The sequence below is a fragment of the Chitinophaga alhagiae genome (assembly GCF_003568665.1).
GTDB lineage: Bacteria > Bacteroidota > Bacteroidia > Chitinophagales > Chitinophagaceae > Chitinophaga > Chitinophaga alhagiae.
Genome location: NZ_QXMH01000001.1, coordinates 1,729,622 through 1,784,986, shown reverse-complemented (window position 1 = coordinate 1,784,986; position 55,365 = coordinate 1,729,622). Strand labels below are relative to the sequence as shown.

Annotated in this window: 59 protein-coding genes and 1 riboswitch (2 of these 60 only partly in view); of the genes, 26 read left to right on the top strand and 33 right to left on the bottom strand. The window is 52.8% G+C overall.

The window, feature by feature from the left end; genetic code table 11:
* The 3 genes from D3A97_RS07190 to D3A97_RS07180 all read left to right on the top strand — a co-directional run.
* Positions 1–996: the 3' portion of a M16 family metallopeptidase gene (locus D3A97_RS07190; RefSeq protein WP_119077701.1), read on the top strand. Its footprint begins 249 nt before the window's first position; the window shows 996 of its 1,245 coding nt (coding positions 250–1,245); its start codon lies beyond the left edge, outside the window; its stop codon occupies positions 994–996.
* A gap of 3 nt (positions 997–999) precedes the next feature.
* Entirely contained in the window at positions 1,000–2,283 is a 1,284-nt protein-coding gene (locus tag D3A97_RS07185; RefSeq protein ID WP_119077700.1) for a M16 family metallopeptidase, read from the top strand.
* 64 nt (positions 2,284–2,347) lie between these two features.
* The gene (locus D3A97_RS07180) at positions 2,348–2,698 is read left to right on the top strand and encodes a phage holin family protein (protein ID WP_119077699.1); all 351 of its coding nucleotides are present in this window, start codon (positions 2,348–2,350) and stop codon (positions 2,696–2,698) included.
* 20 nt (positions 2,699–2,718) lie between these two features.
* Here D3A97_RS07180 and D3A97_RS07175 read toward each other — a convergent pair whose 3' ends face one another.
* The gene (locus D3A97_RS07175; RefSeq protein WP_119077698.1) at positions 2,719–4,293 is read right to left on the bottom strand and encodes an N-acyl-D-amino-acid deacylase family protein; all 1,575 of its coding nucleotides are present in this window, start codon (positions 4,291–4,293) and stop codon (positions 2,719–2,721) included.
* Positions 4,294–4,307: 14 nt separating this feature from the next.
* Entirely contained in the window at positions 4,308–4,739 is a 432-nt protein-coding gene (locus D3A97_RS07170; protein WP_119077697.1) for a YybH family protein, read from the bottom strand.
* Between the two features lie 96 nt (positions 4,740–4,835).
* On the opposite strand from D3A97_RS07170, the gene D3A97_RS07165 reads away from it, so the two are divergent.
* The 4 genes from D3A97_RS07165 to D3A97_RS07150 are packed head-to-tail and all read left to right on the top strand — an operon-like array spanning position 4,836 to position 8,473.
* Positions 4,836–6,029 (top strand): DegT/DnrJ/EryC1/StrS family aminotransferase, encoded by a 1,194-nt coding sequence (locus D3A97_RS07165; protein WP_119078473.1) that lies wholly within the window; start codon positions 4,836–4,838, stop codon positions 6,027–6,029.
* Positions 6,030–6,047: 18 nt separating this feature from the next.
* Positions 6,048–6,785 carry a 3-deoxy-manno-octulosonate cytidylyltransferase gene (gene kdsB / locus D3A97_RS07160; protein WP_119077696.1) on the top strand — a complete coding sequence of 246 codons (738 nt, stop codon included), beginning with the start codon at positions 6,048–6,050 and terminating at the stop codon, positions 6,783–6,785.
* A gap of 57 nt (positions 6,786–6,842) precedes the next feature.
* Positions 6,843–7,919: an iron-containing alcohol dehydrogenase family protein gene (locus D3A97_RS07155; protein ID WP_119077695.1), complete on the top strand. Its 1,077-nt coding sequence runs from the start codon at positions 6,843–6,845 to the stop codon at positions 7,917–7,919.
* Positions 7,920–7,972: 53 nt separating this feature from the next.
* The gene (locus D3A97_RS07150) at positions 7,973–8,473 is read left to right on the top strand and encodes a hypothetical protein (RefSeq protein WP_119077694.1); all 501 of its coding nucleotides are present in this window, start codon (positions 7,973–7,975) and stop codon (positions 8,471–8,473) included.
* A gap of 5 nt (positions 8,474–8,478) precedes the next feature.
* Here the strand turns inward: D3A97_RS07150 and D3A97_RS07145 are convergent, their stop codons facing one another.
* The 8 genes from D3A97_RS07145 to thiS all read right to left on the bottom strand — a co-directional run bounded on the left by D3A97_RS07145 (position 8,479) and on the right by thiS (position 15,962).
* A complete protein-coding gene (locus tag D3A97_RS07145) occupies positions 8,479–9,690 on the bottom strand; it encodes an MFS transporter (protein WP_119077693.1) in 1,212 nt (403 codons plus the stop codon).
* Positions 9,691–9,833: 143 nt separating this feature from the next.
* The gene (gene thiH / locus D3A97_RS07140) at positions 9,834–10,943 is read right to left on the bottom strand and encodes a 2-iminoacetate synthase ThiH (protein ID WP_119077692.1); all 1,110 of its coding nucleotides are present in this window, start codon (positions 10,941–10,943) and stop codon (positions 9,834–9,836) included.
* Positions 10,944–11,106: 163 nt separating this feature from the next.
* Entirely contained in the window at positions 11,107–11,880 is a 774-nt protein-coding gene (locus tag D3A97_RS07135; protein WP_119077691.1) for a thiazole synthase, read from the bottom strand.
* Positions 11,868–12,488, bottom strand: coding sequence for a thiamine phosphate synthase (locus D3A97_RS07130; protein ID WP_119077690.1), 621 nt, complete (start codon positions 12,486–12,488; stop codon positions 11,868–11,870). The genes D3A97_RS07135 and D3A97_RS07130 overlap by 13 nt, the downstream gene beginning before the upstream one ends.
* Before the next feature lie 4 nt (positions 12,489–12,492).
* A complete protein-coding gene (locus tag D3A97_RS07125) occupies positions 12,493–13,317 on the bottom strand; it encodes a hydroxymethylpyrimidine/phosphomethylpyrimidine kinase (RefSeq protein WP_119077689.1) in 825 nt (274 codons plus the stop codon).
* Positions 13,299–13,964 carry a thiamine phosphate synthase gene (locus D3A97_RS07120; protein ID WP_119077688.1) on the bottom strand — a complete coding sequence of 222 codons (666 nt, stop codon included), beginning with the start codon at positions 13,962–13,964 and terminating at the stop codon, positions 13,299–13,301. Before D3A97_RS07120 ends, D3A97_RS07125 begins: the two co-directional genes overlap by 19 nt.
* On the bottom strand, positions 13,961–15,667 hold the full coding sequence (gene thiC, locus D3A97_RS07115) for a phosphomethylpyrimidine synthase ThiC (protein ID WP_119077687.1): 1,707 nt from the start codon (positions 15,665–15,667) through the stop codon (positions 13,961–13,963). Before thiC ends, D3A97_RS07120 begins: the two co-directional genes overlap by 4 nt.
* Positions 15,668–15,758: 91 nt before the next feature.
* Positions 15,759–15,962, bottom strand: coding sequence for a sulfur carrier protein ThiS (gene thiS / locus D3A97_RS25340; protein WP_119077686.1), 204 nt, complete (start codon positions 15,960–15,962; stop codon positions 15,759–15,761).
* Positions 15,963–16,012: 50 nt separating this feature from the next.
* Positions 16,013–16,113: riboswitch (TPP riboswitch) on the bottom strand.
* 92 nt (positions 16,114–16,205) lie between these two features.
* Between thiS and D3A97_RS07105 the strand changes: the two genes are divergently transcribed.
* Positions 16,206–16,691 (top strand): lipocalin-like domain-containing protein, encoded by a 486-nt coding sequence (locus D3A97_RS07105; protein WP_157986394.1) that lies wholly within the window; start codon positions 16,206–16,208, stop codon positions 16,689–16,691.
* A 107-nt stretch (positions 16,692–16,798) separates the two neighbouring features.
* Here the strand turns inward: D3A97_RS07105 and D3A97_RS07100 are convergent, their stop codons facing one another.
* The 3 genes from D3A97_RS07100 to dnaN all read right to left on the bottom strand — a co-directional run bounded on the left by D3A97_RS07100 (position 16,799) and on the right by dnaN (position 19,405).
* A complete protein-coding gene (locus tag D3A97_RS07100) occupies positions 16,799–17,053 on the bottom strand; it encodes a hypothetical protein (RefSeq protein WP_157986393.1) in 255 nt (84 codons plus the stop codon).
* Positions 17,054–17,090: 37 nt separating this feature from the next.
* A complete protein-coding gene (locus tag D3A97_RS07095) occupies positions 17,091–17,921 on the bottom strand; it encodes a sterol desaturase family protein (protein WP_119077683.1) in 831 nt (276 codons plus the stop codon).
* 365 nt (positions 17,922–18,286) lie between these two features.
* Positions 18,287–19,405 carry a DNA polymerase III subunit beta gene (gene dnaN, locus D3A97_RS07090; protein ID WP_119077682.1) on the bottom strand — a complete coding sequence of 373 codons (1,119 nt, stop codon included), beginning with the start codon at positions 19,403–19,405 and terminating at the stop codon, positions 18,287–18,289.
* A 289-nt stretch (positions 19,406–19,694) separates the two neighbouring features.
* On the opposite strand from dnaN, the gene D3A97_RS07085 reads away from it, so the two are divergent.
* From D3A97_RS07085 to D3A97_RS07060, 6 genes are all read left to right on the top strand, one after another.
* Entirely contained in the window at positions 19,695–20,954 is a 1,260-nt protein-coding gene (locus D3A97_RS07085; protein WP_119077681.1) for a pyridoxal phosphate-dependent aminotransferase, read from the top strand.
* 681 nt (positions 20,955–21,635) lie between these two features.
* A complete protein-coding gene (locus D3A97_RS07080) occupies positions 21,636–22,244 on the top strand; it encodes a TetR/AcrR family transcriptional regulator (protein ID WP_119077680.1) in 609 nt (202 codons plus the stop codon).
* A 4-nt stretch (positions 22,245–22,248) separates the two neighbouring features.
* Positions 22,249–22,857 (top strand): TetR/AcrR family transcriptional regulator, encoded by a 609-nt coding sequence (locus D3A97_RS07075; protein WP_119077679.1) that lies wholly within the window; start codon positions 22,249–22,251, stop codon positions 22,855–22,857.
* A gap of 27 nt (positions 22,858–22,884) precedes the next feature.
* Complete coding sequence (locus tag D3A97_RS07070; protein ID WP_119077678.1) at positions 22,885–24,243, top strand: TolC family protein; 1,359 nt, start codon at positions 22,885–22,887, stop codon at positions 24,241–24,243.
* Between the two features lie 8 nt (positions 24,244–24,251).
* Positions 24,252–25,316 carry an efflux RND transporter periplasmic adaptor subunit gene (locus D3A97_RS07065; RefSeq protein ID WP_119078472.1) on the top strand — a complete coding sequence of 355 codons (1,065 nt, stop codon included), beginning with the start codon at positions 24,252–24,254 and terminating at the stop codon, positions 25,314–25,316.
* Between the two features lie 26 nt (positions 25,317–25,342).
* On the top strand, positions 25,343–28,537 hold the full coding sequence (locus D3A97_RS07060; protein ID WP_119077677.1) for an efflux RND transporter permease subunit: 3,195 nt from the start codon (positions 25,343–25,345) through the stop codon (positions 28,535–28,537).
* Between the two features lie 126 nt (positions 28,538–28,663).
* Here D3A97_RS07060 and D3A97_RS07055 read toward each other — a convergent pair whose 3' ends face one another.
* The 5 genes from D3A97_RS07055 to dusB form a co-directional block, all read right to left on the bottom strand.
* Complete coding sequence (locus tag D3A97_RS07055; protein WP_119077676.1) at positions 28,664–29,626, bottom strand: helix-turn-helix domain-containing protein; 963 nt, start codon at positions 29,624–29,626, stop codon at positions 28,664–28,666.
* An 8-nt stretch (positions 29,627–29,634) separates the two neighbouring features.
* The gene (locus D3A97_RS07050; RefSeq protein WP_119077675.1) at positions 29,635–29,991 is read right to left on the bottom strand and encodes a toxin; all 357 of its coding nucleotides are present in this window, start codon (positions 29,989–29,991) and stop codon (positions 29,635–29,637) included.
* A 103-nt stretch (positions 29,992–30,094) separates the two neighbouring features.
* A complete protein-coding gene (gene proC / locus D3A97_RS07045; protein WP_119077674.1) occupies positions 30,095–30,895 on the bottom strand; it encodes a pyrroline-5-carboxylate reductase in 801 nt (266 codons plus the stop codon).
* A gap of 137 nt (positions 30,896–31,032) precedes the next feature.
* Complete coding sequence (locus tag D3A97_RS07040) at positions 31,033–31,602, bottom strand: NUMOD4 domain-containing protein (protein WP_119077673.1); 570 nt, start codon at positions 31,600–31,602, stop codon at positions 31,033–31,035.
* A gap of 32 nt (positions 31,603–31,634) precedes the next feature.
* Positions 31,635–32,684 (bottom strand): tRNA dihydrouridine synthase DusB, encoded by a 1,050-nt coding sequence (gene dusB / locus D3A97_RS07035; RefSeq protein WP_119077672.1) that lies wholly within the window; start codon positions 32,682–32,684, stop codon positions 31,635–31,637.
* A gap of 80 nt (positions 32,685–32,764) precedes the next feature.
* Between dusB and D3A97_RS07030 the strand changes: the two genes are divergently transcribed.
* The 5 genes from D3A97_RS07030 to D3A97_RS07010 all read left to right on the top strand — a co-directional run bounded on the left by D3A97_RS07030 (position 32,765) and on the right by D3A97_RS07010 (position 35,862).
* Positions 32,765–33,733: a CPBP family intramembrane glutamic endopeptidase gene (locus tag D3A97_RS07030; RefSeq protein WP_119077671.1), complete on the top strand. Its 969-nt coding sequence runs from the start codon at positions 32,765–32,767 to the stop codon at positions 33,731–33,733.
* Between the two features lies 1 nt (position 33,734).
* The gene (locus D3A97_RS07025) at positions 33,735–33,968 is read left to right on the top strand and encodes a putative signal transducing protein (protein ID WP_157986392.1); all 234 of its coding nucleotides are present in this window, start codon (positions 33,735–33,737) and stop codon (positions 33,966–33,968) included.
* Positions 33,969–33,999: 31 nt separating this feature from the next.
* Complete coding sequence (locus D3A97_RS07020; RefSeq protein WP_119077669.1) at positions 34,000–34,857, top strand: phosphatidate cytidylyltransferase; 858 nt, start codon at positions 34,000–34,002, stop codon at positions 34,855–34,857.
* Between the two features lie 67 nt (positions 34,858–34,924).
* Entirely contained in the window at positions 34,925–35,581 is a 657-nt protein-coding gene (locus D3A97_RS07015; RefSeq protein ID WP_119077668.1) for a phosphatidylserine decarboxylase family protein, read from the top strand.
* A gap of 32 nt (positions 35,582–35,613) precedes the next feature.
* Positions 35,614–35,862, top strand: a complete 249-nt coding sequence (locus D3A97_RS07010) for a hypothetical protein (RefSeq protein ID WP_119077667.1) — start codon at positions 35,614–35,616, stop codon at positions 35,860–35,862.
* 74 nt (positions 35,863–35,936) lie between these two features.
* Here D3A97_RS07010 and D3A97_RS07005 read toward each other — a convergent pair whose 3' ends face one another.
* Positions 35,937–36,635 carry a YjjG family noncanonical pyrimidine nucleotidase gene (locus D3A97_RS07005; protein WP_232825875.1) on the bottom strand — a complete coding sequence of 233 codons (699 nt, stop codon included), beginning with the start codon at positions 36,633–36,635 and terminating at the stop codon, positions 35,937–35,939.
* 140 nt (positions 36,636–36,775) lie between these two features.
* On the opposite strand from D3A97_RS07005, the gene D3A97_RS07000 reads away from it, so the two are divergent.
* The 3 genes from D3A97_RS07000 to D3A97_RS06990 all read left to right on the top strand — a co-directional run bounded on the left by D3A97_RS07000 (position 36,776) and on the right by D3A97_RS06990 (position 40,288).
* On the top strand, positions 36,776–37,483 hold the full coding sequence (locus D3A97_RS07000) for an SDR family oxidoreductase (RefSeq protein ID WP_119077666.1): 708 nt from the start codon (positions 36,776–36,778) through the stop codon (positions 37,481–37,483).
* A gap of 96 nt (positions 37,484–37,579) precedes the next feature.
* On the top strand, positions 37,580–39,529 hold the full coding sequence (locus D3A97_RS06995; protein WP_119077665.1) for a BatD family protein: 1,950 nt from the start codon (positions 37,580–37,582) through the stop codon (positions 39,527–39,529).
* 30 nt (positions 39,530–39,559) lie between these two features.
* Positions 39,560–40,288, top strand: a complete 729-nt coding sequence (locus D3A97_RS06990) for an SH3 domain-containing protein (RefSeq protein WP_157986391.1) — start codon at positions 39,560–39,562, stop codon at positions 40,286–40,288.
* Between the two features lie 8 nt (positions 40,289–40,296).
* On the opposite strand, the gene D3A97_RS06985 is transcribed toward D3A97_RS06990, so the two are convergent.
* The 7 genes from D3A97_RS06985 to D3A97_RS06955 form a co-directional block, all read right to left on the bottom strand.
* Positions 40,297–41,040 (bottom strand): LytR/AlgR family response regulator transcription factor, encoded by a 744-nt coding sequence (locus D3A97_RS06985; RefSeq protein ID WP_119077663.1) that lies wholly within the window; start codon positions 41,038–41,040, stop codon positions 40,297–40,299.
* A gap of 39 nt (positions 41,041–41,079) precedes the next feature.
* Positions 41,080–41,865 (bottom strand): sensor histidine kinase, encoded by a 786-nt coding sequence (locus D3A97_RS06980; protein ID WP_157986390.1) that lies wholly within the window; start codon positions 41,863–41,865, stop codon positions 41,080–41,082.
* Between the two features lie 189 nt (positions 41,866–42,054).
* Positions 42,055–42,765 (bottom strand): response regulator transcription factor, encoded by a 711-nt coding sequence (locus D3A97_RS06975; protein ID WP_119077661.1) that lies wholly within the window; start codon positions 42,763–42,765, stop codon positions 42,055–42,057.
* A 53-nt stretch (positions 42,766–42,818) separates the two neighbouring features.
* Entirely contained in the window at positions 42,819–43,853 is a 1,035-nt protein-coding gene (locus D3A97_RS06970) for a sensor histidine kinase (protein WP_119077660.1), read from the bottom strand.
* A gap of 6 nt (positions 43,854–43,859) precedes the next feature.
* Positions 43,860–44,369, bottom strand: coding sequence for a gliding motility lipoprotein GldH (locus tag D3A97_RS06965; protein WP_119077659.1), 510 nt, complete (start codon positions 44,367–44,369; stop codon positions 43,860–43,862).
* 81 nt (positions 44,370–44,450) lie between these two features.
* Entirely contained in the window at positions 44,451–45,326 is an 876-nt protein-coding gene (locus D3A97_RS06960; RefSeq protein ID WP_119077658.1) for a YicC/YloC family endoribonuclease, read from the bottom strand.
* Positions 45,327–45,406: 80 nt separating this feature from the next.
* Positions 45,407–45,994 (bottom strand): pseudouridine synthase, encoded by a 588-nt coding sequence (locus D3A97_RS06955; protein WP_119077657.1) that lies wholly within the window; start codon positions 45,992–45,994, stop codon positions 45,407–45,409.
* Positions 45,995–46,056: 62 nt separating this feature from the next.
* Here D3A97_RS06955 and D3A97_RS06950 point away from each other — a divergent pair, with 62 nt between their 5' ends.
* The 3 genes from D3A97_RS06950 to D3A97_RS06940 all read left to right on the top strand — a co-directional run bounded on the left by D3A97_RS06950 (position 46,057) and on the right by D3A97_RS06940 (position 48,837).
* Positions 46,057–46,773, top strand: a complete 717-nt coding sequence (locus D3A97_RS06950; protein WP_232825874.1) for a Crp/Fnr family transcriptional regulator — start codon at positions 46,057–46,059, stop codon at positions 46,771–46,773.
* A 390-nt stretch (positions 46,774–47,163) separates the two neighbouring features.
* Entirely contained in the window at positions 47,164–48,105 is a 942-nt protein-coding gene (locus D3A97_RS06945) for a UDP-3-O-(3-hydroxymyristoyl)glucosamine N-acyltransferase (RefSeq protein WP_119077656.1), read from the top strand.
* A 12-nt stretch (positions 48,106–48,117) separates the two neighbouring features.
* Positions 48,118–48,837: a hypothetical protein gene (locus tag D3A97_RS06940; RefSeq protein WP_119077655.1), complete on the top strand. Its 720-nt coding sequence runs from the start codon at positions 48,118–48,120 to the stop codon at positions 48,835–48,837.
* Here the strand turns inward: D3A97_RS06940 and D3A97_RS06935 are convergent.
* The 3 genes from D3A97_RS06935 to pheS are packed head-to-tail and all read right to left on the bottom strand — an operon-like array spanning position 48,834 to position 51,754.
* Positions 48,834–49,817, bottom strand: coding sequence for an NAD-dependent epimerase/dehydratase family protein (locus D3A97_RS06935; protein WP_119077654.1), 984 nt, complete (start codon positions 49,815–49,817; stop codon positions 48,834–48,836). The two genes, D3A97_RS06940 and D3A97_RS06935, sit on opposite strands and share 4 nt — an antisense overlap.
* A 33-nt stretch (positions 49,818–49,850) precedes the next feature.
* Entirely contained in the window at positions 49,851–50,696 is an 846-nt protein-coding gene (locus tag D3A97_RS06930; RefSeq protein WP_119077653.1) for a 3-hydroxyacyl-CoA dehydrogenase family protein, read from the bottom strand.
* A gap of 29 nt (positions 50,697–50,725) precedes the next feature.
* Positions 50,726–51,754: a phenylalanine--tRNA ligase subunit alpha gene (gene pheS / locus D3A97_RS06925; protein ID WP_119077652.1), complete on the bottom strand. Its 1,029-nt coding sequence runs from the start codon at positions 51,752–51,754 to the stop codon at positions 50,726–50,728.
* 133 nt (positions 51,755–51,887) lie between these two features.
* Here pheS and D3A97_RS06920 point away from each other — a divergent pair, with 133 nt between their 5' ends.
* A complete protein-coding gene (locus D3A97_RS06920; RefSeq protein ID WP_198673888.1) occupies positions 51,888–53,102 on the top strand; it encodes a histidine kinase in 1,215 nt (404 codons plus the stop codon).
* A gap of 5 nt (positions 53,103–53,107) precedes the next feature.
* Here the strand turns inward: D3A97_RS06920 and purU are convergent, their stop codons facing one another.
* From purU to D3A97_RS06900, 4 genes are all read right to left on the bottom strand, one after another.
* Positions 53,108–53,935, bottom strand: a complete 828-nt coding sequence (gene purU, locus D3A97_RS06915; protein WP_198673887.1) for a formyltetrahydrofolate deformylase — start codon at positions 53,933–53,935, stop codon at positions 53,108–53,110.
* 46 nt (positions 53,936–53,981) lie between these two features.
* Entirely contained in the window at positions 53,982–54,377 is a 396-nt protein-coding gene (locus D3A97_RS06910; protein WP_157986389.1) for a PH domain-containing protein, read from the bottom strand.
* 104 nt (positions 54,378–54,481) lie between these two features.
* Positions 54,482–54,865, bottom strand: coding sequence for a lipocalin family protein (locus tag D3A97_RS06905; RefSeq protein WP_119077648.1), 384 nt, complete (start codon positions 54,863–54,865; stop codon positions 54,482–54,484).
* Between the two features lie 52 nt (positions 54,866–54,917).
* Positions 54,918–55,365, bottom strand: partial view of a sugar porter family MFS transporter gene (locus D3A97_RS06900; protein WP_119078469.1) — the 3' end only. The gene runs 881 nt beyond the window's last position; 448 of the gene's 1,329 nt are visible here — the last part of the coding sequence; its start codon lies beyond the right edge, outside the window — the gene reads right to left on this strand; its stop codon occupies positions 54,918–54,920.

Below are 55,365 nucleotides of genomic sequence, written 5' to 3'. Positions count from 1 at the left end.
ACCAATTACTACATAGAGCTGCCGGCGGAGAATATCGAGACCGCTTTCTGGCTGGAAAGCGACCGCATGCTGTCTCTCGCGTTCTCGGAAAAAAGCCTGGACGTGCAGCGGAAAGTGGTGTGTGAGGAGTTTAAGGAGCATTATATCAACAAACCATACGGGGACGTGTGGCATAAAATGCGCGAACTGGCTTACGCCAGCCACCCTTACCGCTGGATGACCATCGGCAAGGAGCTGTCTCACATCGAGAACGCCCGGCTGGACGATGTGAAGTCTTTTTTCTTCCGTCACTACCGCCCGGTAAATGCCATACTGGTGGTGGCCGGCAAGGTAACCACCGCGCAGGTGAAATCCCTGGCGGAAAAATGGTTCGGAGATATCCCCTCCGGCGAAAAGCACCTGCGCAGCCTGCCGGAAGAGCCGCTGCAAGCGGCGCCCCACCTGCTGGAAGTAACCGGCAAGGTACCGCTGGACGCGCTGTACAAAACCTATCACATTTACCCGCGTAAAGACCAGCGGTACTATACGGCAGACCTCATATCAGACATTCTCGGCGGCGGCGGCTCTTCCCGTCTGCACCAGGCGCTGGTAAAGGAAAAGAAGCTGTTCAGCAATATTGACTGTTACCATTTTGGCACTGTAGACGCGGGCCTGCTGACCATTGAAGGCAAGCTGGTAAAAGGCGTGCAGATGAAAGATGCGGAAAAGGGTATACAGGAGGAGCTGGACAAGCTGCAGCAGACCGTCACCCCCGAGCGGGAACTGCAGAAGGTGAAGAACCGGGTAGAAAGCATGCTGGCCTTTGAAGACATGAGCCTCCTCAACCGCGCCAACAACCTGGCTTTTTATGAGCTGCTGGGCGATGCGGCCCTCATGAACGAAGAGTTTGACCGCTACGAGCGCGTAACCACGGCAGACGTGCACCGCGAGGCGCAGATCATTTTTTCAGAAAATAACTCCAATACCATTCACTATTACGCAGGCAACCCCGCATAAACTATGATCAACAGAAAACAGGCACCCGCTATAAAAGACGCAGTGGATTTTGACGTGCTGCTTAAACCGTATGAACTGTTCAGGCTGGACAACGGTATTCCCGTATACGTGATCCGTTCCGATGAGCAGGAAACCCTGCAGCTGGAACTGGTATTCCCCGCCGGCACCTGGTACGAGGCAGAGAACATGGTAGCCGCCGCTACCAACTTCCTTATGAAGAATGGCACCAGCAAGCATTCCGCGCTGGAGATCAACGAAATGACGGAGTATTACGGCGCCTACCTCAACCGCAACTGCTTTCATGAAAACGCCACCTATACGCTGCACTGCCTGTCCAAACACACGGCAGCGCTGCTGCCCGTGCTGCAGGAGGTGATACAGGACCCCGTGTTCCCGGAAGAAGAGCTGGCCATTTATGTGCAGAACATGAAACAGAAGCTGGCCGTGAACCTGCAGAAGTGCGAGTTTGTGGCCAACCGTCATATAGACAAGTACCTCTTTGGAGAGTTTCACCCCTATGGCCGCGTGAGCAGCATGATGGCGTATGATGCGCTGCAAACAGAGTCCCTGAAAGCATTCTACAAAAAACAATACACGTACAACAACTGCAAAATATTCCTGGCCGGCAACCTTCCGGCAGATATGGTACCTATGCTGAACCGGTACTTCGGCGGCAGCGAGTGGAACGGGCAAAGCCACGTATTGCGCCCGGACCTGCCTATACTGCCGGCGGAAGAAAAGAAATACCGCATTTTTAATGACGAGAACGGCGTGCAGGGAGCCGTGCGGGTAGCCAGGCCCTTTCCCAACCGCTACCATCCGGACTTTCCGAAAATGCTGGTGCTGAACACCATTTTCGGCGGCTACTTTGGCAGCCGTTTGATGAGCAACATCCGGGAAGAAAAAGGGTATACCTACGGTATCAGTTCGCAGATCTATAATTTCAGGCAGGCCGGCGGCATTAACATTCATACCGAAGCCGGGCGTGATGTGTGTGAGGCAACGCTCACCGAGATCTATAAAGAAATGGAACGCCTGCAAACGGAGCCGGTGCCGGAGGAAGAGCTGAGCCTGGTGCGGAATTACATGATAGGCTCCATTCTCGGGGACCTTGACGGCGCCTTCCAGGTGATACAACGCTGGAAGAACCTTATCCTGAATGACCTTGACGAGCAGTACTTCTACAACAACGTGCGCACTATCAAAACCATTACCGCCGCGGAACTTCAGCAACTGGCGCGCCAGTATTACAACCGTGAGGATTTTTACGAGCTGATAGTGATATAGCGGTGAACATTCTGCACAGTTTTTGTGTAATGTATGTAATCTGTACGACCAATTTTTCTGCCCTATGGGAATACTCATTCGTATACTCGTGACTGCCCTGGCCGCTTTGCTGACGGCCTACCTGCTGCCTGGCGTAAGGCTGCAGGATTTTACAACAGCATTGCTGCTGGCTATTGTGCTGGGCTTGCTGAACCTGATCGTAAAGCCCATCCTGATAATTTTGACACTGCCCGTAACCGTTATTACGCTGGGGCTTTTTCTGCTGGTGATCAACGCCTTGATTGTGTTGTGGGCCAGCAGCCTGGTGAAGGGTTTTAAAGTAGATAATTTCTGGTGGGCGCTTATTTTCAGCGTGGTGCTCTCTGTGATCAGCAGCATTATGATGGCGCTGGGGCCGTCTGGCAACAGTGACTAGGAGACCGGCCCGCGCGGTACTCAGGGTGCGTTCAGTTTAAGCACCGCACCGCTGCGCGTACCGTTATGCCGCCCGCCGTCTACCGTTACCACACCGTTCACCAGCACATACTGAAAACCGGTGCTGTATTGGTGAGGCGCTGTGAAGGTAGACCGGTCTTTGACCTCATCAGGGTTGAACACCACAATATCAGCCGCGTAGCCGGGCAGCAGCAGGCCGCGGTTTTGGAGGCGGAATTTTTGCGCGGGCAGAGAGCTCATTCTGCGGACCGCTTCTTCAAGCCCTATCACCTTTTCTTCCCGCACATATTTGCCCAATACCCTTGCGTTGGTACCATAACCGCGCGGGTGCGGTACACCTACGTTGTACTCGCGGATGCTGGCGTCTGATGCGAACATGTTGAAAGGATAGCGCATAATGTATTGCACGTCTTCCTCGCTCATTCCATGGAACACCATGCTGGCGCTGCCCTGCGCGGCAAGGTCCAGCACGGTTTGCACTTCTTCTTTCAGCCGGGGTTTGCGGCCTTTTATTGTATTGATCTCGGCAATGTTTTTCCCGTTAAGGCTGGTGTCTTGCCGGAAATAAGCCACTACGGCATAGTCCAGGTGTTTGAGCCGGCGGTTTTTATACAGCGCCGTCATTTCGGCGGCAATCTTTTTGCGGATGGCGGGGTCTGTGAGGCGGTATTGAATAGAATCCGTACCGCCGGAAAGCGCCCAGTCAGGCAGCATGGTGCGCAGGCTGGTGCTGCTGGCGGTGTAGGGGTATTGGTCTATGGTCACTTCCAGCCCTTCGCGGCGCGCTTTTTCCACCATGGCCAGCGTTATTTTGGAGCGGCCCCAGTTCTGTTTGCCACCTATTTTGAAGTGGGATATCTCTACCGGTATATTGGCCTGCCGCCCTATGGCGAGCGCTTCTGCTATGGCCGCTTCCACCGCATCCCCTTCATTGCGCATATGCGTAGCATAGAGACCGCCGTATTGCGCGGCTACCCTGGCCAGGCCTACCACTTCAGGGGTGCGGGCGTACAGACCCGGCAGGTAAATAAGGCCCGTGGAGAGGCCCACGGCGCCGTTCTGCATGGCTTTGGCCACCAGCGCCTCCATTTGCTGCTGCTCGGTGGCGGTGGGCGCGCGGTCTGAGCTGCCCATGATGGCGCGGCGCACGTCGTTATGGCCTATGAGAGAGGCTACGTTGACGGAGGTTTTCAAACTGTCCAGCCGGTGAAAGTACCGGCCGAGGTCTACGTTGGAAGAGCCGCAATTACCGGTCACTACCGTGGTGACCCCGTCATACAGGAAATTATCCGCCGTAGGTACTTTAAACTCGTCTCCTTCAATATGCGTATGCACATCAATAAAGCCCGGGGCTGCTACCATCCCGGCCGCATCTATGGTGCGGGAGGCAGTGAAACCCGCCGGCAGGCGGCCCGTTTGCAGCACTTTGCCGTCTTTCACCGCCACATCGCCATAAAACCAGGAGTTGCCGGTGCCGTCAATGATCTTTGCGTTGCGGATCAGCAGGTCACATTGCTGTGCATGTGCGCCGAATGCCGCCAGCAGGAAGGAGAGCAGTAAAAGCCGTTTGGTCATTTGTTCTCGATTTTTTAGCTGGAGTGGTCCGCTATTATTTTCCATTGCCCGTTGATCTTTCGCAATACAATGGTGAAATGGCCGGAAAGGTCTCCGATGGTACGGGCCAGGTGCCATTTTCCTATTACAAAATACACATCTGCGGCCAGTTTTTTAAATTCGAGCAGGTTAAAGGACAGGTGGCCCATAGCGGTTTTATCGGGGTAAGACTTTTTATAGTTGTCCAGCGTAGCCTGCCATCCGTAGGTAATGCCCTTTTTACCAATGAACATCAGGGAATCGGAGACCCAGTAGGTATCCATGAAACCCGCCAGGTTTCCCTCGTTCCAGGCTTTGGTCTGTTGCTCCATCAGGGCCTTGATGCGTGTAACCTCCGCCTGTTGCGCATTGGCGGGCGTAAGGCCGCGAAAGGCAACTATTGCCATGAGAATGATGCATTGACGCATGGTAAATTTTTAGCAAAAGATAAACAGTTTTTGTCATTTGCGCATAAGTTGATTATACTACCTTTGCACAACCTCGTAAATAAAAAATTTATCAATATGCCAGGATTTGAATTATTTGGCGAAGAAGAGAAAAAGGAAGTAAATGACGTACTGGAAACAGGCATTTACATGCGTTATGGGTTTGACGGCCCCCGCAAAGGGATCTGGAAAGCAAAGGAGCTGGAACAGGCGCTCTGTGAGCGTTTCAACGTACAATACGCACAGCTGACCTCCAGCGGCACTACCGCCCTCACTACCGCTATGGCGGCTCTGGGCATTGGCGCGGGAGATGAGGTGATCATGCCCACGTTTACTTTTGTGGCGTCTTTTGAGGCGGTGCTGTCTGTGGGCGCTACGCCCGTGCTGGTGGATGTGGACGATACGCTTACCCTGGCCCCGGCAGCGGTGAAAGCCGCCATTACCCCCCGTACCAGGGCGGTGATGCCGGTGCATATGTGCGGTTCCATGGCAGACATGGACGCGCTGGAGGAGATCTGCCGGGAACACAAGCTGCTGCTGCTGGAAGATGCCTGCCAGTCTACCGGCGCCACCCACAAAGGCCGCGCGCTGGGCTCCATTGGCGATGCCGGCACATTTTCTTTCGACTTTGTAAAAACCATCACCTGCGCTGAAGGCGGCGCGGTGATCACCAACAATAAAGACGTTTATACCAAATGCGACGCCTATTCTGACCACGGGCACGACCACCTGGGCGGTGCAGACCGCGGCGCGGACGGGCACCCGCACCTGGGCTTCAACTTCCGCATCTCGGAACTGCATGCCGCCGTGGGGCTGGCGCAAATACGCAAGCTGGACCGCTTCCTGGCCATTTTGCGCAACAACAAACAGGTGCTGAAAGAAGCGCTGGCCGCCGTGCCGCAGGTAACTTTCCGCCGCCTCCCCGATGCGGAAGGAGACAGCGCCACCCACTTGTCTTTCTTCCTGCCAGACGAGGAGGCCGCCCGCAAAGCCACGGCAGCTATCAAAGCCGCCGGCCTGCCCGCGTTCTACTGGTTTGACAACAACTGGCACTACGTGCGCAAATGGCAGCACCTCAAGGAAAGCACTACCCTCACGCCTTTTGCCGCCCCGTTGGCCAAAGCCATGGAAGTATACAAAACCAAAACCTTCCCGGCATCAGACGCCGTGATCAGCCGCTGCATCTCCTTCCCCATCAGCCTGCTGTGGACGGAGGAAGAGTTGCGTGACAGGGCCTCCAAACTGGCTGCCGCCGTAAAAAGTGTTCTCTAATTCAAGCCCGCACAACGCATGAAAAAAATTGCACTCATCCCTGCAAGGTATGCAGCCACCAGGTTCCCCGGCAAAATGCTGGCCATGCTGGCCGGCCAGTCCGTTATCTGGCGCACCTATGAGTCTACCCGCAACACCGGCGTGTTTGATGAAGTGATGGTGGTCACGGACAGCGAGGTGATCTACAACGAAATTGTGCGCAACGGCGGCAAGGCCGTGATGAGCAAACGTGAACATGAAAGCGGCTCAGACCGTATTGCGGAGGCTGTGGAAACCATGGAAGACGTGGATATAGTGGTGAATGTACAGGGAGATACGCCTTTTACCCAAAAGGAGCCGCTGGAAAAACTGCTGCAGGTGTTTGAAGGCGAGGCAGGCAAACAAGTACAGGTGGCCTCCCTCATGCAGGTGCTGAAAGACTGGAAAGACATTGAAGACCCCAACTTTGTGAAAGTAGCGGTAGACAAGGATTTTAATGCGCTTTTCTTTTCCCGGTCCGTTATTCCCTACCCGAGAGACAAGGCGGTGCAAACCACTTATTATGAACATATCGGCATTTATGCCTTTCGCCGGAAGGCGTTGCTGCAGTTCACCAAAACACCCATGAGCCCGCTGGAAGCTGCAGAGAAAATAGAATGTTTGCGCTATCTTGAAAACGGGATACCCATGAAAATGGTGGTAACAGATTACATGGGCGTGGAAATTGATACGCCGGAAGACCTGGAAAGGGCTTCCCGCCTGCTGGAGCATAAATAACACAAACGTTGCCGCAGAACCGGCCGGCCGGGGATGGCAGCAGATAAATGATAAAGGATGAAATTCAGAAATTTTAAACTGGTAGGGTACGTTATTTTCGGACGCGGAGCGTTTAACCAGTTGGATGAGATCATAGCCCCCCACCGCAAAGGGGATGCGCCCATGATCTTTTTTGTAGACCATTTCTTTGAAAAGAACCAGCCCTTTATTTCCCGCATACCACTGCGCGGGAAAGATAAAGTGGTATTCATTGATGTTACGCACGAACCTAAGACCGTGTACGTAGACCGGTTGCGCGATGAGCTGAAAGCCGAGTTTGGCGAAGTAAGCGGCATCATCGGCATTGGCGGCGGCTCTACAATGGACATGGCCAAGGCCGTGAGCCTGATGATGACCAACCCCGGTTCTTCCGCAGACTACCAGGGCTGGGACCTCATCAAAAAACCGGCCGTATACAAAGTGGGTATTCCTACTCTGTCCGGTACCGGCGCGGAAGTAAGCCGTACCACCGTGCTTACCGGCCCCACCAAAAAACTGGGCCTTAACTCTGATTACACGCCCTTTGACCAGATATTGCTGGACCCGGAGCTGATCAAAAATGCACCGGTTAACCAGCGTTTCTATACAGCCATGGATTGTTACATTCACTGCATAGAATCCCTGGAAGGCACGTACCTCAACGCTTTCAGCCGCTCTTACGGAGAAAAGGCGCTGGAACTGTGCCAGGAAATTTACCTGAAAAAAGACCGCTGGGACGATGACGCGGACGAGAAGCTGATGATGGCTTCTTACGCCGGCGGCATGAGCATTGCCTACTCCCAGGTAGGTGTGGCGCACGCCGTGAGCTATGGCCTCAGCTACCTGCTGGGCACCAAGCACGGCATCGGCAACTGCATTGTATTTGACAAACTCGAGGAGTTTTATCCTGCCGGTGTGAAAGAGTTCAAGCAAATGGTGGAGAAACACCAGGTAGAAATTCCGCAGCATATTACCAAAGGCCTTACAGACGAGGATTTTGAGAAGATGATCAATGTGTCTATGGGACTGGCGCCGCTGTGGGAAAACGCCCTGGGCAAAGACTGGCAGCAGAAAATGACGCGGGAAAAGCTGCGCAAGCTGTACGAAAAACTTTAACATAGAAGGGCGGCACCCACACGGTGCGGCCCTTTTTTACAACCCGTTATGATATGGAAGAAATCGGAAAACTGACGGAAGAATACATCCAGGTGCTGGCCAAGGTAAAAGACCGGCGGAAACAGTGGCATGAGCACGCCAAACCCTTTCTCAAACAGCATCTCACGGAGGTATCTGAAAAGCACAAACTGAACTGGAAGGCAGGCGCCAACGAATCCATGCAGGGCCTGGAAGTGGTGTACCTGGTATTTGACCATGAGCCCAGCGGCATTGTGGAGCAATCCCCCTTCAGCATTGTGCAGAAAATGAAGGTAGGCGGCTTTCTCGCTTTTTCTCAGACCCGTAACGGGCAGGTGGTGGTATGGATCAGTTTTCCGTTTATAGACGGCATGGAAGAAAAGCCCAAGGTAGAAACATTGGAGACCATTGAGCCGGAAGAAATCACGCTTGAAAATGTGACCCGCTTTATCGGCAAGTTCCTGGATGAAATGATACAGTGGGAAAATGACAGCCGTGACGAGATCGGCTTTGGAAGGCACCACCGGGGGCTATAGCCATCTTAGCGCCCCCTTGATTTCAGGCGGATGGTTTTCCGCATGTACCGCACGTATTTGTTCCGGTAAATAAAAAACAGGTAAACAGTGGCCAGCAGGGTAATAACGGCCATGATGTAAAACACCCGCGCAAAATGCTCCGGTTGGTTGCCATACCACTGCGCAGAGAAGAACGCCCCTAACCCGATCCCCGCTTCCAGTGCAATATACATGCTCCCCAAGGCGCGGCCGCGGTGCTCCGGCAGGCCAAGGTCTATTGTCCACGCCGTTACGGCGGGAGAGTTGATGCCCAGCGAAACGCCGTATACCAAAGCTCCGGCCAGCAACATTTGCGGGCTGTCAGACATGCCTATGATCAGCATGGAAACAGCCATCAGGGCGGACGCTATTTTGAGCATGGGCACCCGCCCGTACCTGTCAGACGCTTTGCTGGTGAGCAGGCGTATGCCGATGGAGCTGGCGGTAAAAAACGTAAAGAAAAGCCCTTTGTTCTGCAGCCCCAGGTAATTGCTGAAGTCGGGAATGATGGTCAGCAGCGCGCCGTAACTGAAGTAGGTTAAAAAAGTGATCACTACCGGGGCCATCACCAGCGGTTCAAAGATCTCGCTTTTGGAAATTTTCAGCAGCCGTGGCGAAAAGCTCTGGCGGTTGTGCAGGGTTTCTTTCATGCCGATCAGTATCACTACAGACAGCAAGGCAAATACAGCAGACACCTGGAACATGGTCATGATACCCCAGGCATTGGCAATGGAACCGCCTATAGACGGGCCCAGAGACAGGCCTACAGTACTGAAAAGCCCCACCATGCCCATGGCCTCCGCGCGGCGGTTGAACGGCACCATGTCCGCCACGTAGGCGGAGGTGCCCGTAGGCTTGAAACCGGTAGAAAAACCGTGAAAGAACCGGAGCAGCAGGAAAGCGGCAACTGAACTGACAAGGGGGTACAAAAGGCTGCATATAACGCAGATAACAGAGCCGAATACCATTACCGGCACCCGGCCGATGGTGTCTGTCAGTTTGCCTGAGAACGGCCGGCTGAGGCCCGCCATCAAGGTAAAAAGGCCGATAATGTATCCTTTGTAGTCCGCGCCGCCCAGGCTGGTGAGGTAAGCCGGCAGCTCCGGTATCATCATGTTAAAACTGGCCGAAAAAAGGAGGTTGCTGCTGCACAGCAACCAGAACTGCACGGTGTAGATCTTCCCCAGCTGGTGGTCCATGCCCGCAAAGTTAGGCGAAAAAACATCATGGCCGGAACTCTTCCTGCGCCCCCCGACCGGTTGAATGTGCAGGCATAGGGCATCTTATGGCGGGAACGGTTCCTGCGCTCCCTGACCGGTTTAATGCGCGGGCATAAGGCATCTTATGGCCGGAACAGTTCCCAGTCTTTCCACACCGGTTCGTACCCCTGTTCCCTGATCATGGCGGCAACGGCGGCCGCGCTCCTTTCATCGCTGATCTCAAATTGCTCCAGTGACTGCGGGTCTGCCGCATAACCGCCCGGGTTTGTTTTGGAGCCGGCGCTCATGGCCGTAACGCCCAGCTGCACCAGGTGGTTGCGGAACGTTTCCGGTTCGCGGGTGGAAAGGCTTAACTCCAGGTCTTCATGCAGCAGGCGGTAGGCGCAGATGAGCTGCACCAGCTCCCGGTCACGCATTTCCACCTTGGGCGCCAGGCCGCCGGAGAATGGCCGCAGGCGCGGGAAAGAGATGCTGTACCGGGTTTGCCAGTAGGTTCGTTGCAGGTACTGGAGATGGAGGGCGGTAAAAAAGCTGTCTGTACGCCAGTCTTCCAGCCCTATCAGCACGCCCAGCCCTATTTTGTGGATACTCGCGGCGCCCAGCCGGTCTGGCGTAGCCAGGCGGTAAGAAAAGTTCGATTTTTTGCCTTTCGGGTGATGTTTGCGGTAATCCGCTTCGTGGTAGGTTTCCTGGTAAACCAGCACGGAATGCAGGCCAAGCGGGATGAGCGCGGCATACTCCGCTTCACTCATGGGCTGTACTTCCATAGAGACCTGGGCAAAGTGAGGCGTGATGAGCGGCAGCACCTTTTTGAAATAGTCCGGCCCCACCGTTTGCGCGGCTTCTCCCGTTACCAGCAGCACATGCTCAAAACCCGCCGCGCAAATGGCTTCCACCTCCTGCATGATTTCCATGCCGGTGAGGGTTTTGCGGCGGATGGGATTGTTGTAGCTGAACCCGCAGTACGTGCAGATGTTCTGGCACTCGTTGGAAAGATAGAGGGGTACATAAAGTTGCATGGTTTTGCCAAAACGCTGCTGCGTGATCTGCCGGCTCAGGGCGGCCATTTGTTCCAGGTACGGCGCCGCCGCGGGAGACAGCAGGGCCATGAAGTCGTTCAGGTTGCGGTGCGGCCGTGCAAGCGCGCGTTCAACATCCGCGGCCGTCTTGCTGTAGATACCGGTTTTTATTTCATCCCAGTTGTACTGGCGGAAGATGGTTTCGAATGTCATGAGTGGTTGTTTTAACAGGCTAAAAGCAAACCGTTCTTTTTACCAGAATTGCCGGGGGCGAGTGTCTGCCAATTTGAAATACTGCTTTTGAAAGGCTTTTATTCGTCAAGCAAAGCCCACGTCAGCAATCTGAAGGTGCTGCACCTGAATGGCCGGCTTCCCTTTATTCATCCAGAAAAGCCAGCAAGGGGCTGCTGGCATGCGCCCCCCGGCTTTGGCCGGGCAGCCCGGCCTCAAAAGCCGCTCTTCCCGCCGCCACCGCATCGCGGAAAGCGGCGGCCATCTGCACAGGCTGGCCGGCCACCGCAATGGCGGTATTCACCAACACCGCATCAGCACCCATCTCCATGGCCAGCGCAGCGTGAGAGGGGGCGCCAATGCCGGCGTCTACAACAACCGGTACCTTGCTTTGGGCAATAATGATCTCCAGGAAGTCTTGCGTACGCAAACCGCGGTTGCTGCCTATGGGCGCCCCCAAGGGCATTACCGCGGCGGCGCCCGCTTCTTCCAGCCGTTTGCAAAGCACCGGGTCCGCGTGAACGTAAGGCAACACCACAAAACCCAGCCTTACCAGTTCTGCCGTGGCCTGCAGCGTTTCTACCGGGTCTGGCAGCAGGTACCTGGGGTCAGGGTGTATTTCCAGTTTGATCCAGTTGGTTTCCATGGCCTCCCGCGCCAGCTGCGCGGCAAAAACGGCTTCAGAGGCCGTGCGTACGCCAGATGTGTTGGGCAGCAAGCGGATGTGCGGATGGCGCAGGTGTGCCAGCATGTTGTGCTGGCCGGGGGCTTTGGTATCTACCCGTTTGAGGGCCACTGTTACCAGCCCGGAGCCGGAAGCCAGTATGGCCTCTTCCATCTGCTGACTGCTGCCGAATTTGCCGGTGCCGGTAAACAGGCGGCTGCTGAACACCGTGCCTGCTATGGTTAATTGTTGCATGATAAAGCGAGTTTGATTTTTTGCACCATTGCTTTTTTGTCTGCCGCGTGCGTGATCAGGCCTGATACCGCAACACCATGTATGCCTGTGCTCATCAGCGCGGCAATGTCTTCCAGCAAGATGCCGCCAATGGCCAGTACGGGAATGGTAATGCCTTTGTTGCGCAGCGCCTGCATCAGCTGGCGGTACCCTTCAAGGCCCAGCACAGGGCTTAGTTTTTCTTTGGTGGTAGTGAAACGGTAAGGTCCGTAGCCAATGTAGTCTGCTCCTGCCGCGGCGTGGGCCAGCGCCTGCTCAGGCGTATTGGCGGTACCGCCCAGCCAGCAGCCCGGGCCTGCCAGCCTGCGGGCTTCAGGCAGGGGCGCGTCCTGAAGGCCTACATGGCTGCCATAAGCACCAATGGCGGCGGCCATGGCCGGATGATCGTTTACTGAAAGCTGCGCACCGTATTGATCGCAGATAATTTTTGCGGCGGCAGCCTGGGTGGAAATGTCACCGCTTTTTACGCGCAGTTGCACCCAGCCGCAGCCGGCCTGGCAGGCCGCACGGATATTGTCCAGGTGGGAGGCGTTGGGTGTTTGTTGGGAAATGTACAGCAGGCGTTCCATATGGTTAAGATTGATGATGATCGTTGTGTTGTGATGGTTGAATGTGGGCATTCCACGCGGCGCTCCCCGGAATCCCTTTTTCGTTTAAAACAGGTGGGTGATGCCCCAATAACGAAACATCACTTTGCAAATAACGGGCGGTGTAGGCTTTGGCTGTTCGGCAGGCCTCTTCCAGCCCGCAACCCAGCGCCAGTGCGGCGGTAATGGCGGCAGACAGTACACAGCCGGAGCCATGCTTCGGGTAAACAGGTGGCGGCCCCGGCTCAAATTCCGTATAGCCGGTGCTGTTATATAGCGTATCCCATCCTTCTTTTCCCGGCCGGTGGCCGCCCTTCAGCAGCACGGCGCAATAAGCCGCCATTTGTTGCGCCGCCTGTTCTCCGCTGGCGTGGCCGGTAATGGCCATTGCCTCTTCATAATTGGGCGTGAGCAGCAGAAGGCTGGGTAATATGGTTTCCCATTGCTGCGCCGTGGCGCTGTGGAAAACGTAGCCGGAGGAAGCCTTCAGCACCGGGTCCAGCACAAACTGCAAACCTGGCCTGGCAGCTTGCAGCATGGGCAGCACCTGCAGCAAAATGGCGGGATGTTCTACAATGCCGATCTTGCAATACTGCACCGGGAACCTGGTGAGCAGCGGCAGCGCCTGCTCCACGATCTTTTCCGCTCCCAGCCATTCTACGGAAAGCAGGGTGTTGTCTGTTTGCACGGTCAATGCCGTACATACGCCGAAGCCGGTAATGCCGTGCGCTTCAAATGTTTTGATGTCTGCCAGCAAGCCGGCTCCCCCGGAAGGGTCAAGGCCGGCCAGGCTCATAACGAATGGTCCCATAACGATTGAATGAGCTGATAATTTTTAACCGCCGTTGCGGGGTTCTGCCAGATGGCTCCCAGTAATGCCGCACCATGAAAGCCCATCGCCCTTGCGCGCGCAATGTTAGAAGCATTGATGCCGCCTATGGCGATGCAATTGGGTGGAATGGTGGTGAATAGATGTCCTTTCCCGCTGTACCCCTGTTTTGAAATACTGTCAAACACCGGTCCCAGCAACAGGTATTGCCATGCCGTACCGGGACTTTCAGGGGTGTGAACGGAGGTGCTGAGCAGGAGGTGATGATAGCGGGTCGGCAAGCAGGCAACCGGCGCGTCATAGCGCCAGTCACTGCTACATGCTTCCGAAGGCGCAAGTGAGGCCAGGGAGAAGAGTTTCAGCACATCCTCCCGCATCAGACCACTCATCGTTCCCCTCATGCCTTCACTCATATGAAACCCCTTCACGGGATACCTTTCCAGCAGTTCCGGGTAGGCAGTGATCATCACCTTTGAATGGTCTTGCAAACCATCCAGCAACCCGGCATACTCTTGTAACGGCCATCCCGGTTTGCGGAGCAGCAGCGTTACCGGGCCGGCGGCGGCCAGCTCGTTGAGGTATTTCGTTTCTTCAGGTACCCGCTGCGGCGATGTGACGATCCAGATCATGAGTATATCTCCCCGCCTGTTGCCTGAAAACGTTCCGCCTGCTGGGCCATGCCCGCCGCTCTCACCTCCTGCGATATTTTCATGGAGCAGAAATGAGGCCCGCACATGGAGCAGAAGTGCGCAATTTTTGCGCCGTCGGCCGGGAGCGTTTCATCATGAAAACTGCGGGCGGTGTCAGGGTCAAGCGAAAGGTTGAACTGGTCTTCCCAGCGGAACTCGAAGCGGGCCTTGCTCAGCGCATCATCCCGCTGTTGCGCGCCGGGGTGGCCTTTGGCAAGGTCTGCCGCATGGGCGGCTATCTTGTAGGTGATCACACCTGTTTTTACATCTTCGCGGTTAGGCAGGCCCAGGTGTTCCTTTGGCGTTACATAACAGAGCATGGCCGTACCGAACCAGCCTATCATGGCGGCGCCGATGGCGGACGTAATATGATCATACCCCGGGGCAATGTCTGTGGTGAGCGGGCCCAGCGTGTAGAAGGGCGCCTCATGGCAATGCGCCAGCTGTTTGTCCATATTCTCGCGGATCAGGTGCATGGGCACATGGCCCGGTCCTTCGATCATTACCTGTACATTGTGCCGCCAGGCTATTTTGGTCAGTTCCCCCAATGTTTCCAGTTCCGCAAACTGCGCTTCATCATTGGCGTCCGCAATGGAGCCTGGCCGCAGGCCGTCTCCGAGGGAAAAAGCCACGTCGTACGCCTTCATGATCTCGCAGATATCCTCAAAATGTGTGTAGAGAAAGTTTTCCCGGTGATGGGCCAGGCACCACCTGGCCATGATAGAACCGCCGCGGGATACAATGCCCGTAGTGCGTTTGGCGGTGAGCGGCACATAGCGCAGCAGCACGCCCGCGTGAATGGTAAAATAATCTACCCCCTGCTCCGCCTGTTCTATCAGCGTATCGCGGAAGAGCTCCCAGGTAAGGGCTTCCGCCTTGCCGTTCACTTTTTCCAGCGCCTGGTAAATGGGCACGGTGCCTACCGGTACGGGGCAGTTGCGGATGATCCATTCCCGCGTTTCATGAATGTTTTTGCCGGTGCTCAGGTCCATGATGGTATCTGCGCCCCAGCGGCAGGCCCATACGGCCTTTTCCACCTCTTCCTCAATGCCGGAGGTAACGGCGGAGTTGCCGATGTTGGCATTGATCTTTACGAGGAAGTTGCGCCCGATGATCATAGGCTCCGCCTCCGGATGGTTAATGTTGGAGGGGATGATGGCGCGCCCTGCGGCTACTTCCTGCCGTACAAACTCCGGCGTGATGGGACGGGAATGGCTTGTGGAGCGCTGGTTCTCCCGGACGGCGATGTATTCCATTTCCGGTGTTATGATGCCCTGGCGGGCGTAGTGCAGCTGGGTAACATTATGGCCCGGCGCGGCTTTAAGCGGCAGGTGCTGGTGTTGGAAGCCATTTTGCTGCGGGGTGGAAAAAGCAGGCAGTTCCGCCACGTTGTTGCGCCCGCGTACCCAGGCCTCCCGCAGGCGGGGCAGGCCCTTGCGTACGTCTATGGCAATGGCAGGGTCTGTATACGGACCGCTGGTATCATATACGGTTACCGGGGCATTGGTTTCTTTTGTCCCCTCCAGGCGTGTATCCGTTAACGTTATTTCACGCATGGCCACCTGTATGTTGTGCATGGGGCCGTGAACATAAATTTTTTTTGATGCCGGCAGCGGCGTGCGGCTGATGGTGTTGTTTTGCATGATACAGTTTTTTAGATGCTCCGGGAACAGGCATGGCAATGCCCTGCACCCACCGGGAGCTGACAGGAAGATGTTTTTTTTCAGGATGGCCTTAACCGCCCTGTGTGGCCTGAATGATCATGACCTGGTCTGACGGGCATAGCATGGTGGCCGGCCAATCCGGCCGCGGTACCACCCTGCGGTTAACGGCAACTGCAATGCCTCTCGTTGTCGGGAGCTGAATAAACTGTAAGAGTGTAGCAACGGTTGTTTCCGGCTGCACAGCATAAAGTTTATTGTTTACAAGCACTTCCATGTTTGCAGGAGTTTAGGTGAACAATAAACTTTAAGGATGTAGATGAGAAGGAGTTCAGTATTACTTTTCCCTACGGCAGTGCGAACTGCATCAGGTACTGAGGGTATCATCTCAGTTTCTCCACATGGGAGAAACACCCCTAAAGTGATACAAATGTAGGGCGCAGAACTTCAAATTCCAAATAAGCGGTGTTTAGCATTATCTTTGATAAGAAGAAAGATGCCCTTTAACAAAAGATCCTGTATGAAAAAAAATGGCCTGTTTGCCGGTTGGTTGCTGTTGATGGCAGCATGCCAGGCGCCGGTACCGAAGGAGGCGCAAAAAGACAGTGTAGCCGTTACTGATAGTACCGGCGGAGTAGATACGCTGCCCGCTGATTCCGTTATCGTAATGGCAGACACCGCCGTGGTGGTAGATGCTACATTGATGCCCGGCAAGTGGCTGCAGCCTGTACAGGGGATAGACAGCGTTATGCAGGGTTTTACGCTGAAAAAGAACGGCAAGGCGGAATCTGTGAACATGCACAGCCGGTTGTATGACAAATGGAATCTGCAGCAAGACACGCTGCTGCTCTGGAGCCATGCCGAAGGGGTAAAAGACACGCTGCCGGTGATAGATACATTGGTGATAAAGGTGCTGAACGACACATCGCTGGTGGTATTTCCCACCAATGCGGCTCCGGGTTACCTGGAAAAATATTCGAGAAAGATGACAAGGAAAGGGAAATAAGGACATTGCAAGTTCCCCGATCCGGATTTCGGGAGGTTGCTCATAATTGGGTACGGTTATTACACCGGCACCCGAAAAGAGGAACTTGTGGAAGGCGCAGAACGCCGCTATAAATTATACTGCTGCCAGAAACCTATGGCGGTGGCAACAATTGCCAGGAAAAGACCTGCCACGGCCATTTGCAACTCGTCAATACTTTTACGGGCAATGATCAGGGAAACGATGCAAACAAAAACGCCTGCAGCGCCAAGGTAGATAGCAGCTTCTGCGGATTTGCTGATAAATGAGAATGCGGCGGTAACCACACCTACAAAAATGGAAGCAAACCCTGCAATTTTGGGCACACTAGTTGGGTGATGCATACTGAATAGAGATTATATAGTGAATAAATAATAAACGCTATTGTTGCAGGCCTGGCTGTTGGTCACGTTCCGGCACATTTTCCCAGGGAGTCTTCAGCAAGGGACCAATCTGTTGATAACGCGCATCCTGGTATTCATCCAGCCCATATTGCAGGCTGGCAGTATCTTTCACTATAACGAACGTACCAAAGAGGCGATCCCAGATAGAAAATATATTGGCATAATTGGAATCAGTTTCCGGCTGGAACCGGCTGTGGTGCACCTTGTGCATGTCTGGCGATACAATGATCCAGCTAAGGCCCTTGTCCAGCCAGCCCGGCAGGCGGATGTTGGCGTGGTTGAACTGGCTCATCAGCGCAGAGAGCGTCTGGTAGAGCATCACCATCCAGATGGGCACTCCCATGGCTACAATGGCCGCAAAGAGCGCTATGATCCTGAACACGCTTTCTACCGGGTGATGGCGCAGGGCGGTGGTGGCGTCTACTGCCGTATCTGTATGATGTATCTTATGGAAATGCCACAGCCAGGCAATTTTGTGCTGCACCCAGTGGATCAGGTATGCGCCAATGAAGTCAAGCATCAGCAACGCCAGCACGGCATGCAGCCATACCGGCAGCTTCAGCCAGTATAACAGGCCAAACTGTTCCCGGGCCGTCCATTCAGACGCTTTTACGATCAGGAAGGCGAAGCCGAGGTTCACAACAGCTGTGGTAAGGGTGAAAAAGAGGTTGGTGCCCGCATGCTTGTATTTATTGCCCCCGAACCGGAACCGGGGTATAACGCCTTCAATGAGCCACAACAATACCAGGCCGGCCACCAGCATGGCGGTACGGTAGGAAGAGGGTATATGCTCAAAAAAGTCGATCATGCGCGGATGGAATTAGTTCGTATGTACGTTGAGGTTAGTAAGTACCAGTTATGTTTCTTATGAAAATTTACGATTTTTTGCCCAATTGTGGCGGGTTTCAGCGGATTATTTGCAAACGGAAAAACAAGCACTTCATTCCGAGAATGCTTTATATATGAAGAAATAGTTAATTGTTGGAGGGATGGAGCGGGGATGCGGATGAATAGATTTTTCCTTTAATACATAAGCGGAATTAATATTTCCATGTTTTAATGTGTGGGAAGGAGCGGCATAGTGGGGGCGGAAAAAAAAGTGGGCCGGCGGGAGGTAGGGAAAAGAAAAAGGCCCCCGTGAGGGCCTTCCTGTTATATCATGTTTTGATCTGATCAATTGTTCAGCAGCAGCGGCATTACCAGCATCAGCAGGTCTTCAGATTCACCTTTTTCCACGGGCCGCAGAATGCCTGCCTTGGTGGGGGCGCTGAGATCTATGGTAATTTCATCGCCTTCTGCGGCATGCAGCATTTCTATCAGGAACTTTGCATTGAAAGCGATCTGCATGTCTTCCCCGCTGTACTGGCAGCTCATACGTTCATTGCCTTCAAAAGAAAAGTCAACGTCCTGCGCGGAAAGCTGCAGTTCGGCGCCGCTGATGTTGAGGGCCACCTGGTTGGTGCTCTTGTTGGCAAACACGCTCACACGTTTCAGGCCGTTCTGGAAGTCGTTTTTCACCAGGGTGAGGCGGTAAGGGTTTTCCTTCGGGATCACCACTTTATAGTCAGGGAAGCGGGCGTCTATCAGGCGGCAGATCATCTGCGCATTGTCGTGAGACACAAAGAAGTGGTTGCCGCTGTAAGATATTTTGATTTCGCTGTCGTTATCAGGGATGGCTGCCTTGAGCAGGTTCAGGGGCTTTTTGGGCACAATGAAGCTGTCTGGCTGCGGGCATTTCACATCTGTACGGATGTATTTCACCAGGCGGTGCGCATCGGTAGCTACAAACGTGATATTGTCAGGGTGCAGTTCGAAGAACACACCGGTCATCTGCGGACGGAGGTCGTCATTACTTACGGCAAACAATGTTTTGTTGATGGCGGTCACCAGTGCGGTGGCGGTCATGGTGAAGCTGGTAGCGTCTTCCGCGGCCGGCTCTTTCGGGAAATTCTCCGGGTTTTCTCCCATCACCTTGTATTTACCGTTGTCTGAAGTGATCTCAACAGCAAAGGAATTGAGGTCTATGTTAAAAGTGAGCGGCTGGTCCGGCAGGTTCTTCAGGGAATCCATCAGTATCTTGGCAGGTATGCAGATGCGGCCGCTTTCTTTTGCCTCTACCTCCAGCTTTACCTTCATAACGGTTTCCAGGTCGGTAGCAATTACGGTGAGCTCGTTCTTGTCGATCATGAAAAGGAAATCTTCCAGGATGGGCAATACCGTGTTCGAGTTAATCACACCGCTGATCTGCTGTAATTGTTTCAATAAAGTAGAGGAAGAAACGATAAACTTCATAAGGTTACTTAATAATTGTTGCAAATGTAAGGCAAACAAAGATAGAAAGTTTTGTCAATCATCTTCCGCTGCTTTTCCACAACTTACCCGCAGCCCTGTTCGCATTATCACAAAAGATAATGCTTGTTAAAAATGCAGTATTGCTATGGATTTTTGAACAAAATCACAGTATTTTGGGATTGTATTGAAAATATTGAAAACAATATGGCTATTCTTTTAAATTATTAATAAAACGGTTAGTTTTGCGGGCGCAAAAAACATCATTCATTAAAACAAAAAACTGGGGTTTATGAAACTGTCTCATTTAGCCGAAACGCTGATAGGTTCCGAAATTATCAAATTGGCCGGAGAGATAAAGGAAAAGCAGGCTAAGGGTGAAAAGATCTACAATTTCACCATCGGTGACTTTGACCCCAAGGTGTTCCCCATCCCTGCGGAATTTGAGAACGAGATCATACAGGCATACCGGGATAAATACACCAATTACCCGCCGGCAGATGGTATTGCCGAACTGCGTAAAGCGGTGGGCGGGTTCATTGCCGAGCGCGAAGGACTGAACTACGATCCCAACAGCGAGATCGTGATATCCTGCGGCGGCCGTCCTATCATCTACGCAACTTACCGTACTATTGTAGACCGTGGCGAGAAAGTGATCTACGCTACCCCGTCATGGAACAACAACCACTACACCCACTTCATGGAAGGCGAGCACGTGGTGCTGGAAGCAAAGGCGGAAAACGATTTTATGCCTACCGCCGCGGAACTGAAGCCGCTGTTGAAAGGTGCTACCCTGCTGGCGCTGTGCTCTCCGCAGAACCCCACCGGTACCACCTTCGGCAAAAAACAACTGGAAGATATCTGTGATATGGTGCTGGAAGAGAACAAGAGCCGTGCCGCTGGCGAAAAGCCGCTGTACGTGCTGTTTGACCAGATGTATTGGGTACTCACCTTTGGTGACACGCAGCACTACAACCCCGTTTCCCTTCGCCCGGAAATGAAAGACTACACCGTGTTCATTGACGGTATGAGCAAAGCCTTTGCCGGTACCGGGGTGCGCGTTGGCTGGGCGCTGGGCCCCAAACACGTTATGTCAAAAATGAAGGCCATCCTTTCTCACGTAGGCGCATGGAGCCCCATGGCAGAGCAGAAGGCTGCCGCCAAATACCTGGTGCAGAAAGAGGCCGTAAATAAATACCTGGCCCATTTTAAAGGTGAAGTGGAAGAAAGGCTGGTGAAGATCTACGAAGGGTTTGACGCGCTGAAGAAAGCGGGTCACCAGGTAGACGCCATTGCTCCCCAGGCCGCCATTTACCTCACCATCAAACTGGACCTGGCCGGCAAGAAAACGGCCGACGGCAAGGAGCTGGCAGACCAGGCCGCCGTTACCTCCTACATCCTGGATGAAGCAAAACTGGCCGTAGTACCTTTCTACGCATTTGGCTCCGCCAGAAACTCTCCCTGGTACCGCCTGAGCGTGGGCACTTGCGTAAAGGAAGAAATTCCGGCTATGCTGGCTGCCTTGAAAGCGGCGCTGGAGAAACTGAAATAATACAGGAAGCGTATCATAATATAGCGGGTTCGCCATGGCGGGCCCGCTTTTTTTATGGGGTATACGCAGGGGGTATAGATGTTGTATTTAACGTATCGAGGCCATGCCGGAAGGTAGAAATGCCGTCTTCTCCCGCTTTTTTTGCGCTCGGGGACCGTGATTTTTCGCTATAAAAAGGGCCATTTTCTAATGCAGATGCCTGCATCGCCGCAAAAAAGCCATTCATTTACAGCCTCATTTAGCTATCCAACGCTCAAAGTAATAGCGTGGCCCCAAACAGCTGTATAATGCCGGAATGGCGCCAAAACTATATTATTGGTGTTTTTACACATAATGAAAAAGAGAGAAGGCTGAGATAAATAAATTGTGTTTAAATACCAATAAATTGATTATAAATAAATTATGGGCATAACCCTTTTTTGGCAAAACAGAGGAAACCCCGGTCTTTTTGCATTGCTCCCTCAACGCTATCTTCCCCAAAATCCACCCCCAGGGAAACCGCACTCATCCCCCAATCCCTTCCTCCCATCAAACTCTCTGACTATCAATGCCGCCCCCGGAAACTCTTAAAACCCGCTCCGTCATAGAATCGTTAAAAAACAGTTAAATAGTCAACCGAACTTACTAAAATCAAAAATTCATTATAATTTTGACTTTGTAACTAAAAAAGTCAGAAAGTTAATGCAAGACAATCATAACAGAGACGAAATGCGTGACCGTATCATTGAAGCGGCTCTGAAAAGGTTTACTCATTATAGTGCCACCAAAACCACTATGAATGAGATAGCCGATGATCTGCATTGCTCCAAGGCCTCTTTATACTACTATTTCCCGGACAAAGGCACCCTGCACCTGGCAGTGCTCGAAAAAGCCGGGGAGGCCTACTTTACTGAACTGCAAAAAGAGGCTGACCGCGCCTCTTCCGCGCACCAGGCACTGATGGACATGATTTCCGTCCGCCATGCTTTTGTCAAGAAGTTTTGTCGCCTGGAGTTATTCAAAACATTAAAAGACAAGCAGCTAGATAGTACAGGAGAAGCCTTCCGGCAGGCCCGTGAGAGAGAAACGGCCCTCATCGCCGCCATTATCAGGGGAGGAGTGGAACGCGGCGAACTGGCCAATTGTGATGCAGACCGGATGGCCTCCTTGTACATGCTGTCTATGATGGGACTTCGTTTTGCCTTGTCAGACCGGGCGTTTACCGATGATCTCTCAGACGGGGAATTTGAAGTGGTGCGTGAATGGCAGGTACAGCTGGCAGAAATTTTCATCAAAGGATTAAAAAAATAAGGTCATGAAGGAAAGAATTTTAGAAACCGCCCTTCGCCTGTTCAGTACCTATGGCATCAAAAGCATTACCATGCAGGAAATAGCCCGCGAGTGCGGCATTTCCAAAAAAACCGTTTACGAGCATTTTGCCGATAAAACAGACCTGGTAGACGAGGTAGTGGCCTTCATGACCCAAACACATTGTAAAAAACTGGAGGAGTGCATCAGCAGTGGGAGAGACGCAATTGAGGAGCTGGTGCTCTCACTCCGCCAAATAGAGCTGCAGGTAAAGAGCATCAATCCCATCCTGCTGTTTGAACTGGAAAAATATCACCCTTCCGCCTGGAAAGGCATACAGGAGTTCAAAGACAGCTTTGTGAGAAAAAGCATCCGCGAAAACCTGGAGCGCGGTATCCGCGAAGGGCTCTTCCGCAGTAATATGAACATCGATATTATTACCCACCTGCGGCTGATGCAGATAGAATCGGCCTACAACCCGCGCTACTTCCCGGCAGCGCAGTTTGACCTTCACGAGGTGATGGTGCAGGTGACCCAGCATTACATACATGGCGTGGCCACCCCGGAGGGCCACCGGCGTATTGAACAATACACCGGCGTCAAACAAACCGCATAAAACAATACGATATAACAGCTTTGTAACATGAAAAAATGGATCGTATCCTTCCTGTTCCTTACAACGGCAGGAATATTTAACGCCAACGCACAAACGAAACAGCTAAGCCTGCAAGAGGCCCTGAAGTTTGCATTGGCGCACAACCAGACCCTGGCCGTGAGCCGGCTGGAAGAAAGCATAGGCAGGCTCAAAACGGAAGAAGTACGGGCCCAAGCCCTGCCGCAGCTGAGCGCGAACGGCTCCCTGACCGATAACCTGAAGAAACAGGTAATGGTAGTGCCCGGCGAGCTCACCGGCCAGCCCGGCAAAACGTCCCTGCTGGAAGTAGGTACCACCTGGAACGCCGTGGCATCTGGTGAGGTAAACCAGCAGATCTATAACCAGAGCGTGTTTACCGGCCTGAAAGCGGCCAGGGCAGGGGAACAGTACTACAGCCTGCAAACGCAGCAGACGTCGGAGAACGTGATCTACGAAGTGTCTGGCCTGTACTACAGCCTGCTGGTGAAAAAAGAAAAAATGAACGTGCTGCAGTCCAACATAGACAAACTGACACGCCTGGTAGAGACTACCCAGAGCCAGTTTGACAACGGGCTGGCCAAAAAAATAGACCTTGACCGCATCAGGGTGAACCTGGTGAATTACCAGACGCAGCAAACACAGCTCGAAAACCAGTTGAGGGTAGACGAGAACAAACTTAAACAAAGTATGGGCATGCCGGCAGAAACCGCCGTGAGCCTGCCCCCGCTCTCACTTAGCGACATTGAACAAAAAGCCGCCGGTATTGCCGACTTCGGAACGTTTAACCTGGCCAACAGAACGGAAACGAAGATATTAGACAAAACAGAAGAATTGCAGCTGTTCCAGAAGAAGGCATACCTGGCGGAATATTTTCCCAGCCTTTCCTTTAACGGCCGCTATTCCTATAATGGCCTGAGCAACAAGTTCGACCTTTTTAACGGCAGCGGCAGCACCGCCAACTGGTTTGGCATGGCTTCCATCGGCATTACGTTGAAGATCCCCATTTTTGACGGCTTTGCCCGCCGCTCCCGCGTACAGCAGTCCAACCAGGTGCTGAAGCAGATAGACCTGCGCCAGGAGCTGAACAAGCTCAACCTCTCCACTGCGTACGAAAACTCCAGGCTCATGATGCAAAACAGCCTGAGCACCATTAAAACACAAAAGGAAAACGTAGCCCTTGCAGATGAGGTGTATGCTTCCACTCAGAATAATTACAAACTGGGGCTGGCCAGCCTGACAGACCTGCTCAACGCGGAAACCTCGCTGGCCGAAGCGCAAAACAGTTATAACGAAGCGCTGCTGCAGTACAAGCTTGCAGAGCTTGACCTCATCAAATCCAACGGTAACCTGCCATCACTCTTAAACTAATGCAAGCCATGAAGAAAGTTTTAATCTACGGCACTTTAACAATAGCGGCACTGGCTGCCATTATGTGGAAGCTGAACGCCAACAAAAAAGCGAACACCGAGAAAACGGAATTTGTAAAACAAAGCAACTCCGGAGATGTGCCGGTACTGACCGAAAAGGTGGCCCGCATTGAATTTGACCAGAAATTTTCCGTGAACGGGAACTTTGAGCCCGCCCGCGAGCTCTCCTTCCTGAGCGAAACTTCCGGCCGCATTACCAAACTGATGGTAGATGAGGGCAGCTATGTAAAACAGGGCCAGGTGATGGCGCGTATAGACGATGAGCTGCTGGGCACAGACCTGGCTTCTGCTAAAGTGAACCTGGAGCAGTTGAAAGTAGACAAGGAAAGATATGAAAGCGCGTTCAGGACCGGCGGCGTTACCCAGAAACAGATGGACGATGTGCGCCTGCAGTACGAAGTGGCCCAAACCCGCTACGATGCCGCATCCCGCCGCATCCGCGATACGCATGTGAAAGCGCCCATTTCCGGCATCATCAATGCCAAATATGTTGAGCAGGGCGCCTACCTCTCCGCCGGCACCAAAATGTTCGACATCGTAGACGTATCCCGCCTCAAGCTGCGGGTAACCGTGCCGGAGCTGCAGGTGATCCACCTGAAGCCGGGAGGCAAGGTGAACGTATCTACCAACGTATATCCCGAAACGGCCTACACCGGCAAGATCACTTTCATTGCGGCCAAAGGAGACAATACCCTGAGCTACCCGGTAGAAATGGAAGTGACCAACATCAGCGGCAAACCCCTGAAAGCCGGCATGTACGGCACCGCCAACTTTGAAATGCCGCAGCAGGCCCCGGCCATACTGGTATCCCGCACCGCTTTTGTGGGCGGCGTGAACAGCAACCAGGTGTATGTGAAAGATGGCAACACGGCCAAGCTGCGCAATGTAGTGGCCGGCCGCATCTATGGAGATAAAGTGGAGATCCGGGAAGGGCTGACAGAGGGTGAGACCGTGATCACCAGCGGCCAGATCAACCTGGTAGACGGTGCAAAGGTGACAGAACAGGAAAAGTAGGATTGCTTATACAAACTAATTGAATCATGAAGATCACAGAGATTTCTATAAAAAGGCCAACGGTGGTGGTGGTACTGTTCACCATCCTGACCTTGCTTGGTTTCATCAGCTACAAAGCCCTCAACTATGAGCTGCTGCCCAAGTTCTCTTCACCGATAGTAACCATTGCTACGGTGTACCCCGGCGCTTCGCCCCAGGAGGTGGAGAGCACTGTTACCAAAAAGATCGAGGATGCGGTGGCTTCCATGGAGAAGATCAAAAAACTGACCTCCAAATCGTCTGAAAGCCTGTCTGTAGTAACAGTAGAGCTGAACAACGATGCCAATGTGGACATTGGCCTGCAAGACGCGCAGCGGAAGGTGAACGCTATCCTGGCAGACCTGCCGGGAGATGCCAAGCCGCCCTCCCTGAACAAGTTCTCCATTGATGACCTGCCCATTATGACCCTCTCCGCCACGGCCAAAATGGACGACCGCCAGTTCTTTGACCTGGTAGACAAAAAGCTGCAACCCCAGCTTTCCCGTTTGCCCGGCGTAGCGCAGATCTCGCTCATCGGCGGCCAGGAAAGGGAGATCAAGATCAATATAGATCCCAAGAAACTGGAAGCATATAAACTGTCCATTTTGCAGGTGCGCCAGCTGGTAACCAATGCCAACCTGGACTTCCCCACCGGTAAGGTAAAAACCGTAGACCAGCAGATACTGGTGCGCCTGGCGGGGAAATACAAGAACGTGGAACAGCTCCGCAGCCTGGTGCTCACCACCATGCCCAATGGTATGCAGGTGAGATTGCAGGATGTGGCGGATGTGCAGGACGACCAGAAAGACGCGGAAAGGATTGCGCGGGTAGACGGCCTGAACGCCATTGCCCTGCAGGTACAGAAACAGACAGACGCCAACGCGGTGGAAGTAAGTGAACAGATGAAAAAGGCCATTGCAGGCATTGAAAAGGAATATGCCGCCAGCAACCTGAAGATCAAAATAGCCAATGACGCGTCTGTATTTACCCTCGAGTCTGCGGACTCCGTGATACATGACCTTATTATAGCCGTACTGTTGGTGGCCGCGGTAATGATGTTGTTCCTGCACAGTATCAGGAACGCCATTTTCGTTATGATCTCCATCCCGGCATCCCTGATTGCCACTTTCATAGGCATGAAGTTGTTCGGCTTCTCGCTGAACCTCATGAGTTTGCTGGGCCTTTCACTGGTGGTAGGCATCTTGGTGGATGACGCCATTGTGGTGCTGGAAAACATCTACCGCCATATGGAAATGGGGAAAAACAAGGTGCGTGCGGCGTTTGACGGGGTGAAGGAAATAGGTTTCACCGTTACCTCCATTACCCTCGTAATTGTAGTAGTGTTCCTGCCTATCTCGCTCACGAACGAACTGGTAAGTAAAATTCTCCGGGAGTTCTGCGTGGTGGTGATGATCTCTACCATGCTCAGCTTGCTCACCTCCTTTACCATTGTGCCTTTGCTGGCTTCCCGCTTCGGCAAGCTCACACACCTGACGGGCAAGAACTTCTTCCAGAAATTCATTCTCTGGTTTGAAAGGCAATTGGACAAATTTACCGAATGGATGACCAACACCCTGAAATGGGCGCTGGCACATAAAACCATTACCATTGTAGGTTCCCTGGTACTGCTGATCGCTTCTTTCCAGCTGGTGGGCAGGGGTTACATTGGCGGGGAGTTCATTCCCAAAGGTGACCGCGGCCAGTTCATCATTTTGCTGGAAATGCCGAAAGACGCCTCCCTGGAGCAAACCAACCAGGCTACGCGCAAGGTGGAACAGCTGATGGACAAAAAGCAGGAAGTGACCTCACTGGTAACCACCGTAGGCCAGACCTCTGAAGACGGTTTTGGTACCTCCCAGTCTACCGCCTATAAATCAGAGATCACCGTGATGCTGGTAGATCAGCACCTGCGTGAGGCGGCAGACATTTTTGCGGCCAAGGTGAAGAAAGAACTGAAAGAGCAGATGCCCGGCGTAAAAGTGAAAACCACCCCCGTGAGCATACTGGGTACCGCAGAGCGCGCACCGGTAGAGCTGGTGGTAATGGGCGCTGACCTTGACAGCGTAATGGGCTTTGCCAAAAAAGCCATGGCGGAACTGCAGACCATTGAAGGCTCCAGTGAGGTGAAACTGTCTGTGGAAGAAGGTAACCCCGAGATCAACGTGCAGGTAGACAGGGATAAAATGTCTTCCCTGGGCCTCACGCTAGACAATGTGGGCGGTACCATGCAAACCGCCTTCAGCGGTACGGCAGATGATTCCAAGGTGAAATTCCGCCAGGGTGAGTATGAATACGATATCAATATCCGGTTTGACGACTTCAACCGGAAAAACATACAGGACGTATCCAATATCGACTTCAAGAACGACAAGGGCGAGCTGATCAAACTGTCCCAGTTTGCCACTGTTACGGAAGGCTCAGGCCCCAGCCGGCTGGAGCGCCGTGACAAGAACACGTCCGTATCCGTACAGTCCCAGGTAATGGGCCGCCCCTCCGGCACGGTTACGCAGGAGTTCGGCGCCAAGGTGGCCAAGCTGCAGAAACCCGCCGGCATATCTTACGTATTTGGCGGTGACGCGGAAAACCAGGGAGACTCTTTCTCCACGCTGGGTGTGGCGTTGCTGATCTCCATTGTGATGGTATACCTCATTATGGTGGCCTTGTACGATAACTATATTTACCCGTTCGTGGTGATGTTCTCCATCCCGCTGTCTATCATCGGCGCCCTGCTGGCGCTGGCGCTGACCAACAATACCCTGAACATCTTTACCATACTCGGTATGATCATGCTGATAGGCCTGGTGGCCAAGAACGCCATTATATTGGTAGACTTTACCAACCAGATGAAGGAAGAAGGGCAAAGCACCTACAATGCGCTGCTGCACGCTAACCGTGCCCGTTTGCGGCCCATCCTGATGACCACTATAGCCATGGTGATAGGCATGTTGCCCATTGCACTGGCCACGGGTGGTGTGGCATCTACCAAAAACGGTCTGGCCTGGGTAATTGTGGGCGGCCTCATCAGCTCCATGTTCCTCACCCTGATAGTGGTGCCGGTAATATACATGGTGGTAGACAAGCTGATGGCGAAGTTCGGCATGGGCAGGGTATCCAAAAAACGTTATATCCGCCAGCGGATGGTAGCGCCCACCAAACGGGAGCTGGAAGTGCAGGAGCTGTCTTCCGCTTCCATGATGAACTGATAAAATACTTGCATAAGTGATAATAGTGTTACAAACAGTGTAACAGTTGTAGGTTTAACTAAATGGCCGGGATATTCTTATCCCGGCCTTGATTTTTGCTTAATATAAATAGAGAGGAGAGGGTTATCAGGTATTGAAGTCTATGTAAAACGCGCTGGTATAGTCAATAGCGCTTTTGTGGCGGCCGCCGTCAAACTTATCTGTATTGAACCTGGCGGAAAAGGAGAGCGCATCCTGCATGGCCCTGAACTCTGACGCCTCAAATTTTTCCTCAGCAGGTTTGGGCAGGTGGGAGATATACTGTTCTACTTCTACCGCGCCTGCATCTATAATGGTTACGTCTATATAAGATTTGCTGAACAGGCAATCGTAAATATAACCGGCGTATTTGGGAGAAGGATGCCGGCAAACAGACTCGTAGGCAAAACCGCTGACCCCGAAGCCGCTGCGGCTGTAATGAATGAAGTCTGCCAGAAAAAAAAGCTTGTCCAGCTTGGTTTTATTGGGTTTCATCTCAATGGAAAAGAAGCTGGCCATTTGCCCTATCCGTTCTATGTCTGCCTGCCTGTAGCCGTTGAGGGAACTGGGCCCCTGCTCGCCCGGTACCCGTTTCTTGATCAGCTCCTCATCGTCGTTACGGGTATTCAGCTTGCTTTCCAGCTTTTTGTATATTTTATCTACTTCATTTACGCTAAGATCATTTTTGCTCAGCTCCAGCAGGTCCATGAACTTTTCCGGGTTTTTGGCCAGCTGTATGAGGCGCCCTACGGAAGGGCTGGGAATTTCGCCAAGCTCATAGTTGCGGTACACATTGGTGCCCAGGCCCAGTACATCACTCATCTTGGAAGCGCTGAGGCCGTATTGCTCCCTGATGCTTTTGATCTCGTCTACAAAGGGAATGCCGTGCTTGCTGCGGTATTGATTGTATACCTGGGTAAGGTTCAGGTGGTCGATCTCGTCAACGGTAAACCTTTGACCCGTAGTATTATCAGTGTAATAATGATAAACTATCTCGAAAGATTCCTTCCGGAAGTCAAGAGTATCCCTTTCCTTGTGTAATGTAGCATTCGCTAATTGTCCCGGTATCATATCAGCACTTATTGGTGTTTAAATGGGTATACCATCGGTTCCTTCGCTGGGTGGAAGGAAATGCAGATCGGGCTGTCGTTTTTTTCGCCAATAGATATTTTGATACATACTTCGTATTCCCTTATCATCTTTCCAAATACCCATACTACAGGAGCATCCGCACTTCCTTTATTTTCTATGGGCCCGCCGATATAATCCTCCACCCGCAGCTCTTCTATCACTTTTTTACGTTCTCCTAAAGGAAGTTCCATTACCAGGAGCGCCATCGAGTTCTTCTTTTCGTCATCCACGTATTTGATAATACCTCCAACTTTGATCTTATGGTGCAGCGCTTTCAGGTAATTTTCGATATAAAGTTTCTCCATGATGTTCTTTTATTCACTTTCAGTGTGAATATGAACACCAAATTATCGTAAATTTCACTTTCAAAGTGATTTATAGCCACTCATTAACAAACGGTTAGCAAAATTAATCCTTCGCTATCCGGTTGTAAGACACGGTAATACCTTTGATCAGGGAGGAACTGAAGCCCTGGTGCTCCATCTCGTTGAGGCCCGCTATGGTGCAGCCTTTGGGAGTTGTAACCTTGTCTATTTCCTCTTCGGGGTGGCGGTTTTCGCGGATCAGCAGTTCAGCCGCGCCTTTCACTGTCTGGGCGGCAATGCGGGTAGCGGTGCGGGCATCGAAGCCGATCTCAATACCGCCCTGTATGCTGGCGCGGATGAAGCGGAGGGCGTACGCAATGCCGCAGGCGCCCAACACGGTGGCCGCGTCCATCAGTTTTTCGTCTATGCTGACTGTTTCCCCCAGTTGGTTGAACATGTCTGTTACAAAGGCCGTTTGCTCTTCTGTTACATTACGCCCGCAAACGCAGGTAATGGATTCCTGTATGGCAATGGCCGTATTGGGCATGGCCCGGAAGATGGGCATGCCGGGCAGTGTGATCTTTTCCAGGTCGTCCAGCATCACGCCGGTTACCACGCTGATGAGCATTTGTTTCTTCGCGTCAAAGGAAGCGCGGAGCCCGCTCAGCACTTCTTTTACATTGTAGGGTTTGAGGGCCACTACCACCACGTCTGCCTGGCTGATGGCTTTGGCATTGTCTGTTTCCACCAGTACGCCTTCGCTGGCCAAACCCGCCAGGGTGGCTATGTTGCGCTTGGTAATAGTAATATCTGCCGCCTTGGAAAAGCCGCTCTTCAGTAAACCCTGTGCAATGGCCGCACCCAGGTTCCCACCGCCAATAATGGCTATCTTTTTACCGGACATAGTCTATCATTTTAAAAGGGTAAGGTATGACAAAACGGGGAGGCGTGCAAGGGAGGGGCTTTAAAAGCCGATGGTCCCCATTTCCGGGAACCATCGTCAGACAACATCATTTATGATCATTCCTGATGACTCAGGCATTAATCCAGTGTTACATGGCTCCAGTTTTCGCCGCTTTTGATGCGATAGAGCTGCATTTCGCTGATGGAGAACTGCTCGGCAATCTGCTTCATGGTCTTTTTGCCGGGTTTGTTCAGCAGCCGCTTGATGCTTTTAACCTTGCCCACGTTCAGCTTCAGACCGGTTTGGCGGTGGCGCTGCAGCTCCTTGTAAGCAATTTTTGCCGGGCTCTTCTGCTGGTGCTTTTCCATTTCCTCCTTGGTGGCCCAGCGGAGGTTGGAGGCTTTATTGTTCTTTTTGTCAAAGTCGAGGTGGATCACATACTTCTGGCTGCGGCTGGTTTTCTGGAGGAACAGGCGGGCCACTTCGCGGTGCAGGTAGAGAGACTGGTAAGTATCCGCGGGTTTGATGTTCAGCACCGTATAACCTTCTACGGTAGACCCGTTCAACAATTTCCCGTCTTCAATGCTTTCGTGGTAACTGATCACTCTTCCCATATTGGACACCGCGTATTTTTTACGCAGGGCAGATTTGTTTTTAATCTGCAAGTCTTTCCAGACTTCATTTTTCAGATTTTTGATCGTGGCCATTGTGAAGTAATTTTTTTGTGATTCAATTGGGATTAATCCGGAAAACCACACGCCGCTACCATATCTGTTTCAGCCATCGGGGCCATTGTCCTTTCGAATATATGATCTTTGTACTGCAGAGCAACGGCATCCAGCACTTCTTCTACCGCCACCGCCGTATTGCAAGTTACTAATTGTGAACGGAATTCTTTGATGTGGGGCAGGCCTTTCAGATAATTTGTATAGTGCCGCCGCATTTCCAGGATGCCTACCACGTCTCCCTTCCAGCTGATGGAATGGCGCAGGTGCTGTTTGCACACTTTTACGCGCTCGGCCACGGTTGGCGGGGGCAGGTGGGCGCCTGTACGCAGGTAATGCCTGATCTCGTTAAATATCCAGGGGTAACCAATGGCCGCGCGGCCGATCATTACCCCGTCTATCCCGTACTTTTCCCGGGCGGCTTTGGCCTGTTCCGGGGTGCAGATGTCTCCGTTCCCGAAAATGGGGATGTGGATGCGGGGGTTGTTCTTTACCTTGCCTATCAGCGTCCAGTCTGCATTCCCCTTGTACATCTGCGTACGGGTGCGGCCGTGGACGGTGAGGGCTTTGATGCCCACGTCCTGCAGCCTTTCGGCCACTTCCTCTATGTTTTTGGTATCATCGTCCCAGCCCAGCCGGGTTTTTACGGTTACGGGCAGGCGGGTAGCCTTTACTACGGCCTCGGTGAGGCGTACCATTTTAGGCACGTCTTTCAGAATGCCGGCCCCGGCGCCCTTGCAGGTCACCTTTTTTACGGGGCAGCCAAAGTTAATGTCCAGCAGGTCCGGGTTGGCCACCTCCACGATCTGTGCGGCCATGGCCATAGGTTCCTCGTCTCCCCCGAATATCTGTATGCCCACCGGGCGCTCGTAATCGAAAATATCCAGCTTTTGCCGGCTTTTAATGGCATCCCTGATCAAACCCTCGGAAGAAATGAACTCCGAATACATGAGGTCGGCCCCGTTCGCTTTGCACACCGCCCTGAACGGCGGGTCGCTTACGTCTTCCATGGGAGCCAGCAATAAAGGGAACTCACCCAGTTCTATATCTCCTATTTTTACCATATTATCATTGAAAAAAAGTCACGCCTCGGTTAACTGGCAAACACAGTGTAAATTTACGCAAAATTACCACAGCAATATTTATGGGTTACTTACGGCAATACTCTCCTTTTCTGCAGCTGATCACGTTTTTAGGGTTATGGTTCGCTTTCATGCTTTTGTACTCCCTGTTCCTGGCCGGCTTTTTCCCGGCTATCAGCGGCGGCTATACGATTGGGCAGATGGAAGACACCAAGGTGTGGGGAGACCCGGCCTTTGTACGCGGCCTCAAAATAGTGCAGTTCCTCTATACCCTGGTCAGCTTCCTGGTGCCGGGCCTGATATTTGCCTACCTGGCGCACCCGCGGCCGGCAGTATACATGGGCCTGGCGCAACGCCCCCGCACCCTGCAACTGCTGTTGGCGCTGCTGGTGGTATTCTGCGCCCTGCCGCTGGTAAACGTACTGGGCGAGTGGAACAGCACCTGGCCGGTATCACAGTCTCTCCGGGACCTGGAGGAGCTGGCCACCAAACAGACCAAGCTGCTGCTTAATATGCCGGATATTGGCACCATGCTGTTTAACCTGCTGCTGCTGGCCCTGCTGCCTGCCATTGCCGAAGAAGTTTTTTTCCGCGGGGTATTGCAGAGAATATTAACAGCCTGGGTCAAAAATGGTTGGGCCGCCGCCATTATTGCCGCCATTATTTTCAGTGCCATCCACATGCAGTTCCTGGGTTTTATGCCCCGCCTGCTGCTGGGCTTTCTCATGGGCGCCATCTACCTGGTAACCGGCAACCTCTGGCTGGCTATTGCCGGCCACTTTTTGAACAACGGCCTGCAGGTGGTGTTAGTGTATCTGTACCAGGCCAAGATGATCAGCTACGACGCTATGAAAGATGAGCATGTTCCGGCCATGTACGGCCTGTTCAGCGCGCTGGTGGCCGGCCTGCTGATCTGGCAGCTGTATAAAAAAGCCCGCGCCGCCGGCCAGGCCTTTGCATTGCCGCCTGAGCCGGGAGATGAAGAACAGGCGGCAGAAACCGATAACGATTCAATATTTAAAGATCACTAATATGGAAAAAGACTGGATAAAAGTATTTGGCAGCCAAAGCTCCTTTGAAGCGGAAATTGTGAAGGGCATGCTGCTCGAAAACGACATAGAAGCGGTGCTCGTTAACCGCCAGGATTCTTCTTTCGGCAGCATGCTGCCGGGTATGGACGAAGTATATGTGCATACCTCCAATGAAAGCAAGGCCAGGGAACTGATTGCCGCCAGCCGGGAAGGGAACGTGGAAAACAATCTGTAGCTTTACGCCCTGACCCAACTTTATAGTTCAGATGAAGACCTTCATTACGCGTACCATTACCGCATTGTTCTTTGTAGCCATTATGCTGGGGGGCATTTTGTGGAACGAGCTGTCTTTTTTCTTGCTTTTTTTCCTCATCAATTTTTTTGCGCTGCAGGAATATTTCAAGCTGGTACGGAACATAGATACGGAATACCAGGAGATCTCTCCCTGGCACAGGTATGGCGTGCTGGTAGCCGGTTGCGCCGTGATGATGGCCGCCACAGATGCCAGCTTTGGCGGCAGCGGCGTTACCGTGGGGGAAATTGGCTGGGCCATGGCGCTTATTTTTGTGCTGATACTGCCGCTGGGAGAAATACTGATGAGCAAGGTGTTTTCACTCAAGGCCATCGGTTATTCGCTGCTGGGGCTGATCTATGTGACCATGCCGCTGGCCCTGCTGGTGAGCCTGCGTTTGCAGCCGCATACGCTAACGCCGGTGGGCTACCTTATTCCCCTGCTGCTCATCATCTTTATCTGGATCAATGATACCATGGCTTATATTGTTGGCTCCCTCATTGGCCGCACCCCCTTCTTCCCGGCCATTTCCCCCAAGAAAACAATTGAAGGTACCGCAGGCGGCATGGTGCTTGCTGTTGCGGCCGCCGGTATTTTCGGGTACTTTTGGGGCAATGCCTGGCTGTACTGGCCGCACTGGATAGGATTGGCCTGCATTGCCGCTATTTTCGGCACAGCGGGAGACCTGCTGGAGTCCCGCCTGAAACGCCTGGCCGGCGTAAAAGATTCCGGCAGCATCATGCCCGGCCACGGCGGTTTCCTGGACCGCTTCGATTCCTTGCTGGTGGCCGCGCCCTTTGCCTGGATATATGTTAACTTTGTAGTTCTTTAAATAGAATAAATTTTCTTCATACCTTCGTACCGCCGGAAAACGGTTATACCTAAAATTCAATTGAACAATGACAATCCATCGTGAGGGAACAGCTACCATCACCTTAGTTTTTGTGCTGCTGGCGCTTATCAACGGCGCCGTATTTTACTGGCTTGCCTCCTCTCCGCTGCTGTGCTGGACGGTTTTCGGCATATCCGTAGTTTTCTTCCTGTTCATTATATCCTTCTTCCGCATACCTTCCCGCAGTATGGAACATGGGGAAGGGCTGGTCATTGCTCCGGCAGACGGCAAAGTGGTGGTAATTGAAGAAACATTTGAACCGGAATACTTTAAGGACAAGCGCCTGCAGGTGTCTATCTTCATGAGCCCGGCCAATGTGCATGTAAACCGCAACCCCATCAGCGGCGAAGTGAAACTGAGCCAGTACCACGCCGGCAAGTACCTGGTGGCCTGGCATCCCAAATCATCTACCGAGAACGAACGCCATACGGTGGTGATCGGCAACGGCAACCAGGAAATACTGGTACGCCAGATAGCCGGCGCCCTGGCCCGCAGAATTGTGAACTACCTGAAAGCAGGCATGCAGGTGAAGCAGAACGAAGAAATGGGCTTCATCAAATTCGGCTCGCGGGTGGATATTTACCTGCCGGTGGGCACCAGGGTAGACGTTGCGCTGGAGCAAACTGTGCGGGGCGGGCAAACGGTGATTGCGAAACTGGGTTAAATGCCCTATCTTTAAAAGCAAATATATACGCCATGAAGAAACTTTTTTTTGCATGCGCGGCCATTGCCCTGATGGCAGGCCCCGTGATAGCGCAGGATAAGGCAGCTGCTGATAAAAAGAAAGTGAAAAAAGAAGCAACGTGCCAGAAAGGCGCGGATGCGGCCTGCTGCAAGCCGGCGCAAACCGCCCAGAACAAATCCTGCTGCATGCCGTCCAAAGCAGCCGGCCTGAAAACCGCCGCGGCCGCCAAAAAACAGACTAAACCCGCTCCGAAGGGGTAACATATATTTCCATCGCACAAAAAAGGGGTTGATTGCATGGCTGCAGTCAACCCCTTCTCTTTTACCGTCCGTTGTTATAAAATATCTTTCAGTTCTTGCAGGCTGTGGATGGTGTAGGTGGGCGTAACGCCTTCCTGTGTTTGGCCCGGCGCAAAATACACCTGGTCCATGCCGGCTTCCTGCGCGCCCAGGATGTCTACATCCAGCGTATCACCGATCATGATGCTTTCGGAAGCGCTGGTGGAAGACAGTTTCATGGCGTAGTCAAATATATCCCGGTGGGGTTTCAGCGAGCCGGCCGTTTCAGAGGTGACGATATGGGTGAAATAGTCATGTATGCCGGAATGTTTCATTTTGAGGCGCTGTGTTTCCTCAAAACCGTTGGTGATGAGGTGAATAGGATAGTTTTTATCCTGCAGGTAATCCAGCACCTCTACAGCATGCGGGAACAGCGCGGTTTTGGTGGGCAAAACTTCCAGGAAACGTTTGCCAATGGCATCGCACAGGCCATCGTCACAGATCTTGAACTCCAGGAAGGTCATGGAGAAGCGTTTGGTACGCAGATCGTTACGATTGATGTACCCTTTCCGGAAACGGTCCCACAGCTTGTCATTGATCACGGAGTAGCTGGCATAAAATTCCCCGAAGGAGGGAATGCCTCTTTTCTCCAGCCCGTGTTCCGCGTAAAGCTCCTGCAAAGTGGATACCGCGTTGGTTTCAAAGTCCCATAAAGTGTGGTCAAGGTCGAAAAAAACGTGTTTATAGCGCATCATAATCCGTGTCGTTGGCAACTGTTGTTCCCTGCAAACTTACAATAACCTGCGGACATGGGCATTTTTATCGCCTTTCGCCCTTTCATATTTCCAAAAATGGAAAGCATTGTGTAAAATGCAGCCTGAACAAAGGAACAGATATGTATGCGATCATTACCGGGGCCAGCAAGGGCATTGGGCTTGCAGTAGCGGAGCGGCTGGCGGCAGAGGGGTTTGACATTGCCATTTGCGCGCGGCATGCGGCCACGTTGGAAACCGCGCGTGCGGCGGTAGCGGCAAAGCGGCCGGCAGCAAAGGTACTGGCCGAAGTGGTAGACATGGGCCGTAAAGAGGAAGTACTGGCCTTCGGAAAAAAAGTGCAGGCGGAGCTGGGCGGGGCGCCGGCCATACTGGTGAACAACGCGGGCATTTTTGTGCCCGGCGCGGTACATGAGGAAGAAGAGGGCCACCTGGAAAACATGATGGCGGTAAACCTTTACAGTGCCTATCACCTCACCCGGTTGCTGCTGCCGGGCATGAAGGCGGCGCAAAAGGGGCATATCTTCAATCTCTGCTCTACTGCCAGCTACCGGGCGTACCCCAACGGCGGCTCCTACAGTATCACCAAGTTTGCGCTGCTCGGGTTTTCCAAAAACCTGCGGGAAGAAATGAAACCCTTCCGGGTGAAGGTAACCTCCATTAGCCCGGGGCCAACGTGGACTGCTTCCTGGCAGGGCTTTGAAGGGCCGGAAGACCGCCTTATGGAGCCGGAAGATGTAGCCGCCATGATATGGGCCGCATATAACCTCAGCGAGCAGGCCGTGGTGGAAGACATACTGATGCGGCCGATGCTGGGGGACATAGAGTAAAATCCTTTACAGTGGCTTATTTAGAGCGTATTTTAACTAACTTTTAACTCGGTTTTGGGATAGGCGCGCAGGGCATTGGTTAAATTTGTTTTCAGGATGAATTTTAAGGCTGCCATTTTAAAAAAATACTGTTTAACGCTGCTCGTTATTTGCGGAGCAGCGCTCTCTGCTTTTGCGCAGGGATTTCGTTTTACCACTAATGTAAACGCCAACAGCATTGCACTGGACGAGATGGTGCAGATCCAGTTCATGCTGGAAAACCCCGAAAACCTCAGTGCATTCGACCCGCCGAAATTTACCGGTTTTGATGTGGTGCAGGGCCCCAGCCAGATGCAGGGTACCTCTTACATCAACGGGAAAATGACCTCTTATGTGGCTTTCAGTTACATACTGAAGCCGCGGCAGGTGGGCAGCTTTACCATTCCCGGTGCTACCGCGCGGGTAGACGGGCGGCAGGTCAAAAGTTCCCCCGTGAATATTGAGGTGACCAGGGGCGGCGCCGGTTCGGTGCAGCCGCCGCAACAGCCGCAGCAAGCCTTTCCGCCCTCCCAGGGGCGGCTGCGCTTGAACGCTGACCCGGCTATTCTGCGCAGCGGGGAAGATATCAAGGAAAAGCTCCGCAAAAACCTTTTTGTAAAGGTAGATGTAGATAAGACCACGGTGTACGAAGGGCAGCAGCTCACGGCCACCTACAAGCTCTACACCCGCCTGCCCACCAATTCCAGCGTTACCAAGGTACCGGCCTTCAAAGGATTTTCAGCCAGAGACATAGAACTGCCCAACCCGCCGCAGGCATATGAAGAAACGATGAACGGGGTGGTATATAAAGTATTCATTATCCGGAAAACGCTGTTGTTCCCGCTGCAGTCTGGCCAGCTGGAGCTGGATGCCGCCGAGGTAGACAACCAGGTACACCTGGTCAAAATGCAGAAAGGGAAAAGAAGGAACCCCTTCTCAGACGATCCTTTCTTCCGCGACGCCTTTGGCGGCAGCCCCTTTGACGATTCTTTTTTTGACGATGCGTTTGCCAGCCCCGAATATGAGGTAGTGCCCTATAAAATACAAAGCCCGGTAGTGAAGGTGACGGTGAAGCCGCTGCCCGCTGAAGGCCGTCCCGCCAGCTTCAACGGCGCGGTAGGCCATTTCAGCATGACGGCAACGGCAGATAAAAAAGAGCTGAGCACAGACGATGCGCTGACGCTCAAGGTGACCATCAGCGGGCAGGGCAACGTAAACCTGCTGAACGCGCCGCCATTGAACGTACCGGCCGCATTTGAAAAGTATGATCCCACGGTAACGGACAATATTGAAAAGAACAGCAACCCGCTCAGCGGCAGCCGGCAGTTCCAGTACGTATTGATGCCGCAGGAAAAGGGAGATCATGAGCTGCCGTCTGTAGAGTTCTCCTACTTTGACCCGCAGGCCAACGCCTATAAAACCCTTACGTCTGCCGCCTTCCCCCTGCATGTGATCGCCGGTAAGCAGGTGAAGCGGGAGAAGGAAGACTTTGGCGGTAAAACCGAACTGGCAGACATCCGCACTTCCGTATCGCAATGGAACAAGCGCAGCCCCTTCTTTTTTGGCAAACCCCTGTTCTGGGTGCTGCTGCTGCTGCCGCTGCTGGCCGTGGGCGGCATGGCGTGGTACCGCCGCAGGGAAAACTTCCGCAACAGCAACATGGCCATGCTCCGGCACAAACATGCCAACAAGGTGGCGCTCAAACGGCTGGAACTGGCCGCCCGCTATCTGCGGGAAGGGAAAGACAAAGCGTTCTACGAAGAGACCTCCAAAGGCATATGGGGCTACCTCAGCCACAAGCTGAAAATACCCATGGCCGAACTGAACAAGCAGATAGTACAGGAAAAACTGGCGGCACAGCAGCTGAAGGCAGACACCATGCAAAAACTGTTTGACCTTACAGACCGTTGTGAAATGGCGCTGTACGCGCCCTCCAGCAGCGTAGAGCACCGGCAGGACGCCTACCAGGAAGCCGTTCAGATCATCACAGACATCGAAGATCAATTAAAGCACAAAGCCGGAAAATAAAGACGTATGCGATTTTTGTTCACGCTATGTATGCTTGTTATGACTGCGCTGGTGGCGCAGGCGCAGAAAGACCCCGTTTTGTTTTCTGAGGGTAACCAGTTATACCGCCAGCAACAATACAGGGAGGCCGCCGCCAGGTACCAGCAGCTGATAGATTCGGGTTACCAGGTGGCAGACCTGTACTTCAACGCCGGTAACGCATACCTGAAAAGTAACCAGGTGGGCATGGCCGTATACAGTTTTGAGAAGGCCCTGCACCTGAAGCCGGGAGATGCCGCCGTTGAACAAAACCTCTACCTGGCCAACCAGCGCGTGAGCAATAACACAGAAGCGCTGCCTCTGCTCTTTTTTGAAAGATGGTGGCTGCAGTGGCAGCAGCTGCATTCCGCCCGTGGCTGGGCTATTGGCAGCATTGTATGGTGCTGGTTATTATGCGCCGGCATTATTGCCTACTTTTTTATGCCGGGCATGCGCCGTTCCTACCTTCGCTGGGGCCTTTACGTGGTGGCGGTATTATTTACGGGCTATTTCAGCATGGCGGTATGGATGCAGAACAAAGCCTATCACAACAGCACTGCCATTGTAATGCAGCGGGGCGTAAAAGTAAAAGCGGCGCCTGACGAAGGCAGCAAAGATCTTTTTGAAGTAAGTGAAGGCATCAAGGTGGAAGTGCTGGACGGCACCAAAGATTTCAGCAAAGTACAACTTGCCGACGGAAAAACCGGCTGGATGCCGGTGGGCAGTTTAAAAAGGTTATGACGGGCCTTTCACAGCTTTTCTATCCGCGTTAGAAAATCCTGCTTGCGGTTACGGGAAACGGGTATGCTCTTCCCGTTGCTCATAATGATCTCCCCGCCGTCTCCCTTCATATATTTTTCCATAAAAGAAAGGTTGATGATGAAGCTGTTGTGTACCCGGAAAAAACCTTTGTCTTTCAGCACCTCGTCCACTTCCTTTAGGGAGCGGCAGATCAGCACTGGTTTTTCATGCTTTTGCAGGAACACGCGGGTGTAGCCTCCTTCAGATTCACAATACAGTATTTCCCGTACCGGCATCATACGCAGGCCATCTACCGTTGGCAGGGCCAGCCGTTCATTGTGCTGTACGTGCTGGTGGAGGAACTGCAGCAGGGCATCTACCTTGGGGCCGGGAGATGTGTTTTGGCCCTGGGCCTTTTGTACGCTGAGAATAAGCTCTTCCTTGTCTACCGGCTTCAGCAGAAAATCCAGCGCGCTGTGGCGGATGGCCTTGATAGCATATTGATCGTAAGCGGTGGTGAATATGACGGAGAAGTTGCGGCGGCTGCAGTTTTCCAGCAGGTCAAAGCCATTCATGCCCGGCATTTCCACATCCAGGAAAACAAGGCGCGGCTGGTATTTCTCGATGGCCTTCAAGCCCTCTTCCGGCCCTTCGCAAACGGCATCAAGCGTTACATCGGGGCAGTGGCGGGTGAGCAGCATCTGCAGCACGTCCCTGCAATGTTTTTCATCGTCTATAATGATGGCATGCATGCGGAGAGCGTTGATTCCGGATAGCCGGGCATCCGTAAATTACTGAAAAAACACTGTTTCTTCCGGTTTGGACGCGGGGTTTACATCCGGTAAGTGAATGATGGTATACGTGCCTGTTTTCTGGTGATGTGCGTCGTACAGGTGGCCGCTGGTAACGGAAGCCTGTGTCTGGTACCGGTCATTCAACAACCGGAGCCTTTCCGCCGCTACACGTGTATAGGCGGTTTTTTGCTGGAGGTTGTTGAATGCGCTCTGGCGCGCCAGGCCGTTATCTTCCAGCCTGATGCGCAGCTCCCCGTTCTTTCGCCCTACTTCTATGCTGAGCCGGCCCCGGTTTTCAGGCGGGCGTTGCAGCAGGCGGTACCAGATGGCGCTTTGTACAAAAGGCTGTATAATGAAAGGCGGTACCAGTGCGTCCCGGCAGGAGGGCTGGCAGTTCAGGGTGTAGTCAAAACGGTCGTCAAAACGCATTTGTTCCAGCTGGATGTACAGCTCCAGCGCTTCCAGTTCTTCTTCCAGGCTTACCCATTCCCTGCTGCTGTTTTCCAGTACCATGCGCATAAGGCGGGAAAAACGGGTAAGGTATACAGAAGCCTGCTCTGTACTGGCGGACAATATGCGGCTGTGAATGGCATTGAGGCTGTTGAAGATGAAATGAGGGTCCATCTGGCTCTGGAAGGTATGCAGCTCCAGGGTTGCCTTGTTTTTTTGCGTGGTAATATTGGCCTGCATTTTTTTTCGCAGTTTTCTTTCCCGCCACCAGAAGTACAGGCCCAGTAAAATGATGACTACCGTAAGAAGGGCCCAGTAAATGAATTTTCCCATAGCCGCCGGTACCTCCGATAGCGGAGGCGCCATACAAGTATGCCATATTCCCGGGTCGCCGATGGGGTTATACATAATATGTTTCCTAAGCCGCTCAAAGATACCGCCCTCTACCCGCCCGGAAAAGGGGGATTGAATAGCTGGCAGCAAGGGCCTTACAAATGGCAGCGCCGGGGGGATAGTTGGTGATCAGCCGTCTGTAAACTTGTACCCCACCCCGCGTACGGAATGGAAATACTGGGAGTTACGGCTGTCTTGCTCAAAGTATTTGCGGAAATTGAGAATGAAGTTGTCTATGGTACGGGTGGTGGGGTATACGTTGTAGCCCCATACTACCTGCAGTATTTTTTCACGGGTCACCACTTCGCCCTTGTTCTCTATGAGCAATTTGAGCAGCATGGTCTCTTTTTTACTCAGCTCGTGGCGCTTGCCGTCTTTACCAATGCACTCCTGGGCGGCAAAGTCTATCATATTATTGCCAAAGCGGTATACGTTGGGCACACTGTCTTTATCCTGTATCTTCTTGTTCTTCACAATGAGCTTTTCCACACGCAGCAGCAGCTCTTCCAGGTTAAAAGGCTTGGTCATATAATCGTCCCCGCCCTTTTTCAGTCCCAGCACCCTGTCTGCACTGCTGTTTTTGGCGCTCAGGAACAGGATGGGCACTTCATTGTTCTGGATGCGGATGTTTTCACATACGGCCAGGCCGTCCATCTCGGGCAGCATGATATCGAGAATGATCAGGTCAAAATACTCGTTCTTGACGGCTTTCAATGCGCTTGTACCATTGTCTGCCGTGGTTACTTCATACCCCTCCAGCTCCAGGTTCAGCTTCAAGGCTTCCTGCAGGTTCTCTTCATCTTCTACCAGCAATATTGATGCTTTCGTCGCTTCCTTCATATTGATGTGGTATTTAGCTAATTGTCTATAAAATTACGCACAACCGGTTAATTTTATACAGGTTGGGTAGAATAATCGTCCCATGTGATCTGGAAGCAGGTGCCCCTGGGTTCGTTGTCCATTACCTCAATGGCGCCGCCGTGTTGTTCCACTATCTTTTTGGCCAGGTAGAGGCCAAGGCCGGAGCCTTTCGATTTGCGGGTATTCTCGTTGCCGATGCGGTAAAACTTCTCGAAAATGCGTTTTCTTTCCGTGGGGGCTATCCCTTCCCCTTCATCGCATATTTCCAGCTTCAGCACCGGCTCTTCTTCATCTTCTTCCATGGCGGTAAACAGCCGCACCTGTATTTCAGTGCCCTTGGGCGCATATTTAACGGCATTCTCCACCAGGTTGTTCAGCAGCAGTTGCATCATGAACCGGTCTGCCTGCAGCAGGATGCCCGGTTGAATGAACGCCGTGAGGGTATGGCTGGGGGTACGGTCTTTCAGCTCGTCCACTCCCTGTTGCAATATATCAGAAAAGTTCAGCTCTTCCAGGAAGGGCTGGTACTTCTGATGCTCGAACTGGGATGCCAGCAATATGTTATTGCACAACTGGTCCAGCCGGTTGGTTTCCCGGAGGGTATTGTCCAGCAGCTTGCGTTGTTTTTCCTCATCCAGGCGGTGCTTGCGCAAGGTTTCCAGGTTCAGCTTGGCCACTGCGATAGGGCTTTTCAGCTCATGCGTAACGGCCATCATGAAATTTTGCTGCTGCTGGGAGAGCTTCATCTGTTTCCATACGGCCCGGTACACGAGTGCGGCGCCGGCCAGTATCAGCACCAGGAAGATGATGCCTTCCCCTACGTATTTGAAGGTACGCATCTGTTGTTCTTTCTGGAGCCGTTGCATTTCGTACATGAACTCCGCGGGTTGGGTCAGCTCATGTACCCGGTGCGTCATCTCCAGCCTTTCGTAGCCGGCAATCTGTTTGCTTTGCTGGTGCAACAGCACGCCCCACCACAGCAACTGCAGCACTGTGTAGGCCAGCACAAACACATAAATGCCGGTGATCATCTTCTTGCTTTGCAGCCAGGATGCCGTTTTTTTCATGCCTCATTAGTTCCGCGGTGCGGCTTTTTCTATGCGCAGGCCCATGCTCAGGATGTTGGGCAGGGGGTTCTGGCGCATGTTCTGTTCAAAGGTAAAGCGGTACCTGCCGGGTTTGGAAAAAATAGCGCTCTGCTGTATGGGGATGCGGTGTTCGAATATGTCATCATTATTCGTTACCACTATCCCGTTTACGCCGCTTCCCATCCATTTGCCGTAGGTATCGGCCAGCGGCAGTTCCACCCGGCGCGTGATAGCCGTACTGTCTCCGGGTGCCTGCGTGCCTATCAGTATCCAGAGGTTGCTGTACGGGTACGCGTCTGTATGGCGTACGTTCACGTACATGTTATAATAGAACGCCGTATCTTCCGGCGCCAGGTCCAGTTCAAAAAACGGTTTGTCATCTACGGCCCATTCCGAGCGGTGGATGTCCCGATTCTTCTCGAAGGTATCCAGCCTGGGTGGTTTGCAGGCAAAAACCAGCATGCCCAGGAGGGCACAGGTAAAAGATAGTTTCATAGATTCCTTGTCTGTTCAATGCGCGGGCGCTCACGCGCGCCGGTTGTTTATTGTCTGTACACCAGCTTATGCTGTGGCCGGCTACAGCACGTTCAACACCTGCTCTTTAGCTTTTTCCAGTTCGTCTTTCATCATCACCACCCACTGCTGAATGCCGGCATCGTTGGCCTTGGAACCGGTGGTATTGATCTCGCGGCCTATTTCCTGCAGTACAAAGCCCAGCTTTTTGCCTTTGGCGGCATCTGCCTCGTTCAGGATGTCTTTGAAATACCGGCAGTGGTTTTGCAGGCGGATCAGCTCTTCGGAAATATCGAGTTTTTCCAGGTAAAAGATCAGTTCCTGTTCCATCCGGTTGGCATCCACGTTCTCTTTTCCCACGTATTCTGCCAGCAGGGTCTCAAGGCGGGTACGTACCTTGTCTTTCCGCAGCGGGTCCAGCTCCTTTACCTTTTCGGTATACAGCAGGATGTTGTCTATCCGCAGCAGCAGGTCCTTTTCCAGCATGGCGCCTTCATCTGCACGGTGGGCATCCATTTCGGCCACGGCGGCGCGTATCACCTTTTCCACTTCCAGCCATTCGGACTTTTCCATTTGTTCAGAGGCGGGGGTCACCACTTCGGGCAGTTTCATGAGTACGTTCAGCATATCTTCCTGCGGCAGGGAGAGATCTGTTGCCATGGACGTGATAGCCTGGTGATAATACCGGGCCAGCTCGGTGTTGATCACCACGGGGCGCGTGGCGCCGTTCTGCTTGATGTTGATGGTGGCATCCAGCGTGCCGCGCTGCAGTTCCTGCTGCAGCAGGTTACGGATGTCAAATTCGTAGGGTTTCAGAAGAGGGGACATTTTGAGGTTTACCTCAAACTGTTTGCCATTGAGCGATTTGATTTCTGCCAGAATGGTTGTTTCCCCCCGGGTAACTTCCGCACGGCCAAAGCCGGTCATGGATTTGAGCATATTATCTGTTTAGTGTGACAAACCTAATTAAATTAAGCCACATTTCGGATTGGGAACCAGGCATTTTGGAGGAGCGGGGCTTATTTGAACAGCGCTTTGTAGATTTCCGGCTGCTTCAGCTCCACCAGGTCTCCGGGCTGCATGCCGTCAATTGTCAGTTGCGCTATGCGGTAACGGATCAGCCTCAACGTGGGAAACCCAACAGCGGCGGTCATTTTACGCACCTGCCGGTTTTTGCCTTCCCGCAGTATCAGCCGCAGCCAGGGGGCTGGTATGTGCTTGCGGAAGCGGATGGGCGGGTTCCGTTCCGGCACAAAGGGTTCTGCTGTGAAAATGGCCGCATCGCATCCGCGGGTGCGGTAAGGTTTGCCGTCTACATTGATGGTAACCCCTTCCTGCAACAGGCGAACGGCTTCATTGGTCACCGCCCCATCTACCTGCACCCAGTATTCCCGTTCATGCCGCTGCGCCGGGTTAAGCAGGCGGTGGTTCAGCGACTTGTCATTAGAAAGAATAAGCAGCCCCTCGCTGTCATAGTCCAGCCGGCCAACAGGGTATACGTCTTTCGGTACGGTAAAATAGTCTGACAGCACTGCCTTGTTACCTTCTTTCCCGAAACGGGTCAATACCTCATAAGGCTTGTACACGATAAAATAGTGAAGGCTCACGGCGGGTTTGCTTTGGTTAAGGGACTGTAAATTAGTAATTTTGGCCCATCCTTGGAGGTTTTATGACGCAAGACATGTTAAGCGATCACACAGAATGCCGGTTCTGCAGCAAATATCCCGGAGAGGTCTTTTCCTCGGCATCGCCGGCTCACGTAGCCGAGCTTGCCAATGTCAAACAATGCAGGATCTACAAAAAGGGGCAGGAGATCTTCCAGGAAGGAGCACATCCTTATGGCATTTACTGTATCAATACGGGCAAGGTGAAACTTTCCCACAGCGGGGACGAAGGGCGTGAACAGATCATCCGCCTGGTGAAGCCCGGAGATCTCATCGGGTATAAGGCCCTGATCAGCAACGAACCGTATACCGCTACTGCTACCGTGCTGGAAGACAGCGCGGTATGTTTTATTCCCCGGGACGTGTTTTTACAGGTACTGCAGAAAGACACTGCCCTTTCCCTCAGAATGATGCAGATATTGACCAGCGAACTGCGGCGGGCGGAAGTCAAGATCACCCATCTTGCACAGAAGCCGGTACGTGAAAGACTGGCGGAAACCCTGCTTACGCTCAAGGAAACCTACGGTGTGGAAGCAGACGGGGAAACCATCAACGTAACCCTTTCCCGGGAAGAGATAGCCAACCTGGTAGGCACTGCAACGGAGTCTGCCATCCGCCTGCTTTCAGAGTTCAAAAAGGAAAAGGTAATAGACCTGCCGGGTAAAAAGATCAGGATATTGCAGTTGCAGAAGCTCATTAACATGGCCAACCTGCAAGATTAAAACCGCCTTGCCGGTTTTTGCGCTAAAAAAGAGAGGCAAAAGCATCCCGAAGAACAAAAAACGGAAAAAGGCGCCTTCCTGTTTTCCCACCTTTAAAGCGGCGTTGAAGCGGTATGAACAACATGCACCGGTAATCAACAAAAAAACATGACGGGCTGAAACTCTTTGTACGCACGGGTTGCAAGGGGAATAAAAAAAGTCTGACCGTGAGAACAATCAGACTTTCTTGTTATGTGAATGGGTTAGTAAGTACAGGGAAACAAATTTCCCTACACAATATTAAAAAGAATTTCATCACAAAAGAAAAATTTTACAATAAATTTTATTCACAAGCACAAAAAAATTGTGGATAACGCCCCCTAACTTTGCTTTCACTTTAACGAAGTTCATATGAAGTTAGATACACCCGTTGCGGTAAAAGAAATAGCAACGCTCATAGGCGCAGCGCTGGAAGGTAATGATACACTGATGGCTACCGGTATTAACGAGATACACAAGGTAGAACCGGGAGACATCACGTTTGTAGACTTTGAAAAGTACTACAACGCCAGCCTTACTTCCGCGGCCAGCATCATTATCATCAACAAGAAGGTAGACGTGCCGGAAGGCAAGGCCCTGCTGGTAACCGCAGATCCCTTCAGCGCGTACGTAAGCCTGGTGAAACGCTACCGTCCCTTTGTACCTCCTACCACCCCCATTAGCGATACGGCCGTTGTAGGAGAAGGCACTGTGCTGTTTCCCGGCGTGTACGTAGGCCACCATGTGAGAATCGGCAAAAACTGCATCATACATCCCAACGTTACCATTTACGACCATAGCATTATTGGCGATAATGTGATCATCCAGGCCGGCGCCGTGATCGGTGCGGACGCTTTTTACTTCAAGAGAAGGGCGGACCGGGAAGTGATGTATGACAAGCTGGAAAGCTGCGGAAGGGTGGTGATAGAAAACGATGTGGAGATCGGCGCCAACACAACCATTGACAAAGGGGTTAGCGGCGATACCATTATTGGCCAAGGCAGCAAGTTTGACAACATGGTGCATGTGGGCCACGGCGCCGTGATCGGTAAAAACTGTCTCTTTGCCGCGCAGGTGGGCATAGGGGGTAAGGCCCGGGTGGAAGACAATGTGATCATCTGGGGCCAGGTAGGCATCAACAAAGACATTACCCTTGGCAAGGGCGCCGTTGTACTGGCCAAGAGCGGCGTGGGCAGTTCCCTGGAAGGCGGCAAGACCTACTTTGGCATTCCGGCCATGGATGCCCGCGAAAAGAAAAAAGAACTGGCCTGGACCAAACGCATTCCTGAAATATGGGCTAAACTTAACAGCTAGCATTTATCACCTATGGCAAAAAAGATCTTCGGCAGTGCAGCGGCCATCGGCATGTTATGCATGGCCTGCTCTTCCCCCAAGCCCGTAGCGGTAAAAAAAGACCCCGGTCTGTACATTCAGCCGCATTCCGTGGCGGTCACCATGAAAGACGGGTGGTTTACGGCTAAAACCCTGGCGCTTGGAGAGTACACCACCAGTTCCCGCACCAACGGGGTAGCGGCCAACACGCCGCCCAAACAATGGAGAAGCGTGTCTGACGCTTTTTACTTTTCGGTAAAGACCGCTGCCGAGCAATTCCCGGTGCAGGTGTTGTCTACCCCCCGCATCACCTTTTCAAACCGCCCCCTGCCCACTTCGTTAAGCGCTTTGGCCGGCGATACGCCGCTTTGGTATATAACGCTTGGCGCGGTCAGTTCCGCCCCGTTAAAAAGCTGGGAGCTTATTCTAAAGCGTAACCTTTCCTTTGTTGAGCTGAACGAGAACAAACAGGTGGGTATCTTGCGCTCGGCTACGGACGAGCTGCGGGTAACAGCACATAACCGGTACGGTACCCGCAACAGTTATGAGAAGACCTGTTACGAATTTCAGTTAAGAGGCATGCCTGTGGCGGCTGTTATACCGGGAGAAACCCCGCAGGCTTGGGTACATGAGAAAGCCGATGCCGCTTTGCGGCAAACACTGGCCGGGGCCATGCTGGCATTGGTATTTAATGAGAAACTGGGAGCGCGTTAGCCCTGCTGCCGGTGAGCGAGGTAAGCGGCAGATATTTCCCGCACGGTATCTTCGAGCGGGCGGAAGCGGAAACCGGGTAATGCTGCCTGTATGCGGGCGGCGTCATAAAAAACTTTCAACTGGGCGGTGCGGGCGGTCTCTTTGGTAATAAGCGGCCGTTTGCCCGTTATCCATCCTTTTACTATTGCCATGCGCCATACTATTTCCGCCATCCAGGGTTTGGCCGCAATATGGGGCGGCTTTTTGCCCAGGGCTTCCGCCATGGCGGTAAAGAGGCGGCGGTAAGGCCAGTTTTCGGCAGAAAGCACAAACCGTTCCGCGGCAACAGGGCTGTCCATCAGCAATAGCATTACCTGCACCACGTCTTTCACGTCTACAAACCCGTTGATGCCTTCTGTATAGTAGGGAAACTCTTTCCAGGCGTTCTTCAGCAGCATGCCAGACCCATCGTGCCAGTAACCGCTGCCGAGAATGATGGAGGGATTAACAATAACGGCCTGCAGCCCTTCCGCTATACCCCGCCATATTTCCATTTCACTAAGGTGTTTGCTGATGGCGTAGTAAGAATTGTTGCGGCTTTCTTCCCACTGAGATTGTTCGTTGATGGCGGCCTGCTTCCTTGCCCGGCCCAGGGCGGCCACGGAGCTGACGTGTACCAGCTTGCTCACGCCCGCATCCAGCGCAATGTTTACAACATTGGCGGTGCCTTCCACATTGATCTTGAGCATTTGCGCGCGCCGGTCAGGGTGAAAGGATACAATGGCCGCGCAGTGGTACACCTGGCTTACGCCCTGCATGGCCTCTTCCAGGGAGCCAACGTCCAGCACGTCTCCCAGCACCCACTCCACCCGGTCCTTCACATCAAGGAGCTGATCCGGAATGTGCCGGCGGTAGAGGGCACGTACAGGTTTGCCGGCCGTTACAAGGGCCCGCAATAAGTAGCTGCCTAAAAAACCAGTGCCACCGGTAACAAGGATCATGACGTTTTGAAAGTTGATGAACGCAAATGTAAATCAATAGTTGTAAAAACCTTTGCCGGTTTTGCGGCCCAGTTCTCCATTGGCCACTTTATCTGCCTGCATGGGCCCGGGTTTGAAGCGCGGCGCGCGGTTGAATGCTTCGTAGAGAGAGGTGGTAACGGCATAGTTCACATCGTTGCCGATCAGGTCCATCAGCGCAAAAGGCCCCATCCTGAAACCTGCGGCTTCCAGCAGCCGGTCTATAACGGCTATATCCGCCACACCGGCCGCGGCCACCTGCATGGCCTCCAGGTAATAATGACGGGCAACGCGGTTCACAATAAACCCGGGGGAGTCCTTTACGCTGACCGGCGTTTTACCCATGGCCTTTGCCAGGTGGAAGAGGATGTCAAAAGCGGTATTGGCCGTTTGCTGCCCGCGCACAATTTCCACCAGTTGCATCAGGTGGGCGGGATTAAAAAAGTGCATGCCGGCCACCCGTTCAGGATGCGGTATGCCGGCCGCTATAGCGGATACGGAAAGAGAGGAAGTGTTGGTGGCGAAAATGGTGCCGGTGTTATTTACCCGGGCAAGGCTGTTGAAAAGGGCGGTTTTAGCGGGTACCTGCTCCACAATGGCTTCTATTACCACATCGGCCACACAGGCCTCAACGGCGGTCACGGTTTGCAGGCGCTCCAGGGTAGCCTCCATTTTTCCGGGGCTGAGTTTTCCCTTGGTTACGCCTTGCTGCAGGTTTTGCCGCACCATGGTCAGGCCTTTTTCCAGCGCGGCGGCATCAGCGTCAAACAGCAAGGTGCGGTAGCCGGCAGCGGCAGCTACCTGCGCTATTCCGGCGCCCATGGTGCCGGCCCCGCAAACGGCAATTGTTTTTACATCCATGGAATTGATTGGGGGATAAAAAAGCAGGCCTACACCGTGCCCTGGAACTGTTTCAGGAAACGGGCATCGTTCTCAGAGAACAGGCGCAGGTCCTTGATCTGGTACTTGAGCATGGTCAGCCTTTCAATGCCCATGCCAAAGGCAAAGCCGGTATATTTATTGGAATCTATGCCGCAGTTTTCCAGCACCTGGGGGTGCACCATGCCGCAACCGAGAATTTCTACCCAGCCGGTATGTTTGCACACGTTACAGCCTTCGCCGCCGCAGATCAGGCAGGAAATATCCATTTCCGCGCTGGGTTCTGTGAACGGGAAGAAAGAGGGGCGGAAGCGTACTTTGAAGTTTTCGCCGAAAAACTCCTGTACAAAGTAGTAGAGCGTTTGTTTCAGGTCTGCGAAAGACACGTTTTCCGCAATGTACAGCCCTTCTATCTGGTGAAAGAAGCAGTGCGCGCGGGCGCTGATGGTCTCGTTGCGGTAAACGCGGCCGGGGCAGATGATGCGGATGGGCAGTTTGCCTTCTTCCATGGCCCTTACCTGAACGGAGGAGGTATGGGTGCGCAGCAACCAGTCAGGGTTGTTATGCACATAGAACGTGTCTTGCATATCCCGTGCGGGGTGGTTTTCCGCCAGGTTCAGCGCGGTAAAGTTGTGCCAGTCGTTCTCGATTTCCGGGCCTTCTGCAATGGTAAAGCCCAGCCGTTCAAAGATGCGGATGGCTTTATTGCGTACCAGGCTGATGGGGTGTCGGGTACCCAGGCGGTGGGGCTCGCCAGGCAGGGTCAGGTCCAACTGCCCCGTGGCGCTGCCGGCTTCGTCTTTCAGCTGCTGAAACTCTTCGTACCGGCTTTCCGCCAGCACTTTAAAGGCGTTCAGCACCTGCCCGAACTCCTTTTTCCGTTCATTAGGCACGTTCTTCATTTCCCCGAAGAGGGCCTTTACCAGCCCCTTGGTGCCGAGGAACCTGATGCGGTATTGCTCCAGCGCCTCCGCGTTCTCAGGCCGGAAGGCGGCAATCTCCTGTTTGTATGCTTCTATTTGCTGCACGATCTGCTCCATTCAACAAAGATAACGCCCTGTAAAGAAAAATGAGTAATTTTTGGCGGAAATTGAAGGCCTCCCCATGCCGGTTATAGCATACATCATTATCATTATACTACTGTTGGTACTTTTGGCGGTTTTATACCGGAAAATGGTGCATTACCGCCGTCAGTACAAGGCAGAGGCTACCCTGAACTATTTTACCACGTCACTTTTCGGCAAAAACACGGTAGACGACATCCTCTGGGACGTGGCCAAAAACTGCATCTCCCGCCTGCACCTGGAAGATTGTGTGATCTACCTGGTAGATGAAGACCGGCGGGTGCTGGTGCAGAAAGCCGCCTACGGCCCCAAAAACCCGGTGCGCTTTGAAATACGTGACCCAATTGAAATTCCCCTGGGGCGTGGTATAGTAGGTTCCGTAGCCCTGCACGGCAAGCCCGAGCTGGTGCCGGACACCAGCCGCGATGCGCGTTATATTGTAGATGATGAAAAACGCTTTTCGGAACTGGCTGTGCCCATTTACCTGCATCATAAGGTGATTGGCGTAATAGATTCCGAACATTCCCGCAAAAACTTCTATCATGCCGGCCATCTGTACCTCCTTGAAAAAATAGCCGCCATCTGCTCTTCCAAAATAGGCCGTACGCTGATGGAGGAACAGGCCCGCCGGCAGGAACAGGAGGTGCAGCTGCTGCATAAACAGCTGGCGGAGTTCAGGCTGGTAACGCTCAAAAGCCAGATGAACCCCCACTTCCTCTTCAATTGCCTGAACGGCATTTACCATTGCATCCTTTCTTCAGATATAGACAAGGCGGCGGACTACGTGTCCAACTTTGCCCGCCTGCTGCGCATGGTGCTCATGCATTCGGAGAAAAATTTCATTTCCCTGCGGGAAGAGGTAGACCTGCTGGGGCATTACCTGAAAATAGAGGCCCTGCGGAGCGACAAGCCTTTTGAGTTCAATATGGAGATAGACGAAAGCATTAACCCCGATGAGTATTTCGTACCCGGCATGCTGATACAGCCTTTCCTGGAAAATGCCATCTGGCACGGCCTCATGAACAAGGAGGGCCAGCGCCGGCTGCAGATACACTGGCGCCGCCAGCGGGAAAACGTACTGCTTTGCGAAATACAGGATAACGGCATTGGCCGCGTGGAATCTTCCCGGCAGCGGATAGGCAAACATGCCTCCAAAGGCATGAGCCTGTGCATGGAACGGGTAGAGCTGTACAAAGTGCTTTTCAATACCAGCTTCAACATCAGGGTTACAGACCTGTATGATGAAAACGGCGCGGCCCAGGGTACCCGGGTGAACATTGCTTTTGAAATAGCCCCTGGCATTGGGGTGGCGCATATGGGGTGAGCGCCTTATTCGAATACCACCGTTTTGTTGCGGTACATGAACACCCTGTCTGTCAGCACCAGCCGCAATGCCTTTGCCAGCACGGAAGTTTCAATTTCCTGCCCGGCCTTCATCATATCTCCCGCTGAATAGGAATGGTTAACGGGAATGACCTGCTGGGCAATGATAGGCCCTTCGTCCAGTTCGTTTGTCACAAAATGGGAGGTAGCGCCGATCAGCTTCACGCCGCGCTCAAAGGCCTGCCGGTAGGGATGCGCACCGGCAAAAGCCGGTAAAAAGGAATGGTGGATGTTGATGATGCGCATGGGGTAGCGGGCAACAAAAGCAGGGCTCAGGATGCGCATGAACTTGGCCAGCACAATGTAGTCAGGCTGGCAGGCGTCTATATGTTGCAGGATGTTTTCTTCAAACGTTTCTTTCTCTATCCCTTCGTGGTTTACCAGGTGAAAAGGTACGCCAAACCGCTCACAGATATTCTGCAGCACAGGGTAATTGCCGATGACGCATTGCACCGTGGCGCCCAGCGTTTTGAACTGGTGCCGTACCAGTATGTCTGCCAGGCAATGGTACTCTTTTGTGACCATTACCACTATCTTTTTTTCAGGACGGGGGTTGATGGCAATCAGCGCGTCTGCCGGCAATACCTTCCTGATCTCCTGTTCCAGTGCGGAAGGATCTGCTTCGTTCTCGGTTTCTATGCGGATGTAAAAGCGGTTCTCCACTTTGTCTACATGCTCCCGGAGGGATACAATGTTGAGGCGCGCCGCGGCCATAATGCGGGAAATATCGGCCACCAGGCCAATGCGGTCTTTGGATTGGATCAGGACAACCATAATGCCGCCAATGTATACATTTTAACGGATAGTGAAAAGCAGCGCCTCAGATATTGATGGCCGGGTTCCGGGTTTGAATATCCTGCAGAAATGCTTCCTTGTCTGCCGGGGAGATCATGACCTGCTGGCGGTCAAAGAAGACCAGCAGCCGGTCCAGGGAAAGGGCGGGCGCAGATAAAGGGTTCCTGGTGCGCATGATCTTCCGGATGCTTTGCAGGGGAATATCTTTTTTGTACAGCCACCCGCAGGTGATCTGCAGCTTGTTTGCAGTAAGGGTATAATAAGTATTCAGGAAAAGGTGAATAATAAAAAAGATCACCAGCATGATGATGATGGAAGTAACCCACAGCCGCTGCGCTACGAGCGTAATTTCCACCACCAGCAGCAGGGAAAAAACGAACAGCACCAGCCAGGTATCTATTTTTGAGCGGTAGGTTTTCATGGCAAGAGCGTTTGTAAGGTACGGCCTCATCAAATATAACTATAAAGGGCTTCAAAAGCAATTGCTCCCGAAGCCCTTTATTTGTCATTCACGTAAAGGGAAGGCTACCGTATAGCCACATATTTTTTATAACACCCTTCAATACACCTGGGATTGACGGGAGTGAGGGTCAGCGTACTGCCGGAAATGGTATATTCATACGTAAAGGTAGTAACGTCAGGCCCGGTAGTGGTCACCGTATTACTGTCTATGGTAAAATGATTGTATTTATTGCCGGGAGCGGTACTGATAAAAGTGCCGTCACTTTTGAACGAGATCACCACCGGTTTGGAAGGGTCCGCAGGGTGTTCTTCAATAGGCCCGCCGGGTGAATAAGCGTTGATGGTCAGCCGCCATTTGCCTATGAGGGTGTCATTGACATATGGTGATTTGTTCTTGCTGCAGCCGGCCAGCAGGATAAGCAGGGAAAAGTAAAGCATGTATTTCATAGATCGTGCATTTCCTGTTAAACGGGCGGCAGAACGGAAAAGTTACAGTGCCTCAGCGGATGCCCAGCTCTTCCTGTATCTGCTCCAGCGAGCGGCCTTTTGTTTCCGGCATTACCCGCCAGATGAAGAGGAAAGACAGGAGCATCATGATGCTGTAGAAGATGAACGAATAGAAGCCGCCTTGCGGACTGCCTTCCACAATTACCGGGAAGGTCCAGGAAATGATGGCTGCCATGATCCAGTGGGTAAAGCTGCCGAGAGAACTGCCCTGCGAACGTACCGCATTGGGGAATATCTCGGAAATGAACACCCATATCACGGCTCCCTGCGAAAAGGCAAAGCAGGCAATGAAACCAACAAGGTACAAGATCACCGCGCCGCCGCCCTTTTCAGGGTTGCTGAAAGCAACGGCCGTGAGCGCCAGGAATACGATCATGCCCGCCGCGCCGATCAGCAGCAGCTTCTTTCTCCCAAAACGGTCTATCACGCTCATGGCCAGC

What these genes read in the sequence shown, in the direction of transcription:
- D3A97_RS07075 (WP_119077679.1), top strand. Translation starts at nt 22,249, where the DNA reads ATGAAGGAAAGAATTTTAGAAACCGCCCTTCGCCTGTTCAGTACCTAT.
- thiH (WP_119077692.1), bottom strand. Translation starts at nt 10,943, where the DNA reads ATGACATTCGAAACCATCTTCCGCCAGTACAACTGGGATGAAATAAAA.
- D3A97_RS07125 (WP_119077689.1), bottom strand. Translation starts at nt 13,317, where the DNA reads ATGGGACCATTCGTTATGAGCCTGGCCGGCCTTGACCCTTCCGGGGGA.
- kdsB (WP_119077696.1), top strand. Translation starts at nt 6,048, where the DNA reads ATGAAAAAAATTGCACTCATCCCTGCAAGGTATGCAGCCACCAGGTTC.
- D3A97_RS06960 (WP_119077658.1), bottom strand. Translation starts at nt 45,326, where the DNA reads ATGCTCAAATCCATGACCGGCTTTGGCCGTGCGGAAGTTACCCGGGGG.
- D3A97_RS07005 (WP_232825875.1), bottom strand. Translation starts at nt 36,635, where the DNA reads ATGATGCGCTATAAACACGTTTTTTTCGACCTTGACCACACTTTATGG.
- D3A97_RS06945 (WP_119077656.1), top strand. Translation starts at nt 47,164, where the DNA reads ATGAAGTTAGATACACCCGTTGCGGTAAAAGAAATAGCAACGCTCATA.
- D3A97_RS07185 (WP_119077700.1), top strand. Translation starts at nt 1,000, where the DNA reads ATGATCAACAGAAAACAGGCACCCGCTATAAAAGACGCAGTGGATTTT.
- D3A97_RS06970 (WP_119077660.1), bottom strand. Translation starts at nt 43,853, where the DNA reads ATGAAAAAAACGGCATCCTGGCTGCAAAGCAAGAAGATGATCACCGGC.
- D3A97_RS06910 (WP_157986389.1), bottom strand. Translation starts at nt 54,377, where the DNA reads ATGAAAACCTACCGCTCAAAAATAGATACCTGGCTGGTGCTGTTCGTT.
- D3A97_RS07100 (WP_157986393.1), bottom strand. Translation starts at nt 17,053, where the DNA reads ATGCATCACCCAACTAGTGTGCCCAAAATTGCAGGGTTTGCTTCCATT.
- D3A97_RS07060 (WP_119077677.1), top strand. Translation starts at nt 25,343, where the DNA reads ATGAAGATCACAGAGATTTCTATAAAAAGGCCAACGGTGGTGGTGGTA.
- D3A97_RS07015 (WP_119077668.1), top strand. Translation starts at nt 34,925, where the DNA reads ATGACAATCCATCGTGAGGGAACAGCTACCATCACCTTAGTTTTTGTG.
- dnaN (WP_119077682.1), bottom strand. Translation starts at nt 19,405, where the DNA reads ATGAAGTTTATCGTTTCTTCCTCTACTTTATTGAAACAATTACAGCAG.
- D3A97_RS07120 (WP_119077688.1), bottom strand. Translation starts at nt 13,964, where the DNA reads ATGATCTGGATCGTCACATCGCCGCAGCGGGTACCTGAAGAAACGAAA.
- D3A97_RS06975 (WP_119077661.1), bottom strand. Translation starts at nt 42,765, where the DNA reads ATGAAGGAAGCGACGAAAGCATCAATATTGCTGGTAGAAGATGAAGAG.
- D3A97_RS07020 (WP_119077669.1), top strand. Translation starts at nt 34,000, where the DNA reads ATGAAGACCTTCATTACGCGTACCATTACCGCATTGTTCTTTGTAGCC.
- pheS (WP_119077652.1), bottom strand. Translation starts at nt 51,754, where the DNA reads ATGGAGCAGATCGTGCAGCAAATAGAAGCATACAAACAGGAGATTGCC.
- D3A97_RS07080 (WP_119077680.1), top strand. Translation starts at nt 21,636, where the DNA reads ATGCAAGACAATCATAACAGAGACGAAATGCGTGACCGTATCATTGAA.
- D3A97_RS06905 (WP_119077648.1), bottom strand. Translation starts at nt 54,865, where the DNA reads ATGAAATACATGCTTTACTTTTCCCTGCTTATCCTGCTGGCCGGCTGC.
- D3A97_RS07170 (WP_119077697.1), bottom strand. Translation starts at nt 4,739, where the DNA reads ATGCGTCAATGCATCATTCTCATGGCAATAGTTGCCTTTCGCGGCCTT.
- D3A97_RS07030 (WP_119077671.1), top strand. Translation starts at nt 32,765, where the DNA reads ATGGGTTACTTACGGCAATACTCTCCTTTTCTGCAGCTGATCACGTTT.
- D3A97_RS06920 (WP_198673888.1), top strand. Translation starts at nt 51,888, where the DNA reads ATGGTGCATTACCGCCGTCAGTACAAGGCAGAGGCTACCCTGAACTAT.
- D3A97_RS07095 (WP_119077683.1), bottom strand. Translation starts at nt 17,921, where the DNA reads ATGATCGACTTTTTTGAGCATATACCCTCTTCCTACCGTACCGCCATG.
- D3A97_RS06930 (WP_119077653.1), bottom strand. Translation starts at nt 50,696, where the DNA reads ATGGATGTAAAAACAATTGCCGTTTGCGGGGCCGGCACCATGGGCGCC.
- D3A97_RS07155 (WP_119077695.1), top strand. Translation starts at nt 6,843, where the DNA reads ATGAAATTCAGAAATTTTAAACTGGTAGGGTACGTTATTTTCGGACGC.
- D3A97_RS07130 (WP_119077690.1), bottom strand. Translation starts at nt 12,488, where the DNA reads ATGGAACGCCTGCTGTACATTTCCCAACAAACACCCAACGCCTCCCAC.
- D3A97_RS07065 (WP_119078472.1), top strand. Translation starts at nt 24,252, where the DNA reads ATGAAGAAAGTTTTAATCTACGGCACTTTAACAATAGCGGCACTGGCT.
- D3A97_RS06950 (WP_232825874.1), top strand. Translation starts at nt 46,057, where the DNA reads ATGACGCAAGACATGTTAAGCGATCACACAGAATGCCGGTTCTGCAGC.
- proC (WP_119077674.1), bottom strand. Translation starts at nt 30,895, where the DNA reads ATGTCCGGTAAAAAGATAGCCATTATTGGCGGTGGGAACCTGGGTGCG.
- D3A97_RS06940 (WP_119077655.1), top strand. Translation starts at nt 48,118, where the DNA reads ATGGCAAAAAAGATCTTCGGCAGTGCAGCGGCCATCGGCATGTTATGC.
- D3A97_RS07135 (WP_119077691.1), bottom strand. Translation starts at nt 11,880, where the DNA reads ATGCAACAATTAACCATAGCAGGCACGGTGTTCAGCAGCCGCCTGTTT.
- D3A97_RS07085 (WP_119077681.1), top strand. Translation starts at nt 19,695, where the DNA reads ATGAAACTGTCTCATTTAGCCGAAACGCTGATAGGTTCCGAAATTATC.
- D3A97_RS07180 (WP_119077699.1), top strand. Translation starts at nt 2,348, where the DNA reads ATGGGAATACTCATTCGTATACTCGTGACTGCCCTGGCCGCTTTGCTG.
- D3A97_RS06985 (WP_119077663.1), bottom strand. Translation starts at nt 41,040, where the DNA reads ATGCATGCCATCATTATAGACGATGAAAAACATTGCAGGGACGTGCTG.
- D3A97_RS06965 (WP_119077659.1), bottom strand. Translation starts at nt 44,369, where the DNA reads ATGAAACTATCTTTTACCTGTGCCCTCCTGGGCATGCTGGTTTTTGCC.
- D3A97_RS06935 (WP_119077654.1), bottom strand. Translation starts at nt 49,817, where the DNA reads ATGATCCTTGTTACCGGTGGCACTGGTTTTTTAGGCAGCTACTTATTG.
- D3A97_RS07150 (WP_119077694.1), top strand. Translation starts at nt 7,973, where the DNA reads ATGGAAGAAATCGGAAAACTGACGGAAGAATACATCCAGGTGCTGGCC.
- D3A97_RS07050 (WP_119077675.1), bottom strand. Translation starts at nt 29,991, where the DNA reads ATGGAGAAACTTTATATCGAAAATTACCTGAAAGCGCTGCACCATAAG.
- D3A97_RS06990 (WP_157986391.1), top strand. Translation starts at nt 39,560, where the DNA reads ATGCTTGTTATGACTGCGCTGGTGGCGCAGGCGCAGAAAGACCCCGTT.
- D3A97_RS06995 (WP_119077665.1), top strand. Translation starts at nt 37,580, where the DNA reads ATGAATTTTAAGGCTGCCATTTTAAAAAAATACTGTTTAACGCTGCTC.
- D3A97_RS07040 (WP_119077673.1), bottom strand. Translation starts at nt 31,602, where the DNA reads ATGGCCACGATCAAAAATCTGAAAAATGAAGTCTGGAAAGACTTGCAG.
- D3A97_RS07000 (WP_119077666.1), top strand. Translation starts at nt 36,776, where the DNA reads ATGTATGCGATCATTACCGGGGCCAGCAAGGGCATTGGGCTTGCAGTA.
- D3A97_RS07145 (WP_119077693.1), bottom strand. Translation starts at nt 9,690, where the DNA reads ATGGACCACCAGCTGGGGAAGATCTACACCGTGCAGTTCTGGTTGCTG.
- D3A97_RS07165 (WP_119078473.1), top strand. Translation starts at nt 4,836, where the DNA reads ATGCCAGGATTTGAATTATTTGGCGAAGAAGAGAAAAAGGAAGTAAAT.
- dusB (WP_119077672.1), bottom strand. Translation starts at nt 32,684, where the DNA reads ATGGTAAAAATAGGAGATATAGAACTGGGTGAGTTCCCTTTATTGCTG.
- D3A97_RS07175 (WP_119077698.1), bottom strand. Translation starts at nt 4,293, where the DNA reads ATGACCAAACGGCTTTTACTGCTCTCCTTCCTGCTGGCGGCATTCGGC.
- thiC (WP_119077687.1), bottom strand. Translation starts at nt 15,667, where the DNA reads ATGCAAAACAACACCATCAGCCGCACGCCGCTGCCGGCATCAAAAAAA.
- D3A97_RS06980 (WP_157986390.1), bottom strand. Translation starts at nt 41,865, where the DNA reads ATGGGAAAATTCATTTACTGGGCCCTTCTTACGGTAGTCATCATTTTA.
- D3A97_RS07105 (WP_157986394.1), top strand. Translation starts at nt 16,206, where the DNA reads ATGAAAAAAAATGGCCTGTTTGCCGGTTGGTTGCTGTTGATGGCAGCA.
- thiS (WP_119077686.1), bottom strand. Translation starts at nt 15,962, where the DNA reads ATGGAAGTGCTTGTAAACAATAAACTTTATGCTGTGCAGCCGGAAACA.
- purU (WP_198673887.1), bottom strand. Translation starts at nt 53,935, where the DNA reads ATGGTTGTCCTGATCCAATCCAAAGACCGCATTGGCCTGGTGGCCGAT.
- D3A97_RS07055 (WP_119077676.1), bottom strand. Translation starts at nt 29,626, where the DNA reads ATGATACCGGGACAATTAGCGAATGCTACATTACACAAGGAAAGGGAT.
- D3A97_RS07025 (WP_157986392.1), top strand. Translation starts at nt 33,735, where the DNA reads ATGGAAAAAGACTGGATAAAAGTATTTGGCAGCCAAAGCTCCTTTGAA.
- D3A97_RS07070 (WP_119077678.1), top strand. Translation starts at nt 22,885, where the DNA reads ATGAAAAAATGGATCGTATCCTTCCTGTTCCTTACAACGGCAGGAATA.
- D3A97_RS07010 (WP_119077667.1), top strand. Translation starts at nt 35,614, where the DNA reads ATGAAGAAACTTTTTTTTGCATGCGCGGCCATTGCCCTGATGGCAGGC.